The 57,671-nt window shown below is 74.7% G+C and carries 48 protein-coding genes; 31 read left to right on the top strand and 17 right to left on the bottom strand.

The features are described from left to right. Window positions 1-105 precede the first annotated feature (105 nt). Window positions 106-1,017, top strand: a complete 912-nt coding sequence (locus tag PGB27_RS28055) for a hypothetical protein (protein ID WP_274203744.1) — start codon at window positions 106-108, stop codon at window positions 1,015-1,017. A 172-nt stretch (window positions 1,018-1,189) separates the two neighbouring features. On the opposite strand, the gene PGB27_RS28050 is transcribed toward PGB27_RS28055, so the two are convergent. Both PGB27_RS28050 and PGB27_RS28045 read right to left on the bottom strand, forming a co-directional pair. Then, window positions 1,190-2,272, bottom strand: a complete 1,083-nt coding sequence (locus tag PGB27_RS28050) for an inositol-3-phosphate synthase (RefSeq protein WP_274203743.1) — start codon at window positions 2,270-2,272, stop codon at window positions 1,190-1,192. A gap of 56 nt (window positions 2,273-2,328) precedes the next feature. Beyond that, on the bottom strand, window positions 2,329-2,994 hold the full coding sequence (locus PGB27_RS28045; protein ID WP_274203742.1) for a PadR family transcriptional regulator: 666 nt from the start codon (window positions 2,992-2,994) through the stop codon (window positions 2,329-2,331). A gap of 184 nt (window positions 2,995-3,178) precedes the next feature. On the opposite strand from PGB27_RS28045, the gene PGB27_RS28040 reads away from it, so the two are divergent. The 9 genes from PGB27_RS28040 to dnaB all read left to right on the top strand — a co-directional run bounded on the left by PGB27_RS28040 (window position 3,179) and on the right by dnaB (window position 13,194). After that, window positions 3,179-3,586, top strand: a complete 408-nt coding sequence (locus tag PGB27_RS28040; protein ID WP_274203741.1) for a DUF5318 family protein — start codon at window positions 3,179-3,181, stop codon at window positions 3,584-3,586. 89 nt (window positions 3,587-3,675) lie between these two features. Next, on the top strand, window positions 3,676-6,537 hold the full coding sequence (locus tag PGB27_RS28035) for a transglycosylase domain-containing protein (RefSeq protein WP_274203740.1): 2,862 nt from the start codon (window positions 3,676-3,678) through the stop codon (window positions 6,535-6,537). Window positions 6,538-6,564: 27 nt separating this feature from the next. Then, window positions 6,565-8,199, top strand: a complete 1,635-nt coding sequence (locus PGB27_RS28030; protein ID WP_274203739.1) for a glycosyltransferase family 87 protein — start codon at window positions 6,565-6,567, stop codon at window positions 8,197-8,199. 172 nt (window positions 8,200-8,371) lie between these two features. Continuing rightward, window positions 8,372-9,403 carry a hypothetical protein gene (locus tag PGB27_RS28025; protein ID WP_274203738.1) on the top strand — a complete coding sequence of 344 codons (1,032 nt, stop codon included), beginning with the start codon at window positions 8,372-8,374 and terminating at the stop codon, window positions 9,401-9,403. Window positions 9,404-9,548: 145 nt separating this feature from the next. After that, window positions 9,549-9,875, top strand: coding sequence for a 30S ribosomal protein S6 (rpsF, locus tag PGB27_RS28020; protein ID WP_274203737.1), 327 nt, complete (start codon window positions 9,549-9,551; stop codon window positions 9,873-9,875). After that, a complete protein-coding gene (locus tag PGB27_RS28015; protein WP_274203736.1) occupies window positions 9,875-10,441 on the top strand; it encodes a single-stranded DNA-binding protein in 567 nt (188 codons plus the stop codon). The genes rpsF and PGB27_RS28015 overlap by 1 nt, the downstream gene beginning before the upstream one ends. Window positions 10,442-10,480: 39 nt before the next feature. Then, a complete protein-coding gene (gene rpsR / locus PGB27_RS28010; RefSeq protein ID WP_116707953.1) occupies window positions 10,481-10,717 on the top strand; it encodes a 30S ribosomal protein S18 in 237 nt (78 codons plus the stop codon). 11 nt (window positions 10,718-10,728) lie between these two features. Further along, a complete protein-coding gene (gene rplI, locus PGB27_RS28005) occupies window positions 10,729-11,178 on the top strand; it encodes a 50S ribosomal protein L9 (protein WP_274203735.1) in 450 nt (149 codons plus the stop codon). A gap of 624 nt (window positions 11,179-11,802) precedes the next feature. Further along, on the top strand, window positions 11,803-13,194 hold the full coding sequence (gene dnaB, locus PGB27_RS28000; RefSeq protein WP_408630133.1) for a replicative DNA helicase: 1,392 nt from the start codon (window positions 11,803-11,805) through the stop codon (window positions 13,192-13,194). Window positions 13,195-13,197: 3 nt separating this feature from the next. Here dnaB and PGB27_RS27995 read toward each other — a convergent pair whose 3' ends face one another. Together PGB27_RS27995 and cutA are read right to left on the bottom strand one after the other, a co-directional pair. Then, the gene (locus PGB27_RS27995; RefSeq protein WP_274203734.1) at window positions 13,198-14,403 is read right to left on the bottom strand and encodes an MFS transporter; all 1,206 of its coding nucleotides are present in this window, start codon (window positions 14,401-14,403) and stop codon (window positions 13,198-13,200) included. A 194-nt stretch (window positions 14,404-14,597) separates the two neighbouring features. Beyond that, window positions 14,598-14,942, bottom strand: a complete 345-nt coding sequence (gene cutA / locus PGB27_RS27990; RefSeq protein ID WP_274203733.1) for a divalent-cation tolerance protein CutA — start codon at window positions 14,940-14,942, stop codon at window positions 14,598-14,600. A gap of 44 nt (window positions 14,943-14,986) precedes the next feature. On the opposite strand from cutA, the gene PGB27_RS27985 reads away from it, so the two are divergent. Next, entirely contained in the window at window positions 14,987-15,925 is a 939-nt protein-coding gene (locus PGB27_RS27985) for an NAD-dependent epimerase/dehydratase family protein (RefSeq protein WP_274203732.1), read from the top strand. Between the two features lie 119 nt (window positions 15,926-16,044). Continuing rightward, the gene (locus PGB27_RS27980; protein ID WP_274203731.1) at window positions 16,045-16,920 is read left to right on the top strand and encodes an aldo/keto reductase; all 876 of its coding nucleotides are present in this window, start codon (window positions 16,045-16,047) and stop codon (window positions 16,918-16,920) included. A 6-nt stretch (window positions 16,921-16,926) separates the two neighbouring features. Here PGB27_RS27980 and PGB27_RS27975 read toward each other — a convergent pair whose 3' ends face one another. Beyond that, window positions 16,927-18,534: an SDR family oxidoreductase gene (locus PGB27_RS27975; RefSeq protein ID WP_274203730.1), complete on the bottom strand. Its 1,608-nt coding sequence runs from the start codon at window positions 18,532-18,534 to the stop codon at window positions 16,927-16,929. 296 nt (window positions 18,535-18,830) lie between these two features. Here PGB27_RS27975 and PGB27_RS27970 point away from each other — a divergent pair, with 296 nt between their 5' ends. From PGB27_RS27970 to PGB27_RS27960, 3 genes are all read left to right on the top strand, one after another. Next, a complete protein-coding gene (locus tag PGB27_RS27970; RefSeq protein WP_274203729.1) occupies window positions 18,831-19,430 on the top strand; it encodes a hypothetical protein in 600 nt (199 codons plus the stop codon). Window positions 19,431-19,613: 183 nt separating this feature from the next. Then, entirely contained in the window at window positions 19,614-20,183 is a 570-nt protein-coding gene (locus PGB27_RS27965; protein ID WP_274203728.1) for a DoxX family protein, read from the top strand. 84 nt (window positions 20,184-20,267) lie between these two features. After that, a complete protein-coding gene (locus tag PGB27_RS27960) occupies window positions 20,268-21,581 on the top strand; it encodes a D-arabinono-1,4-lactone oxidase (protein ID WP_274203727.1) in 1,314 nt (437 codons plus the stop codon). Here PGB27_RS27960 and PGB27_RS27955 read toward each other — a convergent pair. Further along, window positions 21,524-23,863 carry an FUSC family protein gene (locus tag PGB27_RS27955; protein ID WP_274203726.1) on the bottom strand — a complete coding sequence of 780 codons (2,340 nt, stop codon included), beginning with the start codon at window positions 23,861-23,863 and terminating at the stop codon, window positions 21,524-21,526. The genes PGB27_RS27960 and PGB27_RS27955 overlap by 58 nt on opposite strands. A 155-nt stretch (window positions 23,864-24,018) precedes the next feature. Here PGB27_RS27955 and PGB27_RS27950 point away from each other — a divergent pair, with 155 nt between their 5' ends. Together PGB27_RS27950 and PGB27_RS27945 are read left to right on the top strand one after the other, a co-directional pair. Further along, window positions 24,019-25,878: an acyl-CoA dehydrogenase gene (locus PGB27_RS27950; protein ID WP_274203725.1), complete on the top strand. Its 1,860-nt coding sequence runs from the start codon at window positions 24,019-24,021 to the stop codon at window positions 25,876-25,878. A gap of 75 nt (window positions 25,879-25,953) precedes the next feature. Further along, window positions 25,954-26,832 carry a DUF72 domain-containing protein gene (locus tag PGB27_RS27945; protein ID WP_274203724.1) on the top strand — a complete coding sequence of 293 codons (879 nt, stop codon included), beginning with the start codon at window positions 25,954-25,956 and terminating at the stop codon, window positions 26,830-26,832. Between the two features lie 3 nt (window positions 26,833-26,835). Here PGB27_RS27945 and PGB27_RS27940 read toward each other — a convergent pair whose 3' ends face one another. The 5 genes from PGB27_RS27940 to PGB27_RS27920 form a co-directional block, all read right to left on the bottom strand. Next, window positions 26,836-27,717, bottom strand: coding sequence for a DUF1206 domain-containing protein (locus PGB27_RS27940; protein WP_274203723.1), 882 nt, complete (start codon window positions 27,715-27,717; stop codon window positions 26,836-26,838). Beyond that, window positions 27,714-29,693 (bottom strand): VanW family protein, encoded by a 1,980-nt coding sequence (locus PGB27_RS27935; RefSeq protein WP_274203722.1) that lies wholly within the window; start codon window positions 29,691-29,693, stop codon window positions 27,714-27,716. The genes PGB27_RS27940 and PGB27_RS27935 overlap by 4 nt, the downstream gene beginning before the upstream one ends. Next, entirely contained in the window at window positions 29,690-30,025 is a 336-nt protein-coding gene (locus PGB27_RS27930; protein ID WP_274203721.1) for a GroES family chaperonin, read from the bottom strand. The genes PGB27_RS27935 and PGB27_RS27930 overlap by 4 nt, the downstream gene beginning before the upstream one ends. A 228-nt stretch (window positions 30,026-30,253) precedes the next feature. Beyond that, a complete protein-coding gene (locus PGB27_RS27925; protein ID WP_274203720.1) occupies window positions 30,254-31,444 on the bottom strand; it encodes an ATP-binding protein in 1,191 nt (396 codons plus the stop codon). Between the two features lie 73 nt (window positions 31,445-31,517). Continuing rightward, window positions 31,518-34,037: an Hsp70 family protein gene (locus tag PGB27_RS27920; protein ID WP_274203719.1), complete on the bottom strand. Its 2,520-nt coding sequence runs from the start codon at window positions 34,035-34,037 to the stop codon at window positions 31,518-31,520. A gap of 198 nt (window positions 34,038-34,235) precedes the next feature. Between PGB27_RS27920 and PGB27_RS27915 the strand changes: the two genes are divergently transcribed. The 5 genes from PGB27_RS27915 (at window position 34,236) to PGB27_RS27895 (ending at window position 41,032) form a co-directional block, all read left to right on the top strand. Continuing rightward, window positions 34,236-34,817 (top strand): sensor histidine kinase, encoded by a 582-nt coding sequence (locus PGB27_RS27915; RefSeq protein ID WP_274203718.1) that lies wholly within the window; start codon window positions 34,236-34,238, stop codon window positions 34,815-34,817. Further along, complete coding sequence (locus PGB27_RS27910) at window positions 34,808-35,473, top strand: response regulator transcription factor (protein WP_274203717.1); 666 nt, start codon at window positions 34,808-34,810, stop codon at window positions 35,471-35,473. Before PGB27_RS27915 ends, PGB27_RS27910 begins: the two co-directional genes overlap by 10 nt. A 72-nt stretch (window positions 35,474-35,545) precedes the next feature. Further along, window positions 35,546-36,874 (top strand): hypothetical protein, encoded by a 1,329-nt coding sequence (locus PGB27_RS27905; RefSeq protein ID WP_274203716.1) that lies wholly within the window; start codon window positions 35,546-35,548, stop codon window positions 36,872-36,874. Continuing rightward, window positions 36,871-40,395: an ATP-binding protein gene (locus PGB27_RS27900; RefSeq protein WP_274203715.1), complete on the top strand. Its 3,525-nt coding sequence runs from the start codon at window positions 36,871-36,873 to the stop codon at window positions 40,393-40,395. Before PGB27_RS27905 ends, PGB27_RS27900 begins: the two co-directional genes overlap by 4 nt. A 70-nt stretch (window positions 40,396-40,465) precedes the next feature. Then, window positions 40,466-41,032, top strand: a complete 567-nt coding sequence (locus tag PGB27_RS27895; protein WP_274203714.1) for a hypothetical protein — start codon at window positions 40,466-40,468, stop codon at window positions 41,030-41,032. 120 nt (window positions 41,033-41,152) lie between these two features. On the opposite strand, the gene PGB27_RS27890 is transcribed toward PGB27_RS27895, so the two are convergent. Continuing rightward, a complete protein-coding gene (locus PGB27_RS27890; protein WP_274203713.1) occupies window positions 41,153-41,809 on the bottom strand; it encodes a TetR/AcrR family transcriptional regulator in 657 nt (218 codons plus the stop codon). A gap of 96 nt (window positions 41,810-41,905) precedes the next feature. On the opposite strand from PGB27_RS27890, the gene PGB27_RS27885 reads away from it, so the two are divergent. Both PGB27_RS27885 and PGB27_RS27880 read left to right on the top strand, forming a co-directional pair. Further along, window positions 41,906-42,442: an SCP2 sterol-binding domain-containing protein gene (locus PGB27_RS27885; RefSeq protein ID WP_274203712.1), complete on the top strand. Its 537-nt coding sequence runs from the start codon at window positions 41,906-41,908 to the stop codon at window positions 42,440-42,442. A gap of 13 nt (window positions 42,443-42,455) precedes the next feature. Beyond that, window positions 42,456-43,667, top strand: a complete 1,212-nt coding sequence (locus PGB27_RS27880) for an acyl-CoA dehydrogenase family protein (protein WP_274203711.1) — start codon at window positions 42,456-42,458, stop codon at window positions 43,665-43,667. A 54-nt stretch (window positions 43,668-43,721) separates the two neighbouring features. Here the strand turns inward: PGB27_RS27880 and PGB27_RS27875 are convergent, their stop codons facing one another. Both PGB27_RS27875 and PGB27_RS27870 read right to left on the bottom strand, forming a co-directional pair. Further along, window positions 43,722-44,777, bottom strand: a complete 1,056-nt coding sequence (locus PGB27_RS27875; RefSeq protein ID WP_274203710.1) for a zinc-binding dehydrogenase — start codon at window positions 44,775-44,777, stop codon at window positions 43,722-43,724. Between the two features lie 160 nt (window positions 44,778-44,937). Beyond that, window positions 44,938-45,549 (bottom strand): TetR/AcrR family transcriptional regulator, encoded by a 612-nt coding sequence (locus PGB27_RS27870; RefSeq protein ID WP_274203709.1) that lies wholly within the window; start codon window positions 45,547-45,549, stop codon window positions 44,938-44,940. Between the two features lie 89 nt (window positions 45,550-45,638). Here PGB27_RS27870 and PGB27_RS27865 point away from each other — a divergent pair, with 89 nt between their 5' ends. Beyond that, window positions 45,639-46,088, top strand: a complete 450-nt coding sequence (locus PGB27_RS27865) for a DUF1772 domain-containing protein (RefSeq protein ID WP_332843881.1) — start codon at window positions 45,639-45,641, stop codon at window positions 46,086-46,088. Between the two features lie 51 nt (window positions 46,089-46,139). Here PGB27_RS27865 and PGB27_RS27860 read toward each other — a convergent pair whose 3' ends face one another. Both PGB27_RS27860 and PGB27_RS27855 read right to left on the bottom strand, forming a co-directional pair. After that, window positions 46,140-46,394, bottom strand: a complete 255-nt coding sequence (locus PGB27_RS27860; RefSeq protein ID WP_274203707.1) for a hypothetical protein — start codon at window positions 46,392-46,394, stop codon at window positions 46,140-46,142. Window positions 46,395-46,726: 332 nt separating this feature from the next. Next, window positions 46,727-47,161 carry a limonene-1,2-epoxide hydrolase family protein gene (locus PGB27_RS27855; RefSeq protein WP_274203706.1) on the bottom strand — a complete coding sequence of 145 codons (435 nt, stop codon included), beginning with the start codon at window positions 47,159-47,161 and terminating at the stop codon, window positions 46,727-46,729. 102 nt (window positions 47,162-47,263) lie between these two features. On the opposite strand from PGB27_RS27855, the gene PGB27_RS27850 reads away from it, so the two are divergent. Then, window positions 47,264-48,472 (top strand): acyl-CoA dehydrogenase family protein, encoded by a 1,209-nt coding sequence (locus tag PGB27_RS27850; RefSeq protein ID WP_274203705.1) that lies wholly within the window; start codon window positions 47,264-47,266, stop codon window positions 48,470-48,472. Window positions 48,473-48,512: 40 nt separating this feature from the next. Here the strand turns inward: PGB27_RS27850 and PGB27_RS27845 are convergent, their stop codons facing one another. Further along, window positions 48,513-49,871, bottom strand: a complete 1,359-nt coding sequence (locus PGB27_RS27845) for a cytochrome P450 (protein WP_274203704.1) — start codon at window positions 49,869-49,871, stop codon at window positions 48,513-48,515. 61 nt (window positions 49,872-49,932) lie between these two features. On the opposite strand from PGB27_RS27845, the gene PGB27_RS27840 reads away from it, so the two are divergent. The 5 genes from PGB27_RS27840 (at window position 49,933) to PGB27_RS27820 (ending at window position 57,510) form a co-directional block, all read left to right on the top strand. After that, window positions 49,933-50,385: an SRPBCC family protein gene (locus PGB27_RS27840; protein WP_274203703.1), complete on the top strand. Its 453-nt coding sequence runs from the start codon at window positions 49,933-49,935 to the stop codon at window positions 50,383-50,385. Between the two features lie 14 nt (window positions 50,386-50,399). Then, window positions 50,400-50,936, top strand: coding sequence for a metallophosphoesterase family protein (locus PGB27_RS27835; protein ID WP_274203756.1), 537 nt, complete (start codon window positions 50,400-50,402; stop codon window positions 50,934-50,936). A 341-nt stretch (window positions 50,937-51,277) separates the two neighbouring features. Continuing rightward, window positions 51,278-54,145: a glycosyltransferase family 2 protein gene (locus tag PGB27_RS27830; RefSeq protein WP_274203702.1), complete on the top strand. Its 2,868-nt coding sequence runs from the start codon at window positions 51,278-51,280 to the stop codon at window positions 54,143-54,145. An 11-nt stretch (window positions 54,146-54,156) separates the two neighbouring features. Next, window positions 54,157-56,100, top strand: coding sequence for a radical copper oxidase GlxA (gene glxA, locus PGB27_RS27825; protein WP_274203701.1), 1,944 nt, complete (start codon window positions 54,157-54,159; stop codon window positions 56,098-56,100). Window positions 56,101-56,313: 213 nt separating this feature from the next. Further along, window positions 56,314-57,510 carry a glycoside hydrolase family 6 protein gene (locus PGB27_RS27820; RefSeq protein ID WP_274203700.1) on the top strand — a complete coding sequence of 399 codons (1,197 nt, stop codon included), beginning with the start codon at window positions 56,314-56,316 and terminating at the stop codon, window positions 57,508-57,510. Window positions 57,511-57,671 lie beyond the last annotated feature (161 nt).

Raw genomic sequence — 57,671 nt, 5'->3', positions numbered from 1 at the left:
ACCTGGTTCTGAGCGAACGGTCCCTTCGCTCAGACCGGGAGCCGGCCGCGCGGCCGCTGCGTCCAACTCGACATGCCTCGTCGTGCACGGGTCGACTGGGATGCGGTGCGCGACGCCGCTCCCCACGGCCTCATCCTCGTCCGTGATCTCCGCGCGCTCGGCGTCCCGTCGAGCACGATCGCCTTCCGTTGCCGCAAGGTCGGGGGCTCGTGGTGGCGCCCGCTCCTCGGCCTCGTGGCCCTCGCCCGGGGAACGCTCACCGTCCACCAGCGCCTCGTCGCTGCGCTGCTCGTGACCGGGGAGGACGCGCTCGTCACCGGGCTCGCCGCGTGCCGGCTGTACGGTCTGAAGAACGTGCCCGAGCACGACTTCGTGCACGTCCTGATCGGCCACAGGAGCCGGCACCGCTCCGAGGGTTTCCTGGTGGCCGAACGCACGACGCGGATGCCGCCGTCCCGTGTGCTCGACGACGTGCGCTGCGCCGCGCTGCCCCGGGCCGTGCTGGACGGTGCCCGCCGCCTCGCTCGGATCGACGAGGTCCGCGCCCTCCTGTGCGAGGCGGTGCAGCGGCGCATGGTGACCGTCTCCGCCCTGCGCGAGGAGATCGAGGCCGGCTCGTGTCGCGGGTCCGCCCTCGTGCGCGCCGTGATCGTCGAGCTCGAGGACGGTGTCCGTTCCGCGGCCGAGGCATGGCTGCGCGAGCTGGTGAACGGCATGGACGACTTCCCGGTCGTCCACTGGAACGCCGATCTCCGGCGGGCAGACGGGTCCCGTCTCGCCTGCGTCGACGGACTGGTCGACGGGGTGCCGCTGGTGATCGAGCTCCACTCGTTCGCGCACCACGCCGATCTCGACACGTTCGACGCCACCATGCGGCGCCAGGGCGAGCTCGGTGCGGCCGGGTACATCGTCGTCCCCGTCACTCCGAGGGAGCTGCGGGAGGACCCGGACGGCGTCCGACGCAAGCTGCGCGCCGCCATCCAGGAGGCCCGGTCGCGCGACGCTCGCGCGGCGTGACGGGCGCGCCGACCCGGTGCTGAGCCAAGGGCCCCTTCGATCGACGAGATCGATCAAAGGGGCCCTTGGCTCCGACTGTTGCCCGCCAGGCTTCCGGCGAAGGGCGCCCTCCGCCGATCTATCCGATCGAAGGTGCCCTTCGCTCAGAACCCCGCGCGCCGACGACGACGCGTCAGGCGGGCCCGCGCTCGCCGCGGATGAACTCCTCGACGCGGTCGTAGGCCACCGAGTCGCGGTACTGCTCGGGCGGCGACTTCATGAAGTACGACGACGGCGCGAGCAGCGGGCCGCCGATGCCGCGGTCGGCCGCGATCTTCGCCGCCCGCACGGCGTCGATGATGATGCCCGCGGAGTTCGGTGAGTCCCAGACCTCGAGCTTGTACTCGAGCGACAGCGGCACGTCGCCGAAGGCGCGCCCCTCGAGGCGGACGTAGGCCCACTTGCGGTCGTCGAGCCACGGCACGTGGTCCGACGGGCCGATGTGGACGTTGCCCTTGCCCATGTCGCGGTCGATCTGCGACGTCACCGAGTTGGTCTTCGACGTCTTCTTCGACTCGAGGCGCTCGCGCTCGAGCATGTTGCGGAAGTCCATGTTGCCGCCGACGTTGAGCTGCATCGTGCGGTCGAGGTGGACGCCGCGGTCCTCGAAGAGCTTCGCGAGCACGCGGTGGGTGATGGTGGCGCCGACCTGCGACTTGATGTCGTCGCCGACGATCGGCACGCCCGCGTCGGTGAACTTCTGCGCCCACTCGGGGTCGGACGCGATGAACACCGGCAGCGCGTTGACGAAGGCCACGCCGGCGTCGATGGCGCACTGCGCGTAGAACTTGTCGGCCTCCTCGCTGCCCACGGGCAGGTAGGAGACGAGCACGTCGGCGCGGGCCTCGCGCAGGGCGGCGACGACGTCGACCGGGTCGCCGTCGGCCTCGGTGATGGTCTCGCGGTAGTAGCGCCCGAGCCCGTCGTAGGTGTGGCCGCGCTGGACGGTCACGCCGGTCGGGGGCACGTCGGCGATGCGGATCGTGTTGTTCTCCGACGCCACGATGGCGTCGGCGAGATCCTGGCCGACCTTCTTGGCGTCGACGTCGAACGCGGCCACGAACTCGAGGTCGCGGACGTGGTACCCGCCGAAGTCGACGTGCATCAGACCCGGCACCCGTGTGGCCGGGTCGGCGTCGGCGTAGTACTGCACGCCCTGCACGAGCGACGCGGCGCAGTTGCCCACGCCGACGATCGCCACTCGGACCGAACCCATGGCAGTTCTCCTCTTGTCTCTTCCTCGGGGGTGACGGGTGACGGACCTGTGGGGTGTCAGGCGCCGTGTGGGGACGGGCCGGCGGTGGTGCCCGGCCCGTCGTCGGGGCTCCTCGGCGAGCTCTCGCCGCGCTCGGCGGCGATGAGCTCGTTGAGCCAACGGACCTCGCGCTCCGTGGACTCGAGACCGATGCGGTGCAGCTCGCGGGTGTAGTGGTCGATCTGCTCGCCGGCCCGGGACAGCGTGGAGCGCAACCCTTCGCGGCGCTCCTCCACCTGGCGCCGCCGGCCCTCGAGGATGCGCATGCGCACGTCGACCGGCGTCCGGGAGAAGAAGGCCAGGTGGATGCCGAAGCTCTCGTCGTCCCAGGCCTGCGGACCGACCTCGGCGAGCAGCTCGTCGAAGCGGTCCTTGCCCTCGGCGGTCAGCTCGAACACCCGCCGCCCGCGGCGCGTCTTCGCGCCCCAGGAGCTGCGGGACGCCGAGCGCGAGGAGCGGGATCGGGAGGACGCGGCGGTCTCGGCGCCCTCGTCGGCGGTGTCGTCGGCCGTGTCGGTGGTCTCGGCGATCAGTCCGGCACGTTGGAGCCGGCGCAGGGTCGGGTAGAGCGAGCCCCAGGAGAACGCGCGGAAGGTGCCGAGGCGGGCGTGGAGCTGCTTGCGCAGCTGGTAGCCGTGCATCGGTGCCTCGTGGAGCAGGCCGAGGACCGCGAGCTCGAGCACCGGCCGCCTCCCCCCTCGCGCGTGCCCATCGCCGGGTCGTCGCGACGATCACGGCGACCTCTGCGACGACCATATCGGACCGATACATCACGCGACCCCGATCGGCGATCACGTCACAGTCCGCCCACCCTCCGGCCCCTCGCGAGCACGGGACGGACCGGGCCGCGGTGGCTAGGCTGGCGTCGTGCCGGGAGTTCGTCAGGTGGTCGACTACGCGCTGCAGCGCCGCGCGGTGCTCGCGGACGTCGCGGCCGGCCGCGTGGCCACCGCCGACGCCTGCGACGCGGGGGTCTACCTGCTCCAGGCCGCCTCGTACCACGGCCGGCCCACCGCCCGGCCGTGCCCGCTCTGCCGGCAGGAACCGATCGTCGAGGTCAACTGGATCTTCGGTGAACGCCTCGGTGCGGCCGCCGGATCCGCTCGATCCGCCGACGAGATCAGCCGTCTGGCGGATGCGATCAGCGAGTTCACCGTCCACGTCGTGGAGGTCTGCCGGTCGTGCCGGTGGAACCACCTCGTACAGTCATACGTCTTGGGGACCGACGACGCGTCGGGAGGAGGCCGCCGGCGACGCCGGACCGCCTCCCCCTGACGGCTCCGGCCGATCGGGGCCCCGGGACCGACGGGAGGGCCCACGGGGGCCTGAACAAGGGGCACCACCCGGCATCGGGAGGCGAATCGGTGGACGACGAGCGGCGCACGGACCGCGGGGGCACCCGACCCTCCGCGCCCGACCGCGGCACCCCACCCGCGCCGCCGCCCCGGTCCGCCCGCGGTGGTCCCCCGCCCGGTCCGCACGGCGGTCCCGGTCGCCCGCCCGCGGGACCACCGCCCGGCCCACCGCCGGCTCCCGGACGCCCGGGGCAGCGCCCGCCGGGGCCCCGCAACGGCGTCCCGCACCCCGACGGCGGCCTGCCCCCGGGCTGGCGTCCCGTCCCTCCGTCGCAGAACCCCACCCGCCAGCACGAGCACGACCCCGGCGACGCCCCGACGGTCACGAACGGCACAGCCACGTCGGCCGCGCCGGCCACGTCGGCGGCGCCGGCCGCGCGCCGCAGCGCCGTCGGCACCGTCACACCGCCCGAGGGGCGCGAGACGGTCCGCGAGCCGCGCCTGCTGACCCACGACACCGCGCGCCCCCGCGGCGGGGACGAGGGCCGCAACGGCTCGGCCACCCGAGCGATGGCGCCGACCGCCGCGGCCGGGTCGTCGCGTGCCGCCATGGCCGCCGGCGGGCTCTCCGGCACCGCGGTGGCCCCGTCGCGCTCGCGTCCCGGCGGACCCGGCGGTGGCGACGACGGTGGCGACGAGCCGCCGCGTGGGCGCCGGCCCGGCCGACCCGGCCCACCCGGCCCCGTGCCGAAGCGTCGCGGGCGCCGCCTCCGGCGCGTCGTCGTCCTGCTGCTCGGCCTGGTGATCCTCGGCCCGGTGCTCGCGTTCGCGGTCGGCTGGATCTTCTTCCGCGTGCCGACGCCCGACGACGCGGCCAACAACCAGGTCGCCACGATCTCCTACGCCAACGGGTCGTCGCTGGCCTCGCTCGTGCCCGAGCAGGGCAACCGGATCAAGGTGCCGATCACCCAGGTGCCGCTGCACGTCCAGCAGGCCGTGCTCTCGGCCGAGGACCGATCCTTCTACTCCAACCTCGGCTTCGACCCCGTCGGCATCCTGCGGGCCACCTGGAACCAGGCCACCGGTGGGACCGGCGGCGGGTCGACGATCACGCAGCAGTACGTCAAGAACGTGCTGGTGGGCGACGAGTACTCGCTCTGGCGCAAGTACCGCGAGGTGGTGATCGCCGCGAAGATCTCCCAGGAGCAGAGCAAGGAGGAGATCCTCGGCAACTACCTCAACACGATCTACTTCGGCCGCGGCGCCTACGGCATCCAGGCCGCCTCGCAGTCGTACTTCGGCAAGGACGTCTCGCAGCTGAACGTCTCCGAGGGCGCGATGCTCGCCGGGCTCATCCAGTCGCCGTCGCGCTGGGACCCGGCCGTCGACCCCGGCATGTCGCAGCAGCGCTGGACCTTCGTCCTCGACGGCATGGTGAGCCAGAACTGGCTGCCCGCCGGCGAGCGGGCGGGCCAGACGTTCCCGGCGACGATCCCGCCGCAGCCGCGGCGCAGCGGCATCCCGGCCAACGACCGCGGCCACATCGTCTCGGCGGTGCGCGACGAGCTGAACTCCTACGGGATCACCGAGCAGCAGGTGAACCAGGAGGGTCTGCAGGTCACGACGACGATCGACCCGGAGCTGCAGGACGAGGCCGTCGAGTCGGTCGAGCGCCAGCTGCGCGGCCAGCCGCAGAACCTGCGCACGGCGCTGGTGTCGGTCGACCCGCGCACGGGCGCGGTGCTCGCCTACTACGGCGGGCAGGAGGGCTCGGGGTTCGACTACGCCCAGGCCCAGCGGCAGCCCGGCTCGTCGTTCAAGCCGTTCGTGCTGCTCGCGGGGCTGCAGCGCAACCCGTCGCCGATCGGTCTCGGCACCACGTTCGACGGCTCGAGCCCGCAGACGATCGCGGGCACCGAGGTCGAGAACAACGAGGGCGAGAACTGCGCCAACTGCGACCTGCGCACCGCCATGACGCAGTCGATCAACACCGTCTTCTACCAGCTCGGCGTCCAGGTGGGCCCGCAGCGCGTGGCGGACGCGGCGCACCAGGCCGGCATCAGCGCCGAGCTCCCCAACCCCTCGGGCGGCATCTCGCTGGGTGACCGCGAGGTCCGGCCCGGCGACATGGCCGCGGCCTACGGCACGTTCGCGGCCGACGGCGTCTACCACCGTCCGCACCTCGTCAGCCGTGTCACCACCGCCGACGGACGCGTCCTGTTCGACGCCGGCGCGCCGGCGGGCGAGACGCGGATGACCCAGCAGCTCGCCCGCAACGTCACCGAGGCGATGCTGCAGGTGGCCGACCACTCGGGGATCCCGCTGGCCGGTGGCCGTCCGGTGGCCGCGAAGACGGGCACCGTGCAGTCGTCGGTGGAGGGCCAGAACAACGACGCGTGGATGGTCGGGTTCACGCCCTCGATCTCCACGGCGGTCTGGGTCGGCACCGACGACAACACGCCGATCAAGAACCGCGGCGGCGCGCCGATCTACGGGCGCGGCGTGCCCGGCCAGATCTGGCAGGGCTTCATGAACGACGCCCTGCGCGGCGACCCCGTCGAGCAGTTCTCGGAGTTCCGGCCGATCGGCACCCCGCCGCAGACGACGCCCACCGTCCCGCCCGAGGGGCAGTGCGTCGAGGGCCAGCCGTGCCCGCCCGAGGGCCAGGACCAGGGCGGCGACCAGGGTGGCTACGAGGGCGACCAGGGCCAGTACGGCGGTGACCAGGGCGGCTACTACGGCGGTGACCAGGGCCAGTACGGCGGCGACGGCGGCGGTGACCAGGGCGGTCAGGGCGGCGGCGACGGTGGCGGCCAGGGTGGCGGCGACGGCGGTGGCGGCGACGGCGGCGGCGGTCAGGGTGGCGGCCAGGGTGGCGGCGACGGTGGCGGCGGCGACGGTGGCGGCGGCGGTCTGTTCGGTGGTGGCTGACCGGCACCGGCCCGGCGCCGGGGTCGCGTGACCGGCGCTCCCGCGCGCTCCGGCTCGTCGCGGGCGCGCACCCACGACCCCGCCTCGCTCGGCCCCGACCAGCGGGTGCGGCCCACCCAGGAGGACCCGTTCGTCGCGTCGCTCTCGGCGACGATCGGCGGACCGCTGGGCGAGCACGCCGTCGCCGGCCGGGCGCGGTTCTTTACCCCGCTGCGGGTGGTGCTGCTGCTCGCGGTCGTCGTGCTGGCGCTCGCCTGGTTCGCCAAGGCGCCGTGCCTGCAGCAGTACCCGGGTGACGACGGGCTCGAGCTCGACTGGCGCGACGGCCGCCAGTACGTCGCGATGTGCTACTCGGATACGGTCCCGCTCTACACCGCCGAGCGCCTCGACGTCGGCGGCGTGCCGTACGTGACCTCGTGGGTCGACCGCCGCGACGACGGCAGCGAGCAGGTCCGCTACATGGAGTACCCGGTGCTCACCGGGTTCTTCCAGTGGGCCAACGCGCGCCTCGCGGACCTCTGGCTCGCCGGCGCCGACGCGGGCCTGCTCCCGGGCGGGCTCGCGGTCGTCGTCTACTTCGACATCTCCGCGTTCTGGCTCGCGCTCGCCTGGCTGGTGACGATCTGGGCGCTCGTCCGCCTGCGACCCGGGCGGCCGTGGGACGCCGCGCTGGCCGCGGTGTCGCCGCTGGTCGCGGTGCATGCGTTCACCAACTTCGACACGCTCGCCGTCGCCGCCGCCACGCTCGGGATGCTCGCCTGGTCGCGGCGCCGCCCGGTGCTGGCCGGCGTCGTCCTCGGCATCGGCGCGGCGGCGAAGCTCTACCCGCTGTTCCTGCTCTTCCCGCTGCTGCTCCTGTGCCTGCGCGCGGGACGGATGCGGGCGTGGGCGCAGGCGACCGCGGCCGGGGTGCTGGCGTGGGCGCTGCTCAACCTGCCGGTGGCCTACCTGGCGCCCGCGGGCTGGTGGGAGTTCTTCCGGCTCAACGGCGAGCGCGGCGCGGACCCGGACTCGCTGTACAACGTCGTCGCCGGCCTCACCGGCTGGAGCGGGTTCGACGGGCCGCTCGCGCCCGGGCAGCCGCCGACGGTGCTCAACGCCGTCAGCGCCGTCCTGTTCGCGGTCTGCTGCCTGGCGATCGCGGTGCTCGTCGTGCGCGCGCCGCGGCGGCCGCGGTTCGCGGCGATCGCGTTCCTCGTGATCGTGGCGTTCCTGCTGACCAACAAGGTGTGGAGCCCGCAGTACTCGCTGTGGCTCGTGCCCCTCGCGGTGCTCGCGTACCCGCGGTGGCGCCCGCTGCTGGCGTGGATGCTGCTCGACGCGCTGGTGTGGGCGCCGCGGATGTACTACTACCTCGGCACCGACGCCAAGGGTCTGCCCGCGCCCTGGTTCTACGGTGCGGTGATCGTGCGCGACGTCGCGGTCCTCGCCGTCGCCGCGCTGGTCGTGCGGTCGGTCCTGCGTCCCGAGTACGACCCGATCCGCACGCCGCGCGACCCGTCGTTCTCCCGCGGGCTCGACGACCCCGACGGCGGCGTGCTCGACGGCGCCCCCGACGAGGCGCGCCGCCTGGCCTACGCCGACGCCGTGCTCGACACCGTCGGTCGCCCCGTCGGGCGTCTGCTTCGGCGAGGGCGGGAGCGGACTGCAGTCCCTCGATGAGGGCGGGTCCGCACCGGCGGGCGTGTCGCAGGGCGACGAGCTCGGCGGGCGGGTGAGGCTCTGCGTCACCACCGGGCGACCTCCTCGTTGGTCACCACGTGCCGCCGGTCGGCCCGCTCCCCCGTGGGGCTCCGCCGGCACTCCCCCGGGCAGATGGAGAAAGGTCCCCTTCATGGCGCTGCGTGCTCCCCGCCTGCTGACGGCCGCCCTCGCCGGCGGCGTCCTGACGGGTTCGCTGCTCCTCGGTGCCGGGTCCGCGCTGGCGGCGCCGGCCGCGCCGGCCGCCGACGACGTCGTCGAGGCGCGCTGCGGGGACACGGTGCGCGCCGAGCCCGGCCAAACCGTCAAGGTGATCCCCGACCTCGGACTGCCGATCGTCCGCGAGGTCACCCGGGGCATGGAGCCGATCACCAAGCTCGTCGGCGGGCTCCTCTGCCGCGTGCAGGTGCAGGTCGTCGAGCCCGTCTCCGAGCAGGTCGCGCAGGCCGCCCCGCCGTTGCGCCCGGCGACCGACCAGCTCAGCCGCAGCGCGGGCGCGGTGCTCGACCCCGAGCCGCAGGAGGCGCCGACCTCCGCGTCCCGGGCCGCCCGCACGCCCGCGCCCGCCGCCGCCGCGCCGGCGCCGACCCTGACCCCGCAGCAGGCCGCGGCCGCCGCGCCGGCGTTCGCGCCCGCCTTCGGCGCGCTGCCCTCGTCGTTCCTGCGCTCGGCCTCCGGCCCCGCGCCGGGCCTGCGCGCCCTCGACCCGAACGCGCTGCTCGGCTCGGCGTTCCCCGGCCTGCGCGCCGGCGCCCCCGCCTACCTCGGCTACGACCCGGCCAGCGCGGTCACCACCGCGAGCCAGGTCCAGGCGCTGCCGGTGGACGGCCTGAGCGACGGCGGCGTGGGCGTGCCCGCGCTGATCGCCGTCCTCGCGCTCTCGGGCGTCGCGGCCTTCACGGTCCGCCGCCTCGTGCTCGGCAAGGCCGCGGTGGCGTCGTCCGTCTCCTCGGCGGCGGCGCCGGAGGACGAGACCGGCGCGAGTGACGGCGTCACCGACGCGACGCGCGCGGTGGGCACGGCCGAGGACCGCGAGGTCGACGAGGCCGAGGACACGGACGAGACCGACGCCGACGAGACCGACGCCGACGAGACCGACGCCGACGCGACCGACGCCGACGCCGTGCGCACCCCGGCCGTCGGCCGCACCCCCGTCCCGGCCTGAGCCGCGATCCGACGGAACCGTCCGGCGGGCTGCTGCGTCGGAGCCGGTAGGGCCTCGCGGGCCGTCGCGTGCAGCTTGGTAGCCTGACAGGACCGAGACCCTCCTGCCACGGAACGTCCGTGGCCGCTCAGCCCACAGGAGGTGAGTGGTCCTCGTGCGCCACTACGAACTGGTCGTGATCCTCGAGCCGAGCCTCGACGAGCGCACCGTCGCCCCGTCCCTGGAGACGTTCCTCAACGTCGTCCGCAAGGACGGCGGCACGGTCGAGAACGTCGAGGTGTGGGGCCGTCGCCGCCTCGCCTACGAGATCGAGAAGAACGCCGAGGGCATCTACGCCGTCCTCGACGTCAACTGCGAGCCCGCCACCGTCAAGGAGATGGACCGGCAGCTCGCGCTGAACGAGTCCGTGCTGCGGACCAAGGTCATGCGCCGCGACCCCGCCTTCGCCGGGCGCCGCGGCAAGGCGAGCTGATGGCCGGCGACACGGTCATCACCGTCGTCGGCAACCTCACCGCCGACCCGGAGCTGCGGTTCACGCCGTCCGGTGCCGCCGTCGCCAACTTCACGGTCGCGTCGACGCCGCGCACCTTCGACCGCCAGAGCGGCGAGTGGAAGGACGGCGAGGCGCTGTTCCTGCGCTGCAACATCTGGCGCCAGGCCGCCGAGAACGTCGCCGAGACGCTCACGCGCGGGGCCCGGGTGATCGTGCAGGGACGCCTCAAGCAGCGCTCCTTCGAGACCCGCGAGGGCGAGAAGCGCACCGTCATCGAGCTCGAGGTCGACGAGGTCGGCCCCTCGCTGCGCTACGCCACCGCGTCCGTCACCAAGGCCTCCCGCGGCCAGGGCGGCGGCGGGTACGGCGGCGGTGGCGGCGGGGGCTACGGCTCCGGCGGCGGCAACGGCGGCGGTGGCTACGGCTCCGGGGGCTCCGGCTCCGGTGGGTCCGGCGGCGGCTACGGCGGGTCCGACGATCCGTGGGCCTCGGCCCCGGCCGCCGGCTCGTCGGGCGGCGGCTACGACGACGAGCCCCCGTTTTAGACCTCACACATCCCAGTTCTGCTCAGGAGAAGACACACCATGGCGAAGCCGCCGGTGCGCAAGCCGAAGAAGAAGGTCTGCACCTTCTGCAAGGACAAGAACCAGCTGATCGACTACAAGGACACCAACCTCCTGCGGAAGTACATCTCCGACCGGGGGAAGATCCGGGCGCGGCGGGTGTCGGGCAACTGCAGCCAGCACCAGCGTGACGTGGCCACCGCGGTGAAGAACTCGCGCGAGATGGCCCTGCTGCCCTACACGTCGACGGCGCGCTGAGGGAGGACGACGTGAAGCTCATCCTCACCGCCGACGTCGCCAACCTGGGCGGCCCCGGCGACACCGTCGAGGTCAAGGACGGCTACGGCCGCAACTTCCTGTTGCCCCGCGGGCTGGCCATCGTCGCCACCCGCGGCGCGCAGAAGCAGGTCGACACGATCCGCCGCACCCAGGAGGGCAAGCGGATCCGCGACCTCGACCACGCCAAGGAGGTCGCCGGGCAGATCCAGGGCCTGGGCACCGTCACGGTCACCGGCAAGGCCGGCCAGGGCGGGCGCCTCTTCGGCTCGGTCACCCCGGCCGACGTCGTGGCCGCGGTCCGCTCGCAGGGCGGCCCGAACCTCGACAAGCGGTTCATCGACATCTCCGGGCACATCAAGTCGACCGGCGACCACACGGTCACCGTCCGGCTGCACCCGGACGTCGCGGTCGACCTTCCCCTGGACGTCCAGGGCGCCTGACCGCTCGCACTCCCACCTCGGGCCCGGCACCTGCGTGGTGCCGGGCCCGACGTGTGTCCGGGGGTTTGTCAGCGAAGTGCCGTTGCTGACACTGGACGTCCGTATCGGTACTTCGATCACCCGACGACCACCCGACGATCAGCTCGCGAGCACCCGTCGATCCCACGGCACCACCCACCGGCGCCCGCCCGGCGAGCCGGGCCCGCCGCTCGGCTCGACACGCCCCGCGAGCGGGTGAACACCCCGGCGACACGCCCCGGGACGACGCGCCGGACGGGCCTCCATCCACTTGTTGTCCACAGTGCGCACAGGCCCCTGACCAGCACAGATGAGACCGATGAGGGTGTTGCCAACAGGTTGTCCCCAGGTGTGTGCCCACCGCGAGGGTGTGCTCGGTGGACCGATCCCGGGGCTGTCCCCACTCCATCCCCAGGGCCTGGTGGAGCGGCGATCGCCGGGCACCTAGCGTGCCCCGGGACGCGGTCGCGACGGCTGCCGACGGGCCGCCGGCACGCGCCGGCCCGGCGGGACCTCGGTGGCTGTCGGAGAGCACTGCTAGAACAGGTGTTCGACGGGTGTAGATGTCGAAGGCCTGTCCGGGGCGAGCGGAGGGAAGTGACCGTCGTGGCGGTGCTGGACGATCGGGGGACGTCCGGGCGGGGTCCGGAGCGACCGGGCTCCGCGCCGCCGGAATTCGACCGGCAGCCGCCGCAGGACATCCCCGCGGAGCAGTCGGTGCTGGGCGCCATCCTGCTGTCCAAGGACGCGATCGCCGACGTCGTCGAGATGCTCAAGCCCGACGACTTCTACCGGCCGGCCCACCAGACGGTCTACGAGTGCGTGCTCGACCTGTACGGCCGGGGCGAGCCCGCCGACCCCGTGACGGTGTCGGCCGAGCTCGAGAAGCGCGGCGAGCTGCTGCGCATCGGCGGCGCGCCCTACCTGCACACCCTCATCGCGACGGTGCCCACGGCCGCCAACGCCGGCTACTACGCCGAGATCGTGGCCGACCGGGCGATCCTGCGCCGCCTCGTCGAGGCCGGCACGCGCATCGTCCAGCTCGGCTACCACGGCGCCGAGGGGTCGGACACCGACGACATCGTCGACCGGGCCCAGGCCGCCGTCTACGAGGTCACCGACCGCCGGGTCACCGAGGACTACGTCGCGCTCGAGGACGTCCTCCAGCCGACCATGGACGAGATCGACGCCATCGCCTCGCGCGGCGGGGTCTCGTTCGGCGTGCCCACCGGCTTCACCGACCTCGACGACGTCACCAACGGCCTCCACGCCGGCCAGATGATCATCGTGGCCGCGAGGCCTGGCATCGGCAAGTCGACCCTGGGCATGGACTTTGCGAGGTCAGCAAGCGTCAAGCACGGCCTGACCTCGGCGTTCTTCTCCCTGGAGATGAGCCGCACCGAGATCGTCATGCGCCTGCTCTCGGCCGAGGCGAAGATCCGCCTGGCGGACATGCGCGCCGGCACCATGACCGACGACGACTGGACGCGCCTGGCGCGGCGGATGAGCGAGATCAGCGAGGCGCCGCTGTTCATCGACGACTCGCCCAACATGACGATCATGGAGATCCGGGCGAAGGCGCGGCGGCTCAAGCAGCGCCACGACCTGAAGCTGATCATCCTCGACTACATGCAGCTGATGACCTCGGGCAAGAAGGTCGAGTCCCGCCAGCAGGAGGTCTCGGAGTTCTCGCGTCAGCTCAAGCTGCTGGCCAAGGAGCTCGAGGTCCCGCTGGTGGCGATCAGCCAGCTCAACCGTGGTCCGGAGCAGCGCACCGACAAGAAGCCGATGCTCTCCGACCTCCGCGAGTCGGGGTCGCTGGAGCAGGACGCCGACATGGTCATGCTCATCAGCCGCCCCGACGCGTTCGAGCGCGATGATCCCCGCGCCGGCGAGGCCGACCTCATCCTCGCCAAGCACCGCAACGGCCCCACGGCGACCATCACCGTGGCCCACCAGCTGCACTACAGCCGGTTCAGCGACATCGCGCGGGGATAGCGGTCAGCGCGACCGCAGCGGCCACACCACGGTGACGGTGAGCGCCAGGAGCACCGCGATGAAGCCGACGGTGGCGGGCCAGCCGGCGAGGCCGTAGGCGACGCCGCCGAGGGTCCCGCCCACCGAGGAGCCGACGTAGAACGCTGCCAGGTAGAGCCCGGACGCCACGGCGCGGCCGTGCTCGGCGCGGCGGCCGACCCACGCGCTCGCGATCGGGTGGGCGGCGAAGAAGCCGACGGTCAGCAGCACGAGGCCCGCGACCACGACGCCGACCCACGACGTCAGCATCGCCAGCGCCCCGATCGCGGCGACCCCGGCCGCACCGAGCAGCACCGGCCGGGCACCGACGCGGTCGGCGAGCCGTCCCGCGCGGGTCGAGGTGGCCGTGCCGACGGCGTAGAGCACGAACACGAAGCCGACGACCAGTGGGGGCAGCCGGAAGGGCGGGCCGAGCAGCAGGAACGTCACGTAGTTGTAGGCGCAGACGAACACGCCCATGACCAGCAGGCCGACCGCGAAGAGCCGGCGCATCACGGGGTCGCGCAGGTGCGCAGCCACCTCACCCAGGAGGACGCCCACGCCGATGGGCGCCGGGCGGAAGCGGCGGGAGGCGGGCAGCACCAGCGTGAACGCGACGAGGCAGGCGGCCGAGACCAGCGCGATCCCGCCGAGCGCCCACCGCCACGAACCGGTGAGGTCCGCGAGGGCGGAGACGACGATGCGCCCGCCGAAGCCGCCGACCGAGTTGCCGGCGACGTAGAGGCCCATCGCCCCGCCGAGGTGCCGGCCGTCGATCTCGTCGGCGAGGTAGGCCATCCCGACCGCCGGCAGCCCGGCCAGCGCGAGCCCCTCGAGTCCCCGCAGGACGAGCAGCAGCTCGAAGGCGGGTGCGACGGCCGCGGCGAGGCCGAGCACCACCGCGGTGACCAGCGACCCGATCATCACCGGCCGGCGGCCCCACCGCTCCGACAGCGCGCTGGCCGGGATGATGCCGACCGCCACGGCCGCGGTGCTCACCGACACCGACAGCGACGCCGCCCCCGGCGTGATCCCGTAGGCGTCGACGAGCGCCGGCAGCAGCGGTTGTGTGGCGTAGAGCAGGGCGAACGTCGTGAAGCCCGCGAAGAACAGCCCGATCGCGACCGGGCGGAAACCGGGCTCGCCGCGGCGCAGGGCCGCCGGGGTCGCGGGTCCCACCGACGTCGACATCGTTGCCGAGGCTAACGGTCGCGGCGCCCTGCCCGCTCGGTCTCGTTCGTCACGGGCATCCCGTCAGCGATCGGCGGGTTCCGTCGCTCCCTCAATGGTCGAGCTCCGCAGGCTCCGTCGCTCCCTCAACGGTCGAGCTCCGCAGGCTCCGTCTCCTCCGTCAATCGTCGAGCTCCGCAGGCTCCGTCGCTCCCTCAACGGTCGAGCTCCGCAGGCTCCGTCTCCTCCGTCACCCACCCCAGGTACGGCCCGTGTCCCCCGACGACGGGCAGCACGAGCACCTCGGGCACGTCGTAGGTGTGCTCGGCGACCAGGCGGGCGGTGAGGTCGTCGACGCGGGCGGCGTCGGTCTTGATCCAGAGCTGCCACTCCGGTTCGACCGACACCGCGCCCTCCCACCGGAAGACGCTGCGCACCGGGGCCCCGATCTGCACGCACGCGGCCAGGTGCGCGTCGACGAGCAGGCGGGCGAGCCGCTCGGCCTCGTCGGCGGAGTCGGTGGTGGTCAGCACGACGCGGGCGGTGGGTGCGTCAGACATCGGGAGAGCCTCCGGGGGGCGTCGGTCCGTGCCACGATGCGCCGATGCTCCTCGTCACCGGTGCCACCGGGTTCGTCGGGTCGGCGGTCGTCACGCTGCTGCACGAGCGGGGGTACGCGGTGCGGGCCGTGGTGCGCGACCCCGCGCGCGCCGACGTCCTGCCCGACGGCGTCGAGCGGGTGGCCGCCGACCTCGCCGACGGCGAGTCCCTGGTCCGCGCCATGGACGGCTGCGAGGGCGTCTTCCACCTCGCCGCCGCGGTGGGCGCCCCGGGCCCGGAGGCGCACGAGCTCAACGTCGGCGGGACACGGCGGGTCGTCGAGGCGGTGCGGCGGGCCGGGGTCCGGCGGCTCGTGCACACCTCGACCAGCGCCGCGATCGCCGTGCCCGACCCCGACGGCCCCGGCCTGCTCGTCGCCGAGGAGGCCGCGGGCGGCACCGCGCTCACCGACACCTACTCCGCGACCAAGGCCGAGGCCGAGGCGGTGGTGCTCGACGCGGTGGCCGCTGGCGAGGTGGACGCCGTCGTCGCCACCGTCGTCAACGCCTACGGGCCCTCCCCGCGCGGTCCGCTGAGCTACGACCAGCTGCTCGTCGCGGCGGCACGGGGCGAGGTCGGCGACATCGTCGACACCCGCGTCGGCTGGACGCTGGCCGAGGACATCGCGGCCGGCGAGCTCCTCGCGTTCACCGACGGGGAGGCGGGCCGGCGCTACGTGCTGTGCGGGCAGGTGGCGTCGTTCCCCGAGGTGCTCGACACCTACTGCGAGCTGGCCGGCAGCCCCCACCGCGTGCGGGCGCTCCCCGAGGGCAGCGAGCTCTCCCCCGACGCCCCGCCGTTCGCCGACCGGTCGGTGGTCTACGGCCGGCTCGGCGGCTACCGCGTGCGCGACGACCACGCCCGCGCGCTGGGCGTGGAGGCCCGCGGGATCGCCGAGGGACTGGAGGCCACGGCCCGCTGGATGGCCGCCGTCTCCGCCTGAGGGGGATGACTGACCGGTCGGGTGGGAGATGGGACACGCCCGCCCACGTGCGCGGACCGCTAGTGCCAGGCTGGACGGCACACGGCCGGGACACACGCGGCCGGGGAGAGGGTGAGTTGATGACCGACGACAGCGGGGTCGGGCACGGCGTCGTGGCCGCCTCCGGTGAGTTCACGCTGGGCGACGACCTGACGGTGCGGCGGCTGGGCTACGGCGCCATGCGGCTGACCGGTGAGGGCATCTGGGGTCCGCCGAAGGACCCGGACAACGCGGTGGCCGTGCTGCGCCGCGCCGTCGACCTCGGGGTGGACTTCGTCGACACGGCCGACTCCTACGGCCCGTACGTCAGCGAGGAGCTCGTCCGCGACGCGCTGTACCCCTACCGCGGGGTCGCGGTCGCGACGAAGGCAGGCCTGCTGCGCACCGGACCCAACAAGTGGATCCCGTGCGGGCGCCCGGACTACCTGCGCCAGGAGTGCGAGATGAGCCTGCGCCGCCTCGGCGTGGAGACCCTCGACCTCTTCCAGCTCCACCGCATCGACCCGCACGTCGCCGCCGACGAGCAGTTCGGCCTGCTCGCCGACCTGCAGCGCGAGGGCAAGGTGCGCCACGTCGGCCTGAGCCAGGTCTCGGTCGCCGAGATCGAGGCGGCCGGGCGGATCATCGACGTCGCGTCGGTGCAGAACCGCTACAACCTCGTCGACCGGTCCTCGGACGACGTCCTGCGCCACTGCACCGAGCACGGCATCGGGTTCATCCCCTGGGCCCCGGCCGACGCGGGCAAGCTCGCCGAGCCCGGCAACGCCGCCGAGCGTGCGGCCGAGGCCCTCGGCGCGACGCCGGCGCAGGTGGCGCTCGCGTGGCTGCTGCAGCGCAGCTCGGTGATGCTGCCGATCCCGGGCACGAGCTCGCTCGAGCACCTCGAGGAGAACTGCGGCGCCGCGGCCCTCGAGCTCGACCGCAGCACCGTCGCCACCCTGGACGCGGCGGCGTAGGGAGCCTCAGGCCCCGGCGCGCACCGGGCGGGCGCGCTCGGCGTCACGCCGGGCGCGCCGGTCCCGGAGGCGTGCGACGAGGCCGTGCGGCGGCTCGGGGTCCTCGCCCCGCTCGACGCGCTCGGCGGCGGCGACGATGCGCCGCTCCATGCCCCCGAACACGAGCACGTGGAACGGGGCGATCACCCACCAGTAGGCGTGGCCCGCGAGCCCGTGCGGGAAGAAGATCGCGCGCTGCCGGTAGGTGGAGCCCTCCTCGGTCGGGGCGACGCGCAGCTCGAGCCACGCGAGGCCCGGTGCCTTCATCTCGGCGCGCAGGCGCAGCAGCCGCTCGCCCTCGGCCAGCTCGAGTCCGACGGCGTCGCGCCGGTCGGTGCTGCGCTCGTCGAGGCACTCCTCGACCCGCCACCAGTCGAGCGCGTCGCCCACCTTGAGCGAGTCGGCGTCCCGGCGGCCGCGGCGCAGACCGACCCCGCCGACGAGGCGGTCCATCACCCCGCGCGCCCACCAGCCCAGCGGGAACGAGTACCAGCCCCGCTCGCCGCCGATGCCGGTGACGACGTCCCAGACGTGCTCGACCGACGCCCTGGACGGGCGCTCGCGGACGTCGGTGTAGACGGTGCCGCCGGCCCAGTCGGGGTCGGAGGGCAGCGGGTCCGAGGGCGCGTAGCTCGCGTTCGCGCCCGACCAGCGGGTCTCCACCTGCCCGCTGCTGATGCGCTGCAGCGCGAGCTCGACGGCGCGGTGGAACCCGGTGAGCCCGCCCTCGGGCTGCGCGACGAAGCGGTCGATGTCGTGCTCCTGGGCCACCACCTCGTGGATGAGGGAGTCGATCAGCGGCACGGCCGTCGACCGGGGCACGGGTGTCACGAGGTTGACCCAGTGCGACGACAACCGCGGCGTCAGCACCGGCACCGGCAGCATCGTGCGCGGGGGCAGCTCGGCGACCTCCGCGAAGCCCTCCATCATCTGCAGGTAGGTCAGGACGTCCGGCCCGCCGATGTCGAAGGTGCGGTTGACCTCGGCGGGCACGGTCACCGCACGCACGAGGTAGTGCAGGACGTCGCGGATCGCGATGGGCTGGACGCGGTGGTGCACCCACGACGGCGTGAGCATCACCGGCAGCCGCTCGGTGAGGTAGCGCAGCATCTCGAAGCTCGCCGACCCCGACCCGAGGATCACCGCCGCCTGCAGCACGACGGTCGGCACGCCGGAGCGCAGGAAGATCTCGCCGACCTCGGCGCGCGACGCGAGGTGCTCCGACAGTTCGACGCCCTCGGGGTGCATGCCACCGAGGTAGACGATGCGCGACACCCCGGCCTCACGGGCGGCCTGCGCGCTGATCATGGCGGCGCGCCGGTCGACGGCGGCGAAGCCCTGCTCGGACAGGGAGTGCACGAGGTAGTAGAGGACGTCGGCGCCCTGACAGGCCCGGCGCATCGACTCCTCGTCGAGCACGTCGCCCGCGACCACCTCGACGTCGGCGGCCCACGGGACGTCGCGCATCTTGCCGGGACTGCGCACGACGCAGCGCACGTCGTGGCCCTCCGCGGCCAGCCGCGGGGCCAGCCGCCCGCCGATGTAACCCGTCGCTCCCGTGACCACGCATCGCACGTCGGCGATCGTGGCGCGAGACCGACCGCCGCGCAGCCCGACCGCTCCGCACGGGCCGGGACGGCGCCCCCCACACGAGGTCCGAAACCTTCCCTGACACCTCGCGGGGTGACACACGCTCGGGGGATCCATCGGCGTGTCGCGGGCAACAGGCCGTGTCGCGCGAAGTGGGGCCCCAAGTCGTCGCCCGTCCCTGCCGTTGTGAGGTCCAGACGCTCGATGTCGTTCGGCCGTTCGGCGGCCGGGCGAGGACGAGCTGATCGATCAGCAGTCGGGGAGGTCGAAGGAACGTGTGGGTGTGGCGTGACGACCTGGGGTCCGGTGGCGCGAGCGACGGGGCCGGTGGGTGGCGGCTGGATGCGTACGGGACGTGGGTGTGGGACGAGCCCTCGCCGCTGGAGCGGCCGGGGGCCGGGGTCGGCGCGCTCCGGCCGCGCGGTGAGGCGGGTCCCGAGCGGGCGGGTGGTGACCGGACCTACGGCGACCGGGCCCTGGCGCGCCTCGGGCACGCCGAGCCGACGCCGATCTTCCAGGAGCTGACCGTCGACCGGTCGCGCCGCCCCGCGTGGGGCGGCGTGTCGGTGCCGGAGCCGCACCCCGGCTCGGGGCCGCTGCCGGTGCAGGACCCGACGGGCCGCCGCTCGGGCCTGCGCGAGGTGCCGACGGTGCCGCCGCCGGCGCTCGACGGGTCGAGCTCCGCGGGGCTGCGACGGGAGCGCGCCGACCTGCGGTCGGTGCCGCGGGACGAGTCGCCCGAGGAGGAGCTGCGCCGCCGCGCCGAGCGTCGTCGCCGTCCCCGCTCGGCCGCCGAGGAGCGCGACGCCGCGCCCGAGGGCGGGCGCCATGCCTGGCGGCGCGAGGAGGTCCGGACGGGCCGGCACGCCCTGCGTCGCTGACGGCGCTGGCGGGTACCGAACGTCGGGTCGTCCGTGGGGCGGCCCGGCGCCCCGGGCGGGCGCGCTCCGGAGCCGGGGGACCCGCGGGGATATGCTCCGGCCCCCGCGCGGTCCTGTCGGGCCCCCGGTGAGCCCGCCCCGGCGCCGCCGCCCAGTCCGTCCCGCCCGTGGAGGTCCGCTCTCGTGATCATCCGTCGTCTCGCCCGGCCCATGCTGGCCGCCATCTTCATCAAGGGCGGGGTCGACACCCTGCTCAATCCCGAGCCGCGCGTGCAGAAGGCGTCACCGCTGATCGAGAAGGCGGCGCCGAGCCTGCCGGACCAGGTCCCGTCGGAGCCGGGCCAGCTGGTCCGCATCGACGCCGGGGTCAAGATCGCGGCCGGCTCGCTGCTCGCGATCAACAAGTTCCCGCGGGTGGCGTCGCTGGCCCTCGCCGCGAGCGTCATCCCCACGACCGTCGCCGGGCACCCGTTCTGGGAGAAGTCCGACCCGGTGGAGAAGACCGGCGAGCAGCAGCAGTTCCTCAAGAACGTCGCGATCCTCGGCGGGCTGATCCTCGCCGCGGTGGACACCGAGGGGAAGCCGTCGCTGGGCTGGCGGGGCCGCCGTGCCGCGCGCAAGCTCGCCGAGCGCACGAGCGACCTGACCGACCGCAGCGAGGGCGCGGGAGACAAGCTCCGCGCCGCGGGCGACCAGGTCCGCCGCAACGTCGTGGACGGCGTGGACGTCGCGATCGGCGCCCTGGCCTCCTGACCCGACCCGGTGCGGGGCCGACCGGTGCGGGCGGGCCCCGCGCCGGTCCGGCCCCGACCCCGCGATGCCCCTAGGGTGACCGCCGTGTGGACGAACTGGTCCGGAGGCCGGGAGTGCCGGCCGACCGCGACGGTGCGGCCGCTCGACGACAGCGGGGTCTCCGCCGTGGTGCGACGCGCCGCCGAGCGGGGCCAGCCCGTCCGGCCCGTCGGCGCCGGGCACTCCTTCAGCGCGCTCGCGGTCACCGACGGCGTGCACGTCGACCTGTCCGCCTTCAGCGGCATCACCGGCTCCGGCGGCCGCCCCGGCCGCCCCACCGTCCGCGTCCGCGCAGGGACGACGCTCGCCCAGCTCCACACCGAGCTCGCCGACCGCGACCTCGCCCTCGAGGCCCCGCTGGAGCTCGCGGCGCCCACGGTCGGCGGCGCGCTGGCGGTCGGCATGCACGGCAGCGGGTCGTCACGGGGCTCGCTCTCGGCCGCGGTCGTCGGCCTGCGCCTGGTGGACGGGCGCGGGCGGCTGCGCGACGTCGCCGCCGCGGACCTCGACGCCGCCCGGACCTCGCTCGGCGCCCTCGGCGTGCTGCTCGAGGCCGAGCTCGCGGTGGTGCCGGCGGGCCGGGTGCGGGTCACCCGCGAGCCACGGCCCGTCGACGAGGTGCTCGACGCCGCGTTCTGGGCCTCGCACCCCGTCGTCGAGGCGGCCGTCTTCCCCTCCGCGCGCACCGCGCTGACCCGCTGGGCGGATCCCCTCCCCGAGCACACCCTCGAGGGCGACGACGAGGACGCCGAGGGCGAGAAGGAGGAGCGCGAGCGCACGGTCGGCGTCACCGTCGCCGGCGCCACCGGCCGGACTGCGCTCGGCGGCGCTGTGGTCGTCGAGCGGGCGCTGCCCCGCCTCGTCCCCCGCTTCAACCGCGCGGTCTCCCGCCTCGCGCGCACCGTCACCGCGACCGGCCCGATGCACCGGGTCCTGTCCAGCCCGCCCGCCGTCCGCTTCGAGCAGACCGAGTGGGCGCTGCCGCGCACCACGTTCGCCGAGGGCGCCCGCGAGCTGCTGACCGCGCTCGCCGACGACGGGCTCGAGGTCGGGCTCCCGGTGCGCCTGCGCGTCGGGGCGCCGGAGTCGGGGTGGCTCCACCCCGCCCACGACCGCGCCACGGGCTGGGTGGCCGTGCGCGTCCCGCGCGGCACCGACCACGCGCCCGTCCTGGAGCGGGCCTGGCGCGTGCTGCGCGCCCACGGTGGCCGCCCGCACTGGGCGTCGCGCTCGGACTGGACCGTCGAGGACACCGTCGCGGCCTATCCGCGCCTGCCCGACTTCCGCCGGGTGCGCGACGACTACGACCCCGACCGCGTGTTCGCGACGCCCGCGCTCGACGCGGTGCTCGGCGACTGAGCCTCCTCGTCGAGGTCGTCCTCCGCCGCCCCGAGGTCCACCGCGAGCCCGACGACGGCCTGGTCGATGCGCCGCAGCAGCCGGGCGGCGGTGAGCATGGCCGTGCGGCGCTGCGGGTCGTCGACCGTGCGGGCCGCGTACCCCTCGGCGGCGTCGACCAGGTCCTCGGCGGAGCGCGCGCGCACCTGTCCGCCGTCGGAGGCCCGGTGCCCGCGCACGAGGACGTCGCGCAGCCCGTCGAGGTTCGCGCGGACCTGGGCGGCGGCGGGGTCCAGCGTGGCCGCCCAGCCCGGGTCGCTCACCTGGTCCGCGGTGCGGGCGAGCGAGCGGGCGTAGACGTCGCAGACGACGAGCACCCGCAGCCCGCGCTGGTAGCTCGACCGCGCCCGGCGCCTCGAGAAGCGCCCGACCAGCGGTGACGCGCGCTGGCGCAGCGTCGCCAGGGCGTCGTCCATCGCCCGCACGCCCTCGCGCGCGGGCGGCGCCGAGCGGCGGCCGGCGAGGCGGTCGGTGGCCTCGCCGAGCACCCGGTCGATCGCGTCGACCAGGTCGCTCACCGCCTCGCCGAAGGCCGCCCGGGTCCCGCGCGGCAGCACGAGGTACGCGGCGACGATGCTGGCGAGCGCCCCGATGATCGTCTCCTCGATGCGCAGCACGAGCACGTCGACGCTGAACTGCCCGATGAGCCCGTAGACCAGCGCGAGCACCGCGGTGATCCAGAAGGCGAGCATCGAGGGCGAGACGCGCACCAGGTAGAGCGCCAGGAAGACGCAGACGAACAGCAGCACCAGCGAGGGCACGACCTGCCCGCCGACCAGCGCGGCGAGCCCCATCCCGGCGACGACGCCGCCGATCGTGCCGAGGACCCGGCCCCAGCCGCGGGAGAGGAGGTCACCGCGGCTGTTGGTGCCGGCGAAGACGACGAACGCGGTGATGACCGCCCAGTACCAGCGCGACGGGGCGACGAGCTCGCCGGCGACGATCGCCAGCGTCGCGGCCACCCCGACCTGCACGGCCTGCCGAGTGCTCAGCGCGAGGCCCCGGACCTCGCGCTCGGGCTCGTCCTCGGGCCGCACGTCGTCGGCGTCGGGCCGGTCGCCGGCCATCGCGTCCGGGGCCGGGCCGCTCCCGGCCGGCGGCGGGGGAGGACGCAGCCCCGATCCGTCGGCACGCCGCGACGGGGCGTCGAGCTGGGCGTGGTGGATCGCGTCCGCGACACGCCGCACGGCGAAGGCGGTGCGCTGCACCCGCTCGCCGCCCGGCCGCGTGTCGGCGACGAGCCCGGCCACCGCCGCCCGGGCGTCCGCGGCCGCCTCGAGGATCGCCGCGTGGTCCTGCCCGGCCGCGAGGGCGCGCTGGAGGTGGCGCAGCCCGGTGCGCAGGGCGGCGACGACGACGCGGTCCGGGGGCGCGGTGGGCTCCGGGTCGGTCGGCGGGAGGGCCAGGCGGCGTACGACCACCGAGAGCCGCTCGAGCGCGAGCTCGGCGTCGGCGACCCGCAGCGCGAGCGTGTCGTCGTCGAGCCCCGGCCAGACCCGCCCGGCCGTCGTCTGCTCCAGGGTGTCCTCGACGAGCAGCGCCACCTCCTGCAGGCGCGCCCGGGCGCGGCGCAGGGCCTCGAGGTCCCGCTCGTCGGGGCCGCCCTGCCCCACCCCCGCGAGGACCGCGTCGGTGGCCCCGACCAGCGCGTGCGCGCGGGCCCGGAACGCGGTGACCATCCGCCGCAGCGTGCGCGCCGGGCGCTCGGCGAACACCACCCCGCGCAGCAGCAGCGTCGACGCGATGCCGACGACCACCGCGCCCAGCAGCCACGGCACCTGCGCGGGCGCGACCTGCAGGAACTGCGTGAAGAAGAACGGCATGAAGGCCGCCATGCCCAGCGCGAAGCCGCGCGGGCCGTAGCGGCGCACCCACACCGCGACGACCATGACCGCCACGAACGCCACGGCCGCCGGGATGCGGTACGGGGCGAGGAACGCGCCGACGACCGTGCTCGCCGCGGCCGGCAGCACCATGAGCGCGGTGGTCACCCGCCGGCGCGGCAGCTCGGGCTCGTTGACCGCGAGGTTCGAGACCACCGCCAGGACGGCGGTGAACAGCAGGACGGTCACCGGCTCGGTGGGGTCGAGCAGCGCCCGCACGGCGGCGGTGACCCCGACCGCGAGCACCATCGACGCGACGGCGATCGACGCGAGGCGCAGGCGCGACAGGCCCGGATCGACGCCCGCGAGCCAGGTGCGCAGGTCGACCGACCCGCGCCGTCCCCGGAGCCGCCCCGTCACCAGCTCCTCCCTCACCGCGGATCGTCGCGGCGAGTCTCGCACGGAGGATCGGGCGAGGACCGATCTCGACAGGGTTACCCCCGAGTAATACGCTGCGGTTACCGGCCGGTAGAAGACGTCGGCCGCACACCACGTGGTGACAGGAGCGAGGCGGGATGGGCCACTACCGGGCGAACGTCCGCGACATCGAGTTCAACCTCTTCGAGGTCTTCCGTGTGCAGGACCGGTTCGGGTCGGGTCCGTTCGCCGACGCCGACGAGGAGACCGCGCGCGCCCTGCTGGGCGAGGTCGCGTCGATGGCCGAGGGACCGCTGGCCGACTCGTACGTGTCCGGCGACCGCAACCCGGTGCGCTTCGACCCCGAGACCCACACCGCTCACCTCGACGAGGGCATCAAGAAGTCCTACCGCGCCATGTGGGACGGCGAGTGGTGGCGGCTCTCGGCCGACAACGCGATCGGCGGCATGGGCGTCCCGCCGTCGGTGCAGTGGTCGGCCGGGGAGATGATCCTCGGCGCCAACGCGCCGGTGTTCATGTACATGGCGGGGCCGAACTTCGCGTCGGTCGTGTACCGCAACGGCACCGAGCAGCAGCAGCACTGGGCGCAGCTCATGGTCGACCGCGGCTGGGGCGCCACGATGGTGCTCACCGAGCCGGACGCGGGCTCCGACGTGGGCGCCGGGCGCACCAAGGCCCGCGACAACGGCGACGGCACCTGGTCGATCGAGGGCGTCAAGCGCTTCATCACGTCGGCCGACTCCGACGACCTGCACGAGAACATCATGCATCTGGTGCTCGCCCGCCCCGAGGGCGCGCGGGCCGGCACGAAGGGCCTGTCGCTCTTCCTCGTGCCCAAGTTCCACTTCGACGACCGCACCGGCGAGATCGGCGAGCGCAACGGCGCCTTCGTCACCAACGTCGAGCACAAGATGGGCCTCAACGCCTCGGCCACCTGCGAGGTGACCTTCGGCGGCCACGGCACCCCGGCCGTCGGCTGGCTGCTCGGCGACGTGCACGACGGCATCGCGCAGATGTTCCAGGTCATCGAGTACGCGCGGATGATGGTCGGCACGAAGGCCATCGGCACCCTGTCGACCGGCTACCTCAACGCGCTGGCCTACGCCAAGGAGCGCATCCAGGGCGCCGACCTCACCAAGCAGACCGACAAGACCGCCCCGCGCGTGCCGATCACCAACCACCCCGACGTGCGCCGCAGCCTCATGCTGCAGAAGGCCTACGCCGAGGGCATGCGCTCGGTGTACACCTTCACCGCGACCTACCAGGACGTCGTCCGCTTCGGCGAGGCGCCGGAGGCCGAGCGGGGGGCCGTCAGCGCCGAGGAGATCGCGCTGGCGGAGAAGGTCAACGACCTGCTGCTGCCCATCGTCAAGGGCGTCGGGTCGGAGCGGGCCACCGAGCAGCTCATCGGGTCGCTGCAGACCCTCGGCGGCTCGGGCTACCTGCAGGACTACCCCATCGAGCAGTACATCCGTGACGCCAAGATCGACTCGCTGTACGAGGGCACGACGGCGATCCAGGCGCAGGACTTCTTCTTCCGCAAGATCGTCCGGGACAACGGCCAGGCGCTCATGCACGTCGCCGGCCAGGTCCAGGCGTTCCTCGACGCCGAGGGCGGCAACGGGCGTCTCAAGGAGGAGCGCGCCCTGCTCGCCACCGCCCTGGGCGACGTGCAGGCGATGCTCGGGACGATGGTCGGCTTCCTGACCTCGTCGCAGGAGGACGTCACCAACCTCTACAAGGTCGGCCAGCACGCGGTGCGCTTCCTCATGAGCGTCGGCGACCTGCTCGTCGGCTGGCTGCTGCTGCGCGGCGCCGAGGTCGCGGGCGCGGCGCTCGACGCCGGCACCACGGGCCGCGACCGGGCCTTCTACGAGGGCAAGATCGCCGTGGCGCGCTTCTTCGCCCGCTCGGTGCTGCCCGAGCTCTCCAGCCGCCGCACGATCGTCGAGGGCGCCGAGAACTCGATCATGGAGCTGGACGTGGCGGCCTTCTGACCGGTGCGCTGCGCGCACGTGAGCATTTTCGCGTGCTATAGCACGCGAAAGTGCTCACGAGCGCCGGAGGCGCACATGGCCGTACGGATCGGGACCTCCGGGTGGATCTACCCGCCCTGGCGGCGGGTGTTCTACCCGGAGGGCCTGGTCCAGCGTCGTGAGCTGACCTACCTCGCCGAGCGCCTCGACAGCGTCGAGATCAATGGCTCCTTCTACAGTCTCCAGCGCGCCTCGAGCTACCGCTCCTGGGCGGAGCGCACGCCCGACGACTTCGTGTTCGCGGTCAAGGGCGGGCGGTTCGTCACGCACATGAAGAAGCTGCGCGGCGTCGAGGAGGCGCTGGCCAACTTCTTCGCCTCCGGCCCGCTCGCGCTCGGGCCGAAGCTCGGGCCGGTCCTCTGGCAGCTGCCGCCGAACCTCGGTTACGACGCCGAGCGGATCGAGGACTTCCTGGCCCTGCTCCCGCACTCCACGGCCGCGGCGGCCGCGCTCGCGGCGGGCCACGGCGACAAGGTCCCGGAGCCGTGCACCGAGACCGACGCCGACCGCCCGCTGCGGCACGCGATGGAGGTGCGCCACCCCAGCTTCCGCGACCCCGCGTTCGTCGCGCAGCTGCGCCGCCACGGGGTCGCGCTCGTCGTCGCCGACACCGCCGGCACCTTCCCGCGCCTCGACGACGTCACCGCGGACCTCGTCTACGTCCGCCTGCACGGCGACACCGAGCTGTACGCCAGCGGCTACAGCGCGGCCGCGCTCGACGCGTGGGCCGCGCGCATCCGCGCCTGGGCGGCGGACGAGGCGTCGCCCACCGAGGACACGGTCGCCCCCGACGACCCGCCGCCGCAGGCGCCGGCGGGCCGCGACGTCGTCGTCTACTTCGACAACGACGTCAAGGTGCACGCGCCGTTCGACGCGATGGCCCTGCGGGAGCGGGTGCGCGAGTTGGGCCGGTGAGGCTCAGATGCGGCGGGCCCACGCGTCGGCGCCGCAGTAGAGCCCGTACGCCACGAACCCGAGCGCGACGAGGACCAGCAGCCACGGGCCGAAGGGCTGGGCCGCGAGGGTCTTGAGCGCCGCGTCGAGCCCGCCGGCCTGCCCCGGGTCGGCGCGCACCGCGGCGACCCCGAACAGCACCGCCATCACCGCGAACGCGATGGCGCGCAGCACGTGCCCGGCGATGCCGAGCCAGTACACCGGCTGCTGCAGGCCGCTCGGCAGCCGCGACCAGGCGAGGTCCTCGGCGAACGAGCCGCGGATCCCCGTCCACGCCGTCGCCCCCGCGATCACGAGCACCACCAGCGCGATGCCGAAGACGATGAACCGGCCGCCGGGCAGCGCGAGCAGCCCGGCCGTCGTCTGCTGCGACCCGCCGCTGCTCGACCCCGAGGACCCCGTGACGAGGAGCTGGACGCCCACGAGGGCGACGAACAGGACGCCGACCGCGGTCGCGCCCGCCGCGATGCGCCGCTGGGTGCGCGCCCACCCGGTGGCCCAGCGGAAGCCGGTGGCGGCGGCGAGGCCTTGCCAGATCCCGAAGGCGACGAGCCCGACGACGATGACGATGAGCACGACGAACCCGAAGGGCTCCGCGGCGAGGGTGGCCACCGCGCCCTGCTGGTCGGCCTGCCCACCGCCACGCATCGCGATCTGGACCGCGATCACGCCGATGAGCAGGTGCACCAGGCCGTAGCCGGCGAGGCCCACGCGTCCGAGCAGCTCGACGGCGCGGTGCGGGGCCTCGCCCTCGCCGTCGCCCTGCACGGAGTCACGGAACCGGTCGGCGGTGCCGCCGGAGCCGCGGGGATCGGTCGAGTCGGGGGAGCCGGCGGCCGCGGTCACGGGCCGTTGCAGGTGACGGTGGGCTGGGGTTCGTAGCGCACGGTGCGTGGTTCCCGGCGGACCTCGCCGGTACGCACGTCACGCAGCACGCGGGTGTCGGTGATCGTGAAGCCCTCGGACCCCTGGGAGGCGTTGCACTCCGGGTTGCCGCCGAGGTCGCGCACGCCGGGCGGGGTGAGGTTGGTGCGCGGCCCGGGCTCCGAGGTCACGTCGAAGCGCTTGATGCCGTAGAGCTGCACCGTGATCGACGACGGCGTCCACTGCGTGCGGATGTAGACCGGCGTGGGCCCGTCGTTGCCGAGCTTGAGGTCGATCGAGCCCTCGAAGACCGTCGCCTCGCGCCCCGCCGGGTAACGGCTGATGTAGTAGCTGTGCTCCTGGTGCGCGACGTCGTCGAGGCCGGCGAAGTAGCCCGCGTTGTAGAGCGTCGTCGCGAACTGGGACACGCCACCGCCGACGCCGCGGCCCGGGGCACCGTCGTCGATGATCCCGGCGGGCACGAAGCCGTTGGCCTCGTTGCGGGGGCTCGTGGCGTCGTTGAGGCTGAACACCGAGTTCGGCGCGATGATCTGGCCGTTGACGATCTCGGCGATGCGGCGGATGTTCTGGCCCGAGTCCGGCTTGAAGCCGCGGGTGGTGAACTCGCCGATGATCTGGGCGGGGCCGAGGGCCTGCAGCGACTCGGTGGTCACGCGGGGCTGCGTGGTCGTGTAGACGGCGTTGATCGCGCGCCCGGTCGGGGGCGGCGGGGAGGCCGGCGCGGCGCCCGGGGCCGTCGGGGGCGGGGTGAACACGGGCGGGGCCTCGCCGTCGGGACGCCCGAGTGCCTCGACGATGCCGCTGAACGTCCGCGGCCAGTCGATCTCGCGGCCGACGACGGCGGGCACGACCTCGGCGGTGGTGCCGGTGAAGGCGAGCGTCGCGTCCTTCGGCTCGGCCTCGGTGGTCGCGAGCTGCGGCTCGACCGCGGCGATGGCCGCCGGCTCGTCGATGCCGGGGGTGAGCCCGCCCTGGCCGTCGGGGGTGAACCGGACGAACGAGGTGATCGCGCGCGTGGTGACCGTGGCGTTCTTGGCGTCGCCGACGACCGTCAGCGGACCGGCGACGGCCGGCCGGGCGAACTCGTCGATGGCCCGCTGGATGCCCTCGGGGGTCACCGTCACCGGGGTCTCGGTGACGGGCAGCGCCACCGGCGCCGGGTCGAGCCAGTGGTCGATGACGGCCTGTCCCGCCGTGGCGCCGTCGACGACCGAGCCCGGCACCGACGGGACGGCGACCGGCTCGAGGCCCTCGTAGCGGATGGTGCCCTCGGCGGCGGGGCGGTCGAGCTGCGGACGGACGCCGTCGAGCGCCTGCCCGAGCGCGAAGGCGTTGACCCGGGACACCGGGGCGACGTCGCGGGTGTCGAACAGCGAGGTCAGGCGCGTCCACGGGTTGAAGGGCTGCTCGCCGGCGCGGGCGATGGTGCCCTCGACGTCGAGCTCGAGGCCCGCGGCGCGCGGGTCGAGGGTGGCGCTGCTCGGGCCGGCCTGGAGGGCCACCGGCTCGGTGCTGCGGCCGGAGAGCTGCGTGCGCAGGGCCTCCTCGGCCTCCGGCTTGCTCATGCCGCCGATCTCGACCCCGGCGACGGTCACGCCGCGCGGCACGTCGGTGGAGGAGAAGAGCAGGTCACCGACGTAGAGCACGGCGAGCAGGCCGACGACGGCCGCACCGATGAGGACCGGGCGGCGGCGCCCGCCGCCGGACGTCGCCTCGTGGGCCCCGTGGGTGTTCTGGGCCCCGTCCGCCCCGTTCCCGCCGTCGGTCACCGGGATCCACGCGGTGCGCTCGGGGTCGGTCGCGGCGGCGGGCTCGGCAGGTTCCTCCGCCATCGCACGGGTGGGCTCGTCGAGCGCGCCCGACGGCTCGTCGTGCCGGATGGTGCCGTCGGTGTCGACGGTGGTCTCCTCGGGCGTGCGCCCCCCGGATGAGCTCACAGGTACAGCCCCGTCCCGCTCGGACTTCTCGTCGCCTCGGTGGTCGCGCTCGCGACCGCGTGCAGGTCGCGCTCGCGGAGCACGACGAAGGAGCGGCCGGACACGTCGACCTCGAAGTGGTCGTCCTGGCCGTAGAGCACCCGGTCGCCCACCGCGACGCTGCGGACGTGCTGGCCCGTGCCGTAGACCTCGCCCCACACCAGGCGCTTGGCGGGCTGGGCGGTCGCCGGGATCACGATGCCCCCACTGCTGCGGCGCTCACCCTCGCCCTGGACGGGGGCGACCATCACACGGTCGTGGAGCATCTGGATCTCCAGCCTGGGATCCGACACGCCGGGATCGTACGGGGAGGCCCGGACGGCCCGTGGCGCAGGGCCGGATGACCTCACCCGGAGCTGACGAACGGCTGACGAGGCCCGGAAGGGCCCGGAACGTGGAACGCCCCGTGGCCCTGCCAGGTCGGGGGTCCGGCAGCGCCACGGGGCTCGGCGGGGATGTCGGACGGTCCGGGAAGGGCGTTACCAGACCCCGCACAGTTCACTCGAACGGAGTAGTTCCGGTCAGTCGCGGCCGAGCAGGAAGCGCCCGAAGTGCGGGACGGTGAACGCGATCCAGCCCCTCTCCGCGGAGAACACCAGGCCCTTGCGCAGCAGGCTGTCGCGCGCCGGCGACAGGGACGACGGCTTGCGCCCGAGGTGCTTGGCCAGCGCGGACGTCGTCACCGGCTCGTCGCGGCCCTCGGCGAGCTCCGCCATGCCCTGCAGGTACTCCCGCTCGGCGGGCGTCGCGCGCTCGTAGCGGGAGCCGAAGAACCCGACGGCGAGCTCCGCGCTCGCCTCCGGCGCGGCCATGCGGACGTCGTCGGCGTCGATCGGGCTCTGCACGGCCGCGTCCCAGGCGGCCTTGCCGTAGGCCTGCACGAAGTAGGGGTAGCCGCCCGAGACCTCGTAGAGGGCGTCGAGCGCGGCGGGTGTGAGCTCGGCGTCCTCGCGCTTCGCGGGCACGGTGAGGGCGAGGTCGGCGTCGGCGCGGTCGAGCTGGCCGATCATCGCGTAGCGGAAGAGCCGCTCGGAGTACGACTTCGACGCCGAGAGCACCGCGGGCAGGTGCGGCAGGCCGGCGCCGACGACGACGAGCGGCGCGCCGGACTGCGAGAGCTCGTGGCAGGCGGCGCAGAGCGCGGAGACGTCGTCGACACGCAGGTCCTGCATCTCGTCGATGAGCAGCGCGATGCCCACCCCGACGTCGGCGGCGAGCTCGGCGCACACCCCGAACAGCTCGACGAGGTCGATCTCGATGTCGCCGGAGTCGGCGCGGCCGGTGCGCACGGGGGCGTCGATGCCCGGCTGCCAGCGGTCCTTGATCTTGGCGTCGGAGGGCGTCGCCTTGAGCGCGAACGCCTTGAGCACGCCGAGGGTCTCCTCGACGCGGTCGGGCGCCCGGTGGTGGACCGCGAGGTCGCGCACGGCCCGGTGCAACGCCGCGGACAGGGGCCGGCGCAGGTCGGCGTCCGGGCGGGCCTCGAGCTTGCCCGCGCCCCAGCCGGCCCGCACGGCCATCGACCGCAGCTCGCCGAGCAGCACCGTCTTGCCGACCCCGCGCAGGCCGGTGAGCACGAGGCTGCGCTCCGGGCGCCCCCGGGCCACCCGTTCCAGCACCACGTCGAAGGCGTCGATCTCGCGATCGCGCCCGGCGAGCTCCGGCGGCCGCTGACCGGCCCCGGGGGCGTACGGGTTCCGCACGGGGTCCATGGATCGGAGCGTATGGGCCTCTCTAGCGCCGACCTGATACCTCGCGAGAAACCGCGATCGGCGTGTCGCGGCGTCAGGTCAGGTCGAGCACCGCGAGCACGCCGCCCTGGATCGTCGACACGTAGCCGGTGCGGCCGTCCGGCGTCACGGCGATGCTGCTGGGACCCGGTGGGGTCGGCAGGGTCGCGGTGACGGCCATCGTGCCGGCGTCGATCACCGAGACCGTGTTGCCGCGGTTGTCGACCGAATAGGCGAACCGTCCGTCGGCCGACCACGTGATCTCCTGCGGCTTCGACCCCACCGGGATCGTCGCGACGACGGCGTTCGTGCTGGTGTCGATCATGGTGACCTCGTCGCTGTCGTAGTTCACGTTCGCGACGAGCGGGCGGGTCGGGTGGACGGCGACGCTGTGCGGGCTCCGGCCCACCGGGATCTCCGCGACGACGGCGGAGGTCGCGGTGTCGAGCACCGAGACGACGTTCGACTCGTGGTTGGCGGTGTAGGCCCGCGTGCCGTCGCGCGAGAACTCCACCCAGTGTGGGTTCGGGGCGACCTGCACGTCGCGGACCAGGGTGTTCGACGCGGTGTCGATGATCGAGATCGAGCCGGAGTCGTGGTTCGGGACCCACAGCCGCGAGCCGTCGGGAGTCACCGCGGCGGCGAAGGGACGGGTGCGGACGGGGATGGTGGCGACGACCTGGTTGGTCGTGGTGTCGAGCACCGAGACCGCGGCGATGGTGCGGGCGTCATCGAAGACGCTGACGTAGACCCGCCGCCCGTCCGGGGCGAACGTGACGTACTGGGGAGGTCCCGAGGTGATCGGGATGGTGGCGGTCACGGCGTTGACCGAGGTGTCGACGACGGTGACGACGCCGGCGGCCCGGTTGGCGACGTAGACCAGCCGGCCGTTCGGGGACACCTGCGCGTACCCGGGGGTCGGGCCGACGGGGATCGGCGTGCCGAGGGTGGGGATCGGGACGCTCGGCACGATCTGCGTCGGCGCGGGCGCCTCGGCCGCCTCCGACTGCGGGGTGCTGGCACCGAGCAGCCGGAACCCGGCCACCGCGACCCCCGCGAGCAACGCGAGGACGAGCCCGCCGGCGAGGACCGCGAGGACCCGGCGGCGCCCGCTGTCGCTGCCGTCGCCGCCGCTCCTCGTGGTGCCGGGTGGTGGCGGGGTGCTGCCCGGGCCGCTGCCCGCGGCGGGCACCGCGATCGGGCCGGTCGGGGTCTCGTCCGCCGCCGGCTCGCGCGCCGCGCCGCGGCCCGCCGTCCCGGGGCCGGCGGGACCGCCGCGGGCGTCGATGGTCGGGGTGCGCCCGCCCGCGTTACCGGACCCGGGCGGCCGGGCGCTGATCGTGGTGGTGGCGCCCTCCGGTGCCGGTGCCGGTGCCGGTGCCGGTGCCGGTGCCGCCCGCGCGGCCGGCCGCGCCTGCTGGGCGGGCAGCGGACCGGTCGGGGGACGCGCGGGCGCCCCGACCGCGGCGGCGGCGTGCCCGACCGGCACCGGGGCCCGGCCCGGCCCGCCGTCGGTGCCCGGTAGGTCCGCGGCGAGCGTCGCGGCGCCGAGGGCCACGGCGTACTTGGGGTGGGTGTCGACGAGCGTCGGTCGCCCGATCGCGGCCGCGACCATCTCCGCGACCAGCGGGATGCGTGACGACCCGCCGACGAGCAGCACGGCGCTGAGCTCCGCCGGGTCGACGTGCGCGGAGCGCAGCGTGCGGCTCAGCGCGCCGACCGTCGACTCGAGCGGCGCCCGGACCATGTCCTCGAACTCGGCGCGCGTGATCGTGACGTCGAAGTGCTTACCGGGCAGGAAGACCGGCACGACCGTCTCGGTGTCGACGGAGAGCGCCTCCTTGGCCAGCACGCAGTCCTGGCGCAGGCGGGCGAGGGCGACGGCGGTCTGGGCGTCGCGGTGGTCGAGCTCGTCCAGCGCCCCGCCCGAGACGTGGTTGACGTGGGCGAGGACGGCCTCGTCGAAGTCGACGCCGCCGAGGCGCTCGATGCCCTCCGGCGAGCCGAGGATGTCGACCCCGCCCGCGCGGGCGCGCAGGACGGTGGCGTCGAAGGTGCCGCCGCCGAGGTCGTAGACCGCGAGGACCTCGCCGTCGCGCAGCTCGTGCGAGGACGCGTAGTGCGCGGCCGCCGCGACGGGCTCGGTGACGGTCGGCGGGTTCTCCAGCCCCGCGAGCGACGGCACCTCCTCGAACAGGCCGCGGCGGAAGGGCCCCCAGTTCGCGGGGTGGGTCAGCACCACGCGGTCGGGCTTGCCGCCCTCGGTGTCGGTGACCTTGGTCAGGACGTCGCGCAGCAGGGCCGCGAGCAGGGCCGTGACCGGCTGCGACGTGCCCCCGAGCATGACGGGGGTGGGGTCGCCGAGACGTCGCTTGAACTCCCGTCCCAGCCGGTCGGGGTTGCTGACCGCGCGACGGGCGGCGGCGTCGCCGGTGATGAGCGACCCGTCCTCGCGGAGGTAGACCAGGGCGGGGGTGGCCACCGAGCGGTCGCCCAGGCTGAACATCTCGACCTTGTCCCGGGCGATCGCGGCCGCGACGAAGGTCGTCCCGATGTCGACACCGAGGCTGTACATCTGGCGCCTCCTCCCGCCGTGGACACGGATCGTAACGACTCTCGCCGGGAAAGCCGAGGACATTGCCCCGAAGGATGAGCTGAGACTCGCGATCCGATCGCGGACGGTCGCCGCGGGGGTGAGGCAAGGGGGTAAACCCCACCTCGCTCTCGGGTGGGCACCCCTCACGCGCGGTGCCCGAGGGGCCACGCTGTCGTCATGGCACCGGATCCGCTCCCCGCGGTCCTCCCCGGCGGCGCCGACGACGCCTGGCACCAGCGCATGCGGCTGGAGCGCGAGCTGCACGACGGGCCGGCGCTGCGGCTCTCGGCCCTCGCCCTGCGCCTGGGCCTGTTGAGCCACCGCTGTCAGGACCCCACGCTCGCCGAGGGCATCGGCGAGGTCCAGGACGAGCTGCACGCCGTCCTCGAGGAACTGCGCAACCTCGCCGGCAAGCTCTACCCGCCCCTGCTCGACGAGGCGGGCCTCGGGCCCGCGCTGCGCCAGGTCGCCGAGCACGCGGACGCGCCCGTCGCGATCGTCGACACCTCCGAGCGCTTCGGCCCGGCGCTCGAGGGGGCGACGTACTTCGCGGTCGCCGAGTGCCTCGCGGCGCTGCCGGTCGGGGCGCCCGCGGTGGAGGTGGCCATCAGCCGCGAGGGCGACGAGCTGGTCCTCGCGGTGACGGGGCTGGAACCGGGCAGCACGGGGCGCCTGCAGGAGACCGCCCGCTCGCTCGGCGGGCGGACCGACGTGGGGCCCTCGGGGTCCGTGGTGACGGCGAGGATCCCGTGCGCGTAGCCCTCGCCGAGGACGGCGCCCTCTTCCGCGAGGGCCTGCAGATGCTGCTCGAGGCCGCCGGCCACGAGATCGTCGGCTCGGTGGCCGACGGCGACGCGATCGTCCGGCTCCTCGCGACCGAGCCGGTGGACGTCGCGATCCTCGACATCCGGATGCCGCCCGAGCCCGACGGCGGCCTCACCGCCGCCGAGCGCCTCCGCGCGCTCCACCCCGACATCGGGCTGCTCTTCCTCTCGCACTACGCCGAGTCGCACTACCTCATGCGCATCCTCGGCATCGGCACCGAGCGTGTCGGCTACCGGCTCAAGGAGAAGGTCGGCAGCGTCGACGTCCTGTCCGACACGCTCGCCCGGATCGACAGCGGCGAGATCGTCATCGAGCCGGTGCTCGCGAAGCGGCTGGTCGAGAAGCCCCAGGGCGACCGCAAGGGCCTCATCGCGGCGCTCTCGGAGCGCGAGGTCGACGTGCTGCGGCTCATGGCCGAGGGCCGCTCGAACAACGGCATCGCCGGGCAGCTGTTCGTGACGCCGAAGGCCGTCGAGAAGCACATCGCGAGCATCTTCGACAAGCTCGGCCTCCAGGCCGACACGGCGGCCCACCACCGGCGCGTGCTCGCCGTGCTGACCTACCTGCGGGCGCAGCGCGAGGACGGCTGAGGCGGGGCGCCGGGCGGCGAGCCCTTGACCCGCCTCCCGGGCGCCCTAGCCTCCAGGCCGGGGAGGGGCGCCATGGACGGGACGGCGGGCACAGTCGGTGCCGCGCCCGGTCGCGCCCGCCTGGCGCGGCCCCTGATCACCGCCGGGGTCGTGGTCGTCGCCCTCGGGACGGTCGTCACCGCGGCGGCGCTGGTGCTGCCGCCCGGCGCCGCGACGGTGTGGGCGCCGTTCCTCGGGGCGGCGGTGGCCGCTGCCGTCCTGGGCCTCGGGGGTCCGGCGCTCGAGCGGTTCGCCGGCCGCTTCGACCCCCGGCCCGTCTCGCCCTACGCCGCCCTCGCCGCGGCCGGTGCCCGCACCGGCGAGGAGTCGCTGGAGGCCGCCCTCGCGGGGCTCGCCCAGGTGCTCGCCGACGGCACCCGCGCCCGCCGTGCCGCGATCTGGCTCGCGGTCGACGACGGGCTCGTGCCGGTCGAGGAGGACGGGGCCCGACACACCCGGCCGGTCCCCGACCTCGCCGCCCTGCTCGCCCGCCCCGAGGTCGACCACGCCGTGCCGGTGCGCACCGGCGACACGCTGCGCGCGGTGCTCGTGCTCGAGAAGCCGGGGCAGGCGATCACCCCGGCGGACCGGCGCCTCGCGCGCGACGTCGCCGCCGGTGCGGGGCTGCTCGTGCGCGGCGCGCACCTCAACGCCCGGCTCGCCGCGCGGGTCGCGCGGGCCGACGACCTGGGCCGCGAGCTCACCGAGTCCCGCCGGCGCCTGACCCGGGCCCGTGACGCCGAGCGCCGGCGCCTGGTCACCGAGCTCGCGCACCTCACGACCGACCGCCTCGAGGCCCTGCGCGCCGCCCTCGACGAGGCCCGCGTCGCGCTCGACGCCGAGGCCGCCGAGGCCGCGGGTCCCCCGCTGTCCCGGGCGCTGGAGGGCCTCGAGGACCTCATCGACCGGTTCCGCGTCATCGTGCGCGGCGTCTACCCGACGGTGCTGACCGCGCAGGGGCCCGTCGGCGCGCTCGAGGAGATGGCCGCGGACCTGCCCCGCGCCACCTCCGTCGTCGGGCGGTTGCCGCGGCGCCTGGCGTGGGAGGTGGAGTCGGGCCTCTACTACGTGGCCGCCGCGGCGCTGGGCCACCTGGCGTCGCGCGCCGGCGACGGGCCGGTCGAGGCGGTCCTGACCCACGAGGACGGGCAGCTCGCGGTGCAGGTGGGCGCCGTCGACGCCGGCGGGGAGGAGGGCGTCGAGGAGCTGCGCGCCGCGGTCTCCGAGGACGCCGACCGCCTCGCCGCGCTCGGCGGCCGGCTCCACGTGGAACGTGACCACGGACGCCTGCGCCTGGTCGCCGCCGTCCCCGACGCGCTGGAGCCGGTGGTCGAGCCGGAGGCCGTCGGGAGCCGGGCGTGACCGCGACGGCCGCGCCCGCCGAGGCCGGGCCGGCCCCGGCCCGCACCGGCGGGCCAGGCCTCGCGACGCCGGCGTGGGCGCTGCTGCTCGGCCTGACCTCGCTGTTCGCGCTGGTGTGGCTGGGCCTGGGCGCGGTGGTCGCGCTCGCCCCGTCCGTGCCCGGCCTCGCCGACCCGGCCGCCGCCCCGGGGAGCTGGGCGCGGGCGATCGCCGACGCCACGGCGCGCAGCGAGCCGGGCGGCCAGGCCGTCGTCGACTACGTCCTGAGCCTCGCCGCGATCGTGCTCGCCGTCGCCCTGCTCCGCCGGGCCCCGCGCTGGTGGGTGGCGCGCTGGATGGTGGTGGCGCTGGTCGGGTCGGCGGGCGCGTTCAACCTGCAGGCCCACGCCGCGGCGGCCGCGGCCCGCGAGGCGGTCGGCGTCGAGATCGGCGGGGTGCACCAGGTCGTCCTGCACGGCGTCGCGTGCCTCGCCTACGTCGTGGCGCTCCTCCTGCACCCCACCGGCCGCCCGGGGGTCGACGCGGGGACGGCGAGCGGGCGCCTCGTCGTCGCCGGCGGGAGCGCGCTGCTGCTCGTGGTCGGCGTCGGGACCGCGCTGCTGCCCCACACGGTGAGCTGCGTGCTGTTCTTCGGCGCGGTCGTCCCCGGCGCCGGCCTGATCGCGCTCACCCAGCGGCAGCGCTCGGGGCGGCTCGGCACCGAGCAGCGCACGCAGGTCCGGCTCGTCGTCAGCGTCCTCATCGCCGCGGCCGTGACGACCCTCGTGCTCGGGGTGATGACCGCGGTCCTGCTGGTGCTCGGCCGGGGCGGGCTCGAGCTCGTCGACCCGACCGCGCACGGCACGGACGCCCCCACCGGTCCGCTGTTCTGGAGCTCGCGGGTCGCGGCGGTGGCGATCGCCGTCGCCGTGCTCGTCGCCGCCGACCGCCCCCGACTCTGGTCGGCCGAGCGGCGCTTCGGGCGCGGCCTGGCCCTCGCGCTGCTCGTCGTCCTCGCGGGCGGCACGGTCGCGGTGGCCCAGGCCGCGCTCGCCGTGATCGTCGGCGAGGCGGCCGCGCTGGTGCTCGCGGTCGTCATCGGCGCGGCGGTGTTCCCCGTGCTCTCGGCGCGGATCGAGCGGGTCGTCGACCAGCTGCTCTACGGCCGGCGGCCCACCCCGTACAGCGCGCTCGCCGGGATCGTCGCGCTCACCGGGCCGGGCGACGAGGAGGGCCCCGACGTCGCGGCGATCGCCGAGGCCGTGGGCGTCGGGCTCGGCGCGCGCTGGTGCCGGCTGACCGTCACCCGCCCCGGGCTGCGCGACCGCACCCACCGCTGGGCCGCGGCGGGCACCGGGCCCGGCGAGGGGGACGGCGACGAGGGGCTCGAGGTGACGGTGCGCCGCGGCGACGAGCGCATCGGCACGCTCGCCGTCGACCGCGGGGCGGGCGCGGGCCTCGACGCCGAGCGCCGGCGGCTGCTCGCCGACGTCGCCGACAGCCTCACCCCGGTGCTCGAGGCCAGCCGGCTCGGCATCGAGCTCGAGCGCCAGCTGCGCGCGGCGCTCTCGCACGCCGAGCAGATCGCCGCGTCGCGCCGCGCGGTCGTCGCCGAGATGGACCACGAGCGGCGCACCATCGAGCGCGACCTCCACGACGGCGCGCAGCACCACCTCGTGTCGCTGCGGCTGGGCCTCGGCCTCGTCGAGCACCACCTGCGGGCCGGGCGCCTCGAGACGGCGCGGGAGAGGCTCGCCGACGCGCTCGAGCGGGTCGCGACGGCGGAGGCGACGCTCGCCGAGACCGCCACCGGCGTCTCCTCGCTCGTGCTCTCCGAGCGCGGGATCGTGCCCGCGCTGACCGCCGACCTCCACGGCGCCGAGCCCCCGGTGCGGCTGACCGCGGAGCTCGCCGACGGCCGCCGCTTCGCTCCCGATGTCGAGACGGCCGTCTACTTCTGCTGCCTGGAGGCGGTGAACAACGCCCGCAAGCACGCGCCGGGGGCGACGGTGACGGTGTGGGTCGGCGAGGCGGGGGGCCTGCTGCGGTTCCGGGTCGCCGACGACGGCCCCGGCTTCGACCCCGCGACGCCGACCGGCGCGGGCGCGGGGCTGCGGAACCTGCGCACCCGCCTCGAGCGGGCCGGCGGGACCATCACCCTCGACGCGGCCCCGGGTCGCGGGACGGTCGTCGAGGGGCGGGTGCCGGTGGCGCCGGCCGATCCGTCCGTGGAGGTCGCCCGCGACGAGGTCGAGACCGAGCCCGAGCCGGCCGTCGACGACGGGACCGACGCCCTCGGACCCTCGCTCCTCGACTCCCGCACCCTGACGCTGACGGGCTTCACGATCGGCACCGTTCCGACGCCGGCGACGCATCCGGTGGACGACACCGCGACCACGACCGTCCACCACCTGCCCGCCACGGTGCGGGCGCCGGTGGCGGACGGGGGCCCGGGCGTCGAGGAGCCGGTTGCCGAGGAGCCGGCTGCCGAGGAGCCGGCTGCCGAGGAGCCGGCGGAGGAACCGAAGGCCGAGGGACAGCCGCCGGAGGAGTCGACCGTCGAGACGCCCGCCGCCGGGCAACCGGCCGAGCAGGAGCCGGCCGCGCAGGAGCCGGTCGCGGAGGAGCCGGTGGTCGAGGAGCCGGTCGTCGAGGACCCGGGGCCGACGGCTCCCGCACCGACGATGCCCCAGCCCCGGCGCGAGCCGGTCACCGCGCTCACGCCGTTGGCGGCGGTCCCCGGGCCGCGGGAGCCGCTGCGTGCCGTGCCGTCGCTCGGTTCCCCGCCGGGACAGGTGCTGCTCGACCGGGTGCGCGAGATCCTCGACGAGGCCCGCGGCGTGTGGCCGGTGACGGGACCGGCGGGCGCCCGGGTCGCGGAGATCCGCGCGCGGCTGGAGGGTCCGCTGCGGCTGACCGTCCGCTCCGGCCGGACGCTGGCGCCCGGTACGACGCTGCGGGCGATGATCGGCGAGCACCTCTCGCGGGGGACGGTCATCGTCGACGACGTCCGGCCCGACGCCGTCGTGGTGTTCACCGACACCGGCCCGGTCCCCTGCCCGTCCGTGCCGCACGCGCTGGTGCCCGCGGGGTCGCCGCAGTGGTCGGCGGCCGCGGTCGAGCGCCGTCTCGTGCTCCGTGCGGACGTCCTGCGGGCGCGTACGGCGGTCGAGGCCCTGGAGCAGCTCCTGTGGGACGTGCCCCGCGACCCCCGCACCGATCGGTTGCGCCACCGGCTCGAGGGCCTGCGGGCCGGGACCCACGCGCTGGCCGAGATCGAGCTGCTCGCCCGGCCACCGCGCCTGGCGCCCGCCGATCAGGACCGCGCCGAGCGGCTCTGGGGCGCCGACGGCGACGCGCCCCACCGACGCCTCGGGCTCCCGCCGACCGCCGACCCGGCCGCCCTGCGCGAGGCCGTCGCGGCGGAGCGGCGGCACTGGCAGCTCCGCCTCGCCGACCCGGCCTCGACCCGCGGTCGGCGCATCGCCGCCGAGGCCGCCCTGCGCACCTGCGACGAGCTCTGGCGCCGGCTCGGGCGCTGACGGCCGGGGGTTGGCCCCCGTCGTCCCGGGGGGCCGCCCCCGGCCGGCCGGGGGCGCGCTCCCTCGTGACGTGGGTCACTCGTCGGCAGGCTCGTGGATCAGCGAGAACACGCCGACCCGGCGGGTCCGCGAGATCGGGGAGGCCACCATGACGATGATCGCGAGCGCCGTACCGGAGCCGTGGACGCGCGACCGGCGCCGGCGCCGGCGGTGGGCGGAGATCCTGTTCCGGGAGCACGAGGTCCGCCAACTGTGGCGCGCCGCCGCGATCCGCGGCCGGCTGGCCGAGAAGGTCCACTCGCCCAGCGGCGCGACCCTCGTCGTCCCCGACGTGACGGCGATCCACCTCGGACCTCCGCTGCGCTTCACGGTGCACCTGCGCCCCGCCCAGATCTGGGAGGACACCCAGGAGGCCGGACGCCACCTGGCGAACGCGCTGGGCGTGCCGACGGTGCAGTTCACCGAGCTCGCCCCCGGATGGATCGAGATCGAGGCCCCGGCCCGGCCGGCGGAGCTCGACGAGCCCGAGGACACGGCGGACGAGACGCGCGAGCTGCCCCGCCCCACGCGCCCGCTGTCGCCCGTCGTCACGCGCGCCCTCGCAGAGAGCCACCGGAAGGACCGGACCCGCCGCTGACGAGGCGGCCCGGGAGCCGACGATCGCGTCGTCTCGGGCTGTCTGGCGTCGGTGCGAGACGGCCGTAGACATCCCGATCGCACCGGGCCGATCGGCGTCGATCCCGCCGTCTACGCGCGTCTAGCGCTCGTCCGAGACGGCCGCAGACACCCCGATCGCGCCGCCGGTGAGCGCGTCGAGCCCGGGCCCGACGACCGTGACGAGCATGTCGGCGAGCACGTCGGCGGGCTCGGCGTCGGTCGCCCGACCGGCATCGGGGTCGGTGAGCCACCAGTCGGCCAGGCCCTCGGCGGCCCCGACGACGGTGTGCGCGTAGGGCAGCGCCACGGCGCGCGGCACGCCGAGGCCGCCGGCCATGAGGTCGGCGGCCTGCTCGACGATGCGCCGCCGCAGGGCGTCGACCTCGCCGGCGAACGGCCCGGTCGACGCCTGCCGGTAGAGCACGGTCCACCCGGCGCGCTGCGTGGTCAGGGCGTGGAAGAAGGCCCGCAGGGCCCGGCGCAGACGCACCAGCGGCGCCTCGCCGGGCTCCCCGGCGGCCGCCTGCACCGAGCGCAGCAGTCGCTCGGCCTCCCGGCGCAGGCAGGCGGCGAACAGCTCGTCCTTGCTGCCCCCGTGCGCGTAGACCAGCGGCTTGCTCACCCCCGCCCGCGCGGCGACGGCGTCCATCGACGCGCCGTGGAAACCCTCCTCGGAGAACACGGCGAGCGCGGCGTCGAGCACCTGTCGGCGGCGGACCTCCGGGGCCAGGCGCCGACGCGGCGTCTCCGAGGTCACCCTTGCACCGTATCTACCGACGCGTAAAGTACGGCGCGTTGGCGGGACCGCCAGTACCGGACACCACGACGTCCCTGATGCAGCCGGAGTGAAGCCGTGCCCGAGAAGATCGACGTCAACGAGCTGGGTCGCAGCGTCGACCCCAAGTCGTTGTCCGACGAGCAGCTGGTCGACGCCCTGCGCGACGGCCTGGCCGACGGCGGGGGCAAGGACATCGATCCCTCCCTGTTCGCGCGGCTGGTCAAGAGCACCCGCAAGGGCCAGCTCGAGGCCGTCATGTCCTCCGACGTCCGCCGCCCCGTGCTCGACGCCATCTTCGGCCGGATGGCCGAGTTCTACTCCTCGAAGGGCTCGAGCGCGAAGCGCCAGGTCGTCCACTGGCACATCACCGGCGCTGCCGATGGTGGCAGCGACAGCTACCAGACCGCCATGCAGCACGGCGCCTGCGAGGTCGAAGAGCAGCTCGCCGAGGAGCCGCGTACCGAGCTGACGATGGACGGCACGCAGTTCCTCAAGGTGGTCACGAACAACGCCTCGCCGGTCACGCTGTTCATGACGCGCAAGCTCAAGGTGTCGGGCGACGTCGGGTTCGCGACGGCGCTGCAGAAGATGTTCACGATCCCCACGGCGTGACGGGAGACCCGCGATGACCTTCTCGATGGAGCTCTCCGAGGAGCACACCGACCTCCGCGACTGGGCCCACGGCTTCGCCGCCGACGTCATCCGCCCGGCCGCCGCCGAGTGGGACGAGCGCGAGGAGACCCCGTGGCCCGTCCTGCAGGAGGCCGCGAAGATCGAGCTCTACAACTTCGAGACCCTGGCCAGCTTCTGGGGCGACGAGACGGGCCTGTCCCTGCCGATCGTCAACGAGGAGCTGTTCTGGGGTGACGGCGGCATCGGGATGGCGATCTTCGGCACCACGCTCGCCGTCGCGGGCATCTTCTCCTCGGGCACGCCCGAGCAGATGGTCGAGTTCATCCCGCAGTGCTACGGCGACGCCGGCGACGTCAAGGTCGCGGCGTTCTGCTCGTCGGAGCCCGAATCCGGCTCGGACGTCTCGGCGATGCGCACCCGCGCGACCTACGACGAGGCCAAGGACGAGTGGACGCTCAACGGCGCCAAGGCCTGGGCCACCAACGGCGGCATCGCGAACATCCACGTCGTGCAGGCCGTCGTCGACTCCTCGCTGGGCTCGCGCGGGCAGGCGGCGTTCGTCGTCCCGCCGAACACGCCGGGTCTCGAGTCCACCCGCAAGATCAAGAAGATGGGGCTGCGCGCGTCGCACACCGCCGACGTCTTCCTCGACGACGTCAAGGTCCCCGGTTCCTGCCTGCTCGGCGGCAAGGAGAAGCTCGACGAGCGCCTCGCCCGCGCCCGAGAGGGCGTGAAGTCCAAGGGCTCGGCCGCCATGCAGACCTTCGAGCTCTCGCGCCCGACGGTCGGCTCGCAGGCCATCGGGATCGCGCGGGCGGCGTACGAGTACGCGCTGGACTACGCGAAGGACCGGCAGACCTTCGGGCGCCCGATCATCGACAACCAGTCGATCGCCTTCACGCTCGCCGACATGAAGACCGAGATCGACGCGGCGCGCATGCTCGTGTGGCGCGCGGCGTGGATGGGCCGCAACGGCGTCGCGTTCGAGGCCGGCGAGGGCTCGATGTCCAAGCTCAAGGCCGGCCGCGTCGCGGTGTGGGCCACCGAGCGCGCCATCCAGATCCTCGGCGGCGCCGGCTACTCCCGCGAGCACCCCGTCGAGCGGATGCACCGCGACTCGAAGATCTACGACATCTTCGAGGGCACCGAGCAGATCCAGCAGCTCGTCATCGCCCGCGCCATCAGCGGACGGCACATCGCCTGACGCCGTCCCGGCGGCGTCGGTGCTGGTCACGGGGGTGTTCCGTGACCGACGTGCTCAGCCGGCGCCACCGGGGAGCACGACGATCTTGCCCACGTGGTCGCGGCGGAGGAACTGCGCCTGGGCGTCGTGGATCGCGGTGAGGGCGTGACGGGCCGCGACCCGAGGCCGGATCTCGCCGGCCCGGGCGTGCGCCACCAGCGTCGCGAAGTGCGCGGCGGTGTGCATCGTCGACCCGATGAGCTTCCGGTTGTGCAGGTAGAGGCGACGGAGGTCGATCGCGGGGACCGGCCCGGCGACCGCTCCGGCCACCACGGCCCGCCCACCCGGGACGAGGACGTCGATCAGGCGTGCGAGCTGGTCCCCGCCGACCACGTCGACCACGGCGTCGACCCCACCCGGGTGGGCCGCGCGGACCGCCGCGACCGCGTCTCGGCCGGGCCCCGAGCGGTCGATGGTCCGCACGGCGCCGGCCTGCTCGACGACGTCGGCCTTGGCCTCCTCGGTGATCGCCGTGACCCGCGCACCGCGGGCGGCGGCGAGCCCGACCGCGGCCAACCCCACGCCACCGGACGCCCCGGTGACCACGACCGTCTCACCGGCGGTGATCCCGCTGCGTTCCAGCATGCCCATCGCGGTCCCGGAGGCGATGGGCAGGCAGGCCAGCTGCTCGTCGGTGAGCGGTGAACCGGTGACGTCGTGGACCCGGGCGGCGTCGACGACGACGTACTCGGCGAACCCGCCGTCGAACTCGCTGCCGAGCACCGCCACGATCGGCGCGTCCGGCCCGTCGTGGGCGTAGCGGGCGGGGTCGACCAGCACACGACGCCCGACGAGCTCCGGCGGCACGCCCGCACCGACCGCATCCACGACCCCGGCGACGTCTCCACCCTGGATGCGCGGGAACGCGATCGGACCGAGCCACCCCGCCGGCGCATCGGGGTCCTCGGCGGTCCCGTACGCCCCCTCGCGGGTCCACACGTCGGTGTTGTTCAGCGCCGCGGCACGCACGCGTACCCGGACCTGCTCCCGGTCCGGGGACGGGACCGCGACGTCGTGCCGGATGACCAGGACCTCCGGCCCGCCGAACGCGGTCAGGACGGCGGCGGTCATGGTGGCCTCGTCGCGCACGTGTCCGCGCCTCCCTCGGGCAGCCGGGGTCGGGCGGCCCGACCCGAGCAGCGCCCACAGTATCGGCGCTGGCCGGACAGCTGTGACGGTCCGAGCGGCAGGTCCCGGGGAACCGCCGCGAGAGCGGCGGCGTCGGCGGCGGTCACGGAGAGCCGTCCCCGTGGCCGGCGCCGCTCCCCGACGCCGCCGGTGACCCGGGCGCGAAGCGGACGCCGAGCTCGGCCACGCGCAGGGCCCGGTCGTCCGGGCGCATGCGGCCGGCGCGCTCGAGCAGGCCGATGCCGTGCAGGGCGCTCCAGAACACCTCGGTCGCCGCGCCCCGGTCGACGTCACCGATCGCCTCGGCCAGGGTGTCGAAGCCCGCCCGCAGCTCGGACGGGGTGTCCTCCTCGGCGAACCGCGCGTCGATGGGCTCGTGGAACATCGCCTCGTAGACCGCGGGGTGGTCGCGACCGAAGTCCAGGTAGGCGACGGCCACGGCCTCGACCGTGCGCCGTGCGGGCTCGGGTCCCAGCGCGGCGCGGCACCGCCGCGTGAGCTCGACGAAGCCCTCGAGCGCGACCGCCGACATGATCTCCGACTTGCCGCCGGGGAAGTGGCTGTAGAGCACGGGCTGGGTGAAGCCGATGGCGTCGGCGAGGTGCCGGGTCGTCACGGCCGACCACCCGTCGGCGTCGGCGCGCTCCCGAGCGGCGGCCAGGATGCGACGGCGGCGCTCGTCGGTGCGCTGCTGCCGCGTCGTCCGCTCCGCCATCGGTGCTCCTCCTTGCCCTGCGGTTCGCTGTCGGCCTAGCCTAGCAGCGCTAGATACTAGCGTTGCTAGGCTCGAGAGGAGCCCACGTGATGACCGTCCTCGCCGTCGTCACCGCGACCGTCATCGGCCTCATGGTCGGCGTCGAGCTCGCGGTGGCCGCCGTCCTGAACCCGATCCTGTTGCGCCTCCCGGCCGGCGCGTCCCTGGCCGCTCGCGCGGACGGCGGGCGCGTGCTCGGGCGCCTGATGCCGTGGTGGTACGTCGGCTCCCTGGCCCTCACCGCGGCCCTGGCGGCCGTCACGTGGGGCACGCCGGCGGCCGCCACGGCCGTCGTGGCGGGCGTGCTGCTGGCCGTCAGCGTCGTCCTGTCCGTCACCCTGCTGGTGCCGATCAACAACCGCTCGAGGACGTGGACCGCGGAGCGCCACCCCGACGACTGGCGGGAGCAGCACCGCCGGTGGGACCGGCTGCACCTCGGTCGCGTCGCGATCATCACCGCGTCGTTCGTGCTCGTCCTCGTCGCGACGACGTCGCTCTGAGGCGCGACGGCGCCGTGTCGTGGGCCGCAGAGGGGGCGCGCGCCCCGGGTGTCAGAGGTCCCAGCTCCGGCGCGGCCCGCGCTGGCTCGGGATGGCCACCGGGTGGTGCCGGGCGATCCGCACGTCGGCGGCGAGCTCGCCCGCCGCGACCAGGGCGTGGCGACGGCGCTCGGCCTCGCGGTGGGCCGCGGCGAGCGCGTACGGGCCGTAGGCGTCGCGGAAGCGCCCCACCGGGTCGACGACGACCACCAGGTACTCGGAGGCGCCGTCGCGGCGGTCCTCCCGGGCACGTGCCTGTCTGTCCATCCACTCCCCCAGGGCTGCCACGGTGGTGCGGACGACGTCCGGGCGGGCCACCGTGGATCCGTGCCGGCCACGACGATGCGGCCACACGGGTGACGTTGGGGTGTGGATATACCCCCGCCGACGGGGGGAACGGAACATACCGGGCCGTCTGAATGCGTTGAGATGACAGAGGTATCGCTGAGCGGCCATCCCGTGCACCGAAGGTGTCGTGGGACGTCCGGTCGGACGGCGTCGCCACCGCCCGACCGGACCCCCTCCAGGTCCGAACGGGGGCGAACCGTCCTCGCTCGCGGTTGACCGTGCTGGCGGGCGTGTGCGGGCATCCGAACCGGTCAGGGGCGGCGTCCCGGCAGCAGCGACCCGAGAGCCCGCAGGGCGCCGGTGGCGAGGGCGCCGGTGACGGCGGCCCAGTCGAAGTAGTCGCGCCACAGCGTGATGACGCCGTCGTGCACCTCGAAGGTCCCGCACACCCAGAACGAGGTGCGCAGACGCCCGATCTCGATGGTGTCGGTGCGCTCGGTCAGCACCACGGGCCCGTCGGCGGCGAGGCGGTGGTTCTCGGCGCGGAAGCCGGTGGCGCGGCGCGTGAGCTGCTCGAGCACCCGGCGGGTCGGCCCGATCCCGCGCGCCGGGGGCAGCGAGACGTTCTCGTAGACGACGTCGGGGCTCAGGCGCGCGCACGCGGCGTCGAGGTCGAGCCGCTCGAGGTCGGCGAGGAAGGCGCGCACGACGGCAGCGGGCGCGGTGGGCTCGGTGGGGCTGGACATCGACGTCCTCCTCGTCGGGGGGCGTGGCGATCACGGTGACGGGGAACCGGAGAACACCGGGCGGGGACCGCGGAGGGCCCGGCCCCCGGGCGAGGAGTCTCCATGACCGCCGATCACGCTGTGGACAGCCAGGGACCGCTCACCGAGGCCCTCGGCACCGACTTCTTCTCGGTGCGCCGGCGGTTCACCGAGGCGCAGTGGGACACGTTCATGTCCGTACGCCGCTACGTCGACCGCGTCGTCTCGCCGGCCGCGCCCGCCGCGTGGGACGCCGCGGAGATGCCGTGGGAGGTCATCAAGGGGCTGCCCGACCTCGGCATCGTCGGCGACGACATCGCCGGCTACGGCTGCCCCGGCTTCGACCCGCTGACCTGCGGTCTCGTGGCCATGGAGCTCGCGCGCGGCGACGGCAGCCTCGCGACCTTCCACGCCGTGCAGTCGGGGCTGGCGATGAAGTCGATCGCGATGCTCGGCTCGGAGGAGCAGAAGCAGGAGTTCCTGCCCGCCATGGCCCGCCTCGAGCTGGTCGGCGCCTTCGGGCTGACCGAGCCCGAGCACGGGTCGGACTCGGTGGCGCTGGAGACGACGGCCCGCCGCGACGGGGACGACTGGGTGATCGACGGCCGCAAGCGCTGGATCGGCAACGGCAGCATCGCCGGGCGCACCGTGGTGTGGGCGCGCGACGTCGAGACGCGCGCGGTGCTCGGCTTCCTCGTCGACACCACCAGCCCGGGCTACGAGGGCTCGGTGATCCCGCGCAAGGGCTCGATGCGCTCGGTGTGGCAGGCCGACATCCGCCTCGACGGCGTCCGGGTGCCCGAGCGCGACCGCCTGCCCGGCGCGGAGAGCTTCAAGGACACCGGCCGGGTGCTCGCGACGACGCGGGGCACCTGCGCGTGGATGGCGCTGGGCCACGCCACGGCCGGCTACGACGCCGCACTGCGCTACGCCCTCGAGCGCCAACAGTTCGGCAAGCCGCTGGCGGGGATGCAGATCGTCCAGGAGCGGCTGGTCCAGATGCTCGCCGAACTGACCGGGATGCAGCTCTACTGCATGCAGATCGCGAAGCTCGCCGAGGACGACGACCTCGCCCCGACCATCGCCGGCCTCGCGAAGATGAACAACACCCGCAAGGCCCGCTGGGTGCTCGCCCACGCCCGCGACCTGCTCGGCGGCAACGGGATCCTGCTCGACAACCACGTCATGCGGCACATGGCCGACATCGAGTCGATCCACACCTTCGAGGGCACCGAGACCATCCAGACGCTCATCGTCGGCCGGGAGATCACGGGGCACAGCGCCTTCACGTGAGGCACGGAGCGCAGCGGAGCTGCCTCGTCGGCAGCGGGTGTCAGCCGACGGCGGTGACCGCCGGCTCGAGGCGTACCGGCAGCTCGGCGTAGCCGCGCAGGATGCGGGTGGGGCGCCGGCGGGCCGGACCGGCCGGGGCGAGGCGCGGGTGCCGCTCGAACAGCGCCCGCAGCGCCACCTCGCCCTCCATGCGCGCGAGCTGCGCGCCGAGGCAGAAGTGCGGGCCGCTGGAGAACGCCAGGTGCTCCTTGGCGTTGGGTCGCGCGACGTCGAAGACGGCGGGGTCGGTGAACACCTGCGGGTCGCGGTTGGCGCCGGCGAGCACGGTGACGACGAGGTCCCCGGCCGGCACGACCTCGCCGGCCACCTCGGTGTCGACCTTCGCCCGACGGGCCGTGCGCTCCACCGGCGGGTCGAACCGCAGCACCTCGTCGACCGCGTTGGACCAGAGCGAGGGGTCGGCGGCCAGGCGCTCGCGCTGCTCGGGGTGCGCGAAGAGCTGGCTGGTGCCGTTGCCGATGAGGTTGACAGTGGTCTCGAAGCCGGCGGCGAGCACGAGCAGCGCGGTCGACACCAGCTCCTGCTCGGTCAGGCCCGTGCCGTCGTCGTCGACCTCGCCGACCAGGCCCGAGAGCAGGTCGTCGCCGGGCTCGCGGCGCAGCCGGCGCAGGTGGTCGCGCATCCACTCGTGCAGCGCGGCGAGGTTCCGCTCCATCGACGCGTGCGCCTGGCGCGTGAGGCCCATGTCCAGCGAGGTGGCCGCGCCGTCGCCCCAGGCCAGGAACTGCTCGCGCATCGAGGTCGGCACCCCGAGCATCTCGCTGATCACCGTGACCGGCAGCAGGCTCGCGTAGCGGGCGACGAGGTCGACCTCCTGCCCCGCCCGGACGTCGCGGTCCATGGCGTCGAGGAGCTCGGTGGCGATCTCGGTGGTCCGGTCGCGCAGGGCGGCGACCCGCTTGGCGGTGAAGGCGCGGCTGACGAGCTTGCGGTAGCGCGGGTGGTCCGGGGCGTCGACGGCCAGCATCGACGGCGGGTCGATCGGCCCCGGGTGGCGCGTCGGGCCGGCCAGCGCGAGGGCGGCCTTGGCCGGCCCCGGGACGACCTGGTTGGGGTGGGTGACGCCGAAGTCGTCGCTGCGCAGCACCGTCGTCGCGACGTCGTGGTGGACCGTGAGCCGGGCGAAGGCGCCGGCCGCGAAGGGGTGGCTCGCGCGCAGGCGCTCGTAGTGCGGGAACGGGTCGGCCTGCAGGACCGGGTCGAGCAGCAGGCGCGCGTCGGGGTTGCCCGCGCGGACCTGGCGGCGGATCGCGGCCCGCATCAACCCGTGGGTCGCGCCCCAGCGCAGCGTGGTGCCCAGCGGCGAGCGGGCGACGGACGAGGGCAGCGACAGGGCCACGGCGGCCTCCCGGAGTCGGCTCGGTACGTTCTCGTACCACGCGAGACCATACTCGGAGTATGTGTTCGTCGTCCAGGGTCCCGGCGGGTACGTCCCCGCCGTGCAGACCACGCTCCGCGCCACCGGTCCGCTGCCCGCCGACGCGGCGTGGGAGCGCTACGCCGACCTCGACCGCTGGACCCACTGGGCACCGCAGATCTCGGGTGTCTCGGTCGCGGAGGGACGGTCACGGCGCCTGCACGAGGGCCTGCGCGGCACGGTGCGCGCGGCCGGGGTGGTGCACGTGCCGTTCGAGGTCGTCGCGGTGGACGAGGCGGCGCGCACGTGGTCGTGGCGCGTCCGGCTGGGGCCGGTCCGCCTGCACCTCGACCACGGCGTCGAGGAGCCCCGCCCCGACGATGGCCCGCACGTGCGCTCGCGGACCTGGCTGCGCACCACCGGCCCCGCGCTCGTCGTGCTGCCCTACGCCCCGCTCGCGCTGATCGCCCTGCACTCGCTGCTCCTGGAGCGCTGAGCCCCGTGTCGACCCTGCGCCTCCTGCTCACCACCGACACCCACCTCACGCCGCGCTACCCGAACCGCGAGCTCCCGGCGGAGCTCTGGGAGCGGATCGACGCGGCCGACGTCGTCGTGCACGCCGGCGACTGGATGGACCCCGGGCTGCTCGACGCGTTCGAGGCCCGGTCGGCGCGCCTCGTCGCGTGCTGGGGCAACAACGACGGCGACGACCTCCGCGCGCGCCTGCCCGAGACCGCGGTCGCCGAGGTCGGCGGGCTGCGCCTGGCCGTCACCCACGAGACCGGGGCGGCCCAGGGTCGCGAGCGGCGCTGTGACGCGCGCTTCGGGCCCGACGGCGACACCCCGGTCGACGTCCTCGTCTTCGGCCACAGCCACATCCCCTGGGACTCGACGACCCCGGGCGGCGTGCGGCTGCTCAACCCGGGCTCGCCCACCGAGCGGCGGCGCCAGCCCGCGTGCACCTACATGACCGCCGAGGTCCGCGACGGCGTCCTGTCCGCCGTGCGCACCCACGAGCTGCCACCCGGTGCACCGCAGCGTCCCTGAGGTACTACCGTGCGTCATCGGCCACGGACGGGTGCTGTGGGGTGAGCGGTCGGCCCGGCGTCGCCCGTTCGGGCCAATGATCGGCAAGGATGCTGGTCGGGGGCGACGGGTCGCGGGGTGAACCGTCCCCCTCGGTGAGCACGGTGGGTGATGCCCTTACCGTTTCCGGGACCGGTGGATCACCAGCGGTCCGGGACGACCGATGATCCGGACGGGAGGACGGCGCGTCGGCGGTACCGCCCCCTCGCGAGCCCGCAGGGGTGTGACGACGACGGGAGGCTCGTGACGATCACGGCTGCGGTGTGGTCGGTGGCGTCGCGAGGATCGAGACGAAACGGCCGATGACCCTTCTTGCCGAGCGACCCCCGGACGAGGTCGACGAGTCCGAACTCGTCGTCGGCCGTCGCATCCAGGAGTTCTCCCAGCTCGCGGGGCCGATCCGGGAGCCCGACCCCGCGGACGGCCCGTACCGCGTCGCCTACCGCGGTGTCGACGCCGTCCACGGCCGTGGCCGCGTGGCCCGGTCGCTGCTCGTCGCCGGCCTGAACTTCGCCTTCGAGGCCCTCTTCTTCCTCTGGCTGCTGCACCCGTCGCACCGGCCGCCGGTCATCGGCTCGACCTTCGCGATCTACGCGAACTGGGTCGTCATCGGCTCGATCGGCCTCATGGAGCTCCTGCGGCTGATCAACGTCCTGTCGCTGTCGCTGGCCTCGGTCATCGCGCGCGACCCGGTGCCCGTGCCGCCCGAGCCGGACCGCCGCATCGCCTTCCTCACCACGATCGTCCCGAGCAAGGAACCGATCGACGTCGTGCGCGGCACGCTGCAGGCGGCGCTGCGCATCCAGTACGACGGCATCCTCGACGTCTGGATCCTCGACGAGGGCGACGACGACGACGTCAAGGCCATGTGCCGCGAGCTCGGCGTCAACCACTTCACCCGCAAGGGCATCGCGAAGTACAACCAGAAGAAGGGCGCGTTCAAGGCCAAGACCAAGCACGGCAACTACAACGCCTGGGTCGCCGAGCACGGCGACTCGTACGAGGTGTTCCTCTCGGTCGACCCCGACCACGTGCCGCTGCCCAACTACGCCGAGCGCATCCTGGGCTACTTCCGCGACCCCGACGTCGCCTACGTCGTCGGCCCGCAGTGCTACGCGAACGACGAGACGTTCGTGACCCGGGCCGCGGAGTCGCAGCAGTTCCCGTTCCACTCGCTGATCCAGCGGGCGGCCAACCGCTACAACGCGGCGATGCTGGTGGGCACCAACAACGCCGTGCGCATCAGCGCCCTGCAGGGCATCGGCGGCCTGTCGGACTCGATCACCGAGGACATGGCCACCGGCCTGAAGTTCCACGTCCGCCGCAACCCGCTCTCCGGGCGGCGGTGGAAGTCGGTGTACACGCCCGACGTGCTCGCCGTCGGCGAGGGCCCGTCGTCGTGGGGCGACTTCTTCAGCCAGCAGATGCGTTGGTCACGCGGCACGTTCGAGGTGCTGCTCAAGGAGATGTGGCTGCGGCTGCCGAAGCTCTCGCCGGGCCGCGCGCTGCACTACGTCCTCATCACGACCTTCTACCCGTCGATGGCGATCGGGTGGGTCCTCGGGGCGGTGAACGCCTGTCTCTTCCTGGCCCTGGGCGTCCAGGGCGTGGTCGTGCCGGTGCAGCTGTGGTTGGCGCTCTACATCGACGCCACCGCGTTCCAGCTGTGGGTCTACCTGCGCAACCGCCGCTACAACGTCAGCCCCTACGAGGCCGAGGGCTCCTCGGGCGTCAAGGGCATGCTGATGTCGATCTTCGCGTCGCCGATCTTCGCGGCGTCCCTCATCGCGACGGTGCTGCGGCTGCCCGCGAAGTTCGTCGTCACGCCGAAGGGCCTGTCGTCGAGCGCGGACCACATCCTGACCTTCCGGCGTCACCTGCAGTGGGCGGCGCTGCTCATCGGCGCAATCGTGCTGGCGATCATCCAGGGCTACGCGACGCCCGCGGTGCTGCTCTGGCCCGCGGTGGCGCTGGCCGCCTGTCTCGCCCCGCCCGTGCTCTGCCTCGTCGAGCGCATCGTGGGTCGCCAGCCCGCGATCGACGCGGCGCCGGTGCTCGCGGACGGCCGCTCCGGGGTCACCACCGAGACGCTCGAGCGCGCCGCCCTCGACGCCCTGCTCGCGGCGGGGAGCACGACGCGCCGCTCGCCGCGCACGGGCGACGACGGCGCCGCCCGCCCGCCGCTCGACGGCGACCTGCCCCCGGGTTGGGTGCGGACGTCCTCGCTGACGCGCCGCGAGCGGGAGGAGGCCCCGGCCACGGAGCTCGACGGCCGCCCCGCTCCCGCCGGTCGCCGCCGCCGTGGTGAGGGGCCGTCGATCGACCCGGCACCCTCGCCCGTGCCGCGTACGCGCCGCCCCGCGGCAGGTCAGCCGGGTCAGCCGGGTCAGCCGGGTCAGCCGAGTCAGCCGGGTCAGCCGAGTCAGCCGCCGCCGCGTCCGGCGGCGCACCCGGCGGCCCAGCCCGGCCCGCCGGGGCAGCCCGGTCAGCCGCCCGTGCCCGCGCCCGGTCCGCGTCCCGCGGGTCGCCCGCCGGTGCCCCCGCCGGGACCGCAGCAGCCGGGACCGCAGCAGCCCGGACCGCAGCAGCCCGGACCGCAGCAGCCCGGACCGCAGCAGCCCGCGGCCCGGCCGCGGCCGGCCGCGGCCCCGCCCGGGACGCCGCGCCCGCACCCGACGCCCTCGCCGCGGCCGGCACCGAGCCCGTTCGCCCCGCCCGGGCAGCGTCCGGGGGAGCGCCCCGGCGAGCGTCCGGCGGCCGCCGAGCAGGGCGGGCGCTACGTGACGCCGGCCGCGGAGCACCAGGACCCGGCGCGCCCCGGGACGCCCCGTCCCACCCCGACCCCACGTCCCGACGCCGCCCGGGGCACGACGCCGCGACCCGGTCCGCGCCGCGAACGGCCCCCCATGCTGCTCTCGTCGGCGGCCGAGCTCGAGGCGGACGGCGTCCAGCCCGTGATCCCGGTCTCGGCGGGGTCTAGCATCGGTAACGAAACAGCAAAGCGACACGAAGGACGACACGGTGGGACCCGCGCGTCCGATGCCGTGTCGGCCAACGCCCCGACGGTCGCGGTGCGCGTGGTGGCGCTGGCCGCGGTGGCCGGCCCCTCCCGCGAGACACCCGCCGGGGTGTCACCGGACATCGACGGGCGACGGACGGAGGCGAGTTGATCGAGCAGGGGTTGACCAGACGGGTCAAACGGTTCCTGCTCCTCGTCATCGTCCCGGCGGTCATGCTGGGCGTGAACGTGCCGCCGGCGTGGTCGTGGATCTCCGAGCTCCGGCACCAGCGGCTGATCAACAGCCAGGAGTACAAGGAGAAGTTCGGCAAGTGGGACGTCGTCGAGCTCCCTGACGACCAGAAGGTCAACGCGATCCACGCCGCGGTCCTCCCGACCGGGCGCATCCTCCTCATCGCCGGCTCCGGCAACAAGGAGGACATGTTCAACGCGGGGACCTTCAAGAGCCTCGTGTACGACCCGGCCACCGGGCGCAGCCGCGTCATCCCGACCCCGGACGACATGTTCTGCGCGGGCCACACCTTCCTGGCGTCGGGCAACCTGCTCGTGGCCGGCGGCACCCAGCGCTACGAGCGCCTCGACGGCGCGGTCACCAACGCCGGCGGCGGCGTGACGGTGAAGAACGAGAACCCGGACGCGCCGGTGCGCTCGTTCCCGGCCGGCACGGAGTTCCGCTCGCCGGAGGGCCTGATCTACCGCTCGACGCACCCGTTCGAGGTCAAGCCCGCGACGAAGGTCGCGACGCGGCGGGGCGCGACGGTCACCGCCAGCGAGACGGTCGTCTTCGCCGAGGCCGTCGAGCCGGGCCCGGGCTACGTCGCCGTCGGGCCGCGGCAGTACTCGATCAACGGCGTGCCCCCGGGCGAGGAGCAGAACCTCTACGCCCTCGGGCAGGGGATGACCCTGGAGAAGCAGGACTACCAGGGCATCGAGGAGACCTACGAGTTCAACCCGTACACCGAGGCCTACGAGCGCGTGGGCGACATGGTGTTCAAGCGCTGGTACCCCACGCTGACGGGCCTCGCCGACGGCACCGTGATCTCGGTGTCCGGGCTCGACGGCACCGGCGAGATCCTCAACGGCCAGAACGAGATCTACGACCCGGCCACGCGGACCTGGACCGAGCGCAAGGACCTCACGCAGTACTTCCCGACCTACCCGGCGCTGTTCCAGACCGCGCGGGAGGACGTGCTCTTCTACTCGGGCGCCAACGCCGGCTACGGGCCCGCCGAGCAGGGCCGTGTGCCCGGGTTCTGGAACCTGCGCACCAACATCCTCACGCCCATCCCGGGCATGCGCGATCCCGACCTGCTCGAGACCGCCGGCTCCGCCTGGGCCGGCCCGGTCCAGGACCAGCGCATCGCGGTGGTCGGCGGCGGCGGGGTCGGCGAGAGCCCGCGCTCGTCGGCGCGCATCGACACCATCGACCTCGACAGCCCGAACCCCACCTGGCAGCCGGGGCCCCTGCTGCCGGAGGGCACGCGCTACCCGAACCTGACGACGCTGCCCGACGACACGATGCTGATCAGCAACGGGTCGCGGGACTACCGCGGCAAGGGCGCCTCGGACAACCACAACGCGCGCATCTACCGGCCGCAGACGAACACGCTGGACTACGCCGCCGACCCGCAGGTGGGCCGCAACTACCACTCCGCGAGCCTGCTGCTGCCCGACGGCCGGGTCATGACGGTCGGCTCGGACCCGCTGTTCAACGACGCCGCGGGCACGATCCCCGGCACGTTCGAGCAGCGGATCGAGATCTACACGCCGCCCTACCTGTTCAAGGGCCCGCAGCCGACGATCGCGGAGTCGCCGCCGACGGCCCCGCTGGGCGACACGCTGACCGTCGCCACCCCGGACGCGCCGCGCATCGCGAGCGCCCGGCTGCTCGCGCCGATGGCGTCGACGCACGTGACGGACACCGGCCAGCGGTCGGTCGCCCTCGACATCACGAAGCGCGACGGCGGGGTCTCGATCACGATGCCCGAGGACCGCACGATCGCCCCGCCCGGGCGCTACATGCTCTTCCTCGTCGACGACCGCGGCGTGCCCTCGGTGGCCAAGTGGATCGAGATCCCGGCGCCCGGGCCGCTGGAGGAGACGTGACGTCCGTCGCCACCCGGCCCGCCCCGGGCGGTGCCGGCCGACCGCGCGGCGGGCCCGCACCGCCGAGCGGGCGTCGCGCGGCGACGGGCGGTGCCTCCCCCCACACGGGAGCCACGAGGCGGCCTGAGAACCTGGGGCCGGATGGACGACAGGCCCGGGGGTGGCTCGACGGTGGCACGTGATGGACGGACGACGCGGGGCGAGGTGGGACCGGTGACCCCGGACGCACCGCGCGGCGCGACGGAGCCGCCGGAGCCCGCGACCCAGCCCATCCCGGTCGGGGCGGCCGCGCCGACCGAGCGGGTCGAGCGCCGCCGGCCTGCCGAGCCTGCCGTGCCCCCCGAGATCCCGATCCGCGGCGACCGTCGCGAGCGCCGCGCCGCCGCCCGGCGCGGCCCGACCCGCGGGTGGATCGTGGCCGCCGTCGCCGCCCTGACCGCGCTGGTCACCGCGGTCGGCATCGCCGCCTGCAGCACCGGGTCCGACAGCGGCGGCGAGGGCGGCGGTCCGCCGGTGGCCCCGGCCGCCTCGGAGTTCTGGGTCGACCCCGCGTCGTCGGCGGCGCGCCAGGTCGAGGCGTGGCGCGCCGAGGGCCGCGGTGACGAGGCCGCCGCGCTCGAGAAGATCGCCCGCCAGCCCGTCGCCATCTGGCCGACCGGCGAGACCGGCGGCGTCGAGGGCGAGGTCGCGGGCGTCGTGTCCCAGGCCCGGGCCGCGGGCCGCACCCCGGTGCTGACCGCCTACAACATCCCCAACCGCGACTGCGGTCTGTACTCCAGCGGCGGCGCCGAGAACGAGGACGCCTACCGCGAGTGGCTCGGCGCCTTCGCACGCGGCATGGGCGGCAACCGCGCGGTCGTGATCCTGGAGCCGGACGCCCTGCCGCAGACGCTGACCAACTGCGAGGGCGAGGGCGAGCAGGAGGGCCGCGAGGAGCTGTTGGCCGAGGCCGTCCGGACGCTGAGCCGGGCCGGCGGCGAGGTCTACATCGACGCCGGCAACCCGGGCTTCGTCACCAACATCGACGAGCTCGCGGGCGGCCTGCGCACCAGCGGCGTCGGGGAGGCGGCGGGCTTCGCGCTCAACGTCTCGAACTTCATGACCACCGACCAGGTCCGCGCCTACGGCGACCGGGTGTCCGACGCGGTGGGCGGCGCCCGCTACGTCATCGACACCAGCCGCAACGGCAACGGCAGCTACGACGGCCCCGAGCAGCCGACGTGGTGCAACCCGCCGGGCCGGGCCCTGGGCACGCCGCCGACCCGCGACACCGGCTCGCCGCGCATCGCGGCGTTCCTGTGGGTCAAGGAGCCGGGCGACTCCGACGGCGACTGCCGCGGTGCCCCGGCGGCCGGCGAGTTCTGGCCGCAGTACGCCCTCGACCTCGCGAACAACACGCCCGGTGCCTGACGGCAGGTGAGCAGGAAGAAGTGCTGGAGCACTTTGCTCGTGCTCAGGACATCGGAGACAGGTGATGTCTCAGCACATCGCGGACACTGAGTAGGCCCGCCGGGTGGGCTGGTCGTGATCGTGGCCAGCCTGCCGGGTTGTGGGCAGAACAGGGTTCGAGA

The sequence above is a fragment of the Actinomycetospora lemnae genome, from assembly GCF_028737315.1.
In the GTDB taxonomy this organism is placed as follows: Bacteria; Actinomycetota; Actinomycetes; order Mycobacteriales; family Pseudonocardiaceae; genus Actinomycetospora; species Actinomycetospora lemnae.
The sequence above is the reverse complement of the archived record's forward strand: the minus strand, read 5'-3'. Positions and strand labels throughout refer to the sequence as shown.

What these genes read in the sequence shown, in the direction of transcription:
- PGB27_RS28050 (WP_274203743.1), bottom strand. Translation starts at nt 2,272, where the DNA reads ATGGGTTCGGTCCGAGTGGCGATCGTCGGCGTGGGCAACTGCGCCGCG.
- PGB27_RS28025 (WP_274203738.1), top strand. Translation starts at nt 8,372, where the DNA reads ATGGCGCTGCGTGCTCCCCGCCTGCTGACGGCCGCCCTCGCCGGCGGC.
- PGB27_RS28015 (WP_274203736.1), top strand. Translation starts at nt 9,875, where the DNA reads ATGGCCGGCGACACGGTCATCACCGTCGTCGGCAACCTCACCGCCGAC.
- rpsR (WP_116707953.1), top strand. Translation starts at nt 10,481, where the DNA reads ATGGCGAAGCCGCCGGTGCGCAAGCCGAAGAAGAAGGTCTGCACCTTC.
- PGB27_RS27995 (WP_274203734.1), bottom strand. Translation starts at nt 14,403, where the DNA reads ATGTCGACGTCGGTGGGACCCGCGACCCCGGCGGCCCTGCGCCGCGGC.
- cutA (WP_274203733.1), bottom strand. Translation starts at nt 14,942, where the DNA reads ATGTCTGACGCACCCACCGCCCGCGTCGTGCTGACCACCACCGACTCC.
- PGB27_RS27985 (WP_274203732.1), top strand. Translation starts at nt 14,987, where the DNA reads ATGCTCCTCGTCACCGGTGCCACCGGGTTCGTCGGGTCGGCGGTCGTC.
- PGB27_RS27980 (WP_274203731.1), top strand. Translation starts at nt 16,045, where the DNA reads ATGACCGACGACAGCGGGGTCGGGCACGGCGTCGTGGCCGCCTCCGGT.
- PGB27_RS27950 (WP_274203725.1), top strand. Translation starts at nt 24,019, where the DNA reads ATGGGCCACTACCGGGCGAACGTCCGCGACATCGAGTTCAACCTCTTC.
- PGB27_RS27945 (WP_274203724.1), top strand. Translation starts at nt 25,954, where the DNA reads ATGGCCGTACGGATCGGGACCTCCGGGTGGATCTACCCGCCCTGGCGG.
- PGB27_RS27925 (WP_274203720.1), bottom strand. Translation starts at nt 31,444, where the DNA reads ATGGACCCCGTGCGGAACCCGTACGCCCCCGGGGCCGGTCAGCGGCCG.
- PGB27_RS27920 (WP_274203719.1), bottom strand. Translation starts at nt 34,037, where the DNA reads ATGTACAGCCTCGGTGTCGACATCGGGACGACCTTCGTCGCGGCCGCG.
- PGB27_RS27915 (WP_274203718.1), top strand. Translation starts at nt 34,236, where the DNA reads ATGGCACCGGATCCGCTCCCCGCGGTCCTCCCCGGCGGCGCCGACGAC.
- PGB27_RS27905 (WP_274203716.1), top strand. Translation starts at nt 35,546, where the DNA reads ATGGACGGGACGGCGGGCACAGTCGGTGCCGCGCCCGGTCGCGCCCGC.
- PGB27_RS27880 (WP_274203711.1), top strand. Translation starts at nt 42,456, where the DNA reads ATGACCTTCTCGATGGAGCTCTCCGAGGAGCACACCGACCTCCGCGAC.
- PGB27_RS27875 (WP_274203710.1), bottom strand. Translation starts at nt 44,777, where the DNA reads ATGACCGCCGCCGTCCTGACCGCGTTCGGCGGGCCGGAGGTCCTGGTC.
- PGB27_RS27870 (WP_274203709.1), bottom strand. Translation starts at nt 45,549, where the DNA reads ATGGCGGAGCGGACGACGCGGCAGCAGCGCACCGACGAGCGCCGCCGT.
- PGB27_RS27865 (WP_332843881.1), top strand. Translation starts at nt 45,639, where the DNA reads ATGACCGTCCTCGCCGTCGTCACCGCGACCGTCATCGGCCTCATGGTC.
- PGB27_RS27860 (WP_274203707.1), bottom strand. Translation starts at nt 46,394, where the DNA reads ATGGACAGACAGGCACGTGCCCGGGAGGACCGCCGCGACGGCGCCTCC.
- PGB27_RS27855 (WP_274203706.1), bottom strand. Translation starts at nt 47,161, where the DNA reads ATGTCCAGCCCCACCGAGCCCACCGCGCCCGCTGCCGTCGTGCGCGCC.
- PGB27_RS27850 (WP_274203705.1), top strand. Translation starts at nt 47,264, where the DNA reads ATGACCGCCGATCACGCTGTGGACAGCCAGGGACCGCTCACCGAGGCC.
- PGB27_RS27830 (WP_274203702.1), top strand. Translation starts at nt 51,278, where the DNA reads ATGACCCTTCTTGCCGAGCGACCCCCGGACGAGGTCGACGAGTCCGAA.